The organism is Vibrio sp. 070316B (assembly GCF_013114115.1).
GTDB lineage: Bacteria > Pseudomonadota > Gammaproteobacteria > Enterobacterales > Vibrionaceae > Vibrio > Vibrio chagasii_B.
Genome location: NZ_VTYC01000044.1, coordinates 1 through 40,604, shown reverse-complemented (window position 1 = coordinate 40,604; position 40,604 = coordinate 1). Strand labels below are relative to the sequence as shown.

Annotated in this window: 33 protein-coding genes and 1 pseudogene; 14 read left to right on the top strand and 20 right to left on the bottom strand. The window is 43.0% G+C overall.

Annotated elements, in window-relative coordinates:
* Positions 1 to 116 precede the first annotated feature (116 nt).
* Both F0251_RS22635 and F0251_RS22630 read left to right on the top strand, forming a co-directional pair.
* Positions 117 to 431, top strand: a pseudogene (locus F0251_RS22635) (hypothetical protein); the annotation flags it as partial.
* A gap of 573 nt (positions 432 to 1,004) precedes the next feature.
* Positions 1,005 to 1,742, top strand: a complete 738-nt coding sequence (locus tag F0251_RS22630) for an EAL domain-containing protein (protein ID WP_116870679.1) — start codon at positions 1,005 to 1,007, stop codon at positions 1,740 to 1,742.
* 175 nt (positions 1,743 to 1,917) lie between these two features.
* Here the strand turns inward: F0251_RS22630 and F0251_RS22625 are convergent, their stop codons facing one another.
* From F0251_RS22625 to F0251_RS22615, 3 genes are read right to left on the bottom strand one after another with little or no spacing between them, the layout of a single operon-like run.
* Positions 1,918 to 4,977 carry an efflux RND transporter permease subunit gene (locus F0251_RS22625; RefSeq protein WP_171731870.1) on the bottom strand — a complete coding sequence of 1,020 codons (3,060 nt, stop codon included), beginning with the start codon at positions 4,975 to 4,977 and terminating at the stop codon, positions 1,918 to 1,920.
* Entirely contained in the window at positions 4,974 to 6,029 is a 1,056-nt protein-coding gene (locus F0251_RS22620; RefSeq protein WP_171731869.1) for an efflux RND transporter periplasmic adaptor subunit, read from the bottom strand. Before F0251_RS22620 ends, F0251_RS22625 begins: the two co-directional genes overlap by 4 nt.
* On the bottom strand, positions 6,029 to 7,117 hold the full coding sequence (locus F0251_RS22615) for an efflux RND transporter periplasmic adaptor subunit (RefSeq protein ID WP_116870681.1): 1,089 nt from the start codon (positions 7,115 to 7,117) through the stop codon (positions 6,029 to 6,031). The genes F0251_RS22620 and F0251_RS22615 overlap by 1 nt, the downstream gene beginning before the upstream one ends.
* 150 nt (positions 7,118 to 7,267) lie before the next feature.
* Here F0251_RS22615 and F0251_RS22610 point away from each other — a divergent pair, with 150 nt between their 5' ends.
* Positions 7,268 to 8,014, top strand: coding sequence for a TetR/AcrR family transcriptional regulator (locus F0251_RS22610; protein WP_061030981.1), 747 nt, complete (start codon positions 7,268 to 7,270; stop codon positions 8,012 to 8,014).
* Between the two features lie 99 nt (positions 8,015 to 8,113).
* Here F0251_RS22610 and F0251_RS22605 read toward each other — a convergent pair whose 3' ends face one another.
* The 3 genes from F0251_RS22605 to F0251_RS24590 all read right to left on the bottom strand — a co-directional run bounded on the left by F0251_RS22605 (position 8,114) and on the right by F0251_RS24590 (position 10,320).
* Complete coding sequence (locus tag F0251_RS22605) at positions 8,114 to 9,385, bottom strand: DEAD/DEAH box helicase (RefSeq protein WP_061030982.1); 1,272 nt, start codon at positions 9,383 to 9,385, stop codon at positions 8,114 to 8,116.
* Positions 9,386 to 9,442: 57 nt separating this feature from the next.
* Positions 9,443 to 10,054 carry an ACP phosphodiesterase gene (locus tag F0251_RS22600; RefSeq protein WP_171731868.1) on the bottom strand — a complete coding sequence of 204 codons (612 nt, stop codon included), beginning with the start codon at positions 10,052 to 10,054 and terminating at the stop codon, positions 9,443 to 9,445.
* Between the two features lie 137 nt (positions 10,055 to 10,191).
* Complete coding sequence (locus F0251_RS24590; protein WP_008216938.1) at positions 10,192 to 10,320, bottom strand: hypothetical protein; 129 nt, start codon at positions 10,318 to 10,320, stop codon at positions 10,192 to 10,194.
* 447 nt (positions 10,321 to 10,767) lie between these two features.
* Here F0251_RS24590 and F0251_RS22595 point away from each other — a divergent pair, with 447 nt between their 5' ends.
* Together F0251_RS22595 and F0251_RS22590 are read left to right on the top strand one after the other, a co-directional pair.
* Complete coding sequence (locus F0251_RS22595) at positions 10,768 to 11,991, top strand: aromatic amino acid transport family protein (protein WP_171731867.1); 1,224 nt, start codon at positions 10,768 to 10,770, stop codon at positions 11,989 to 11,991.
* Positions 11,992 to 12,139: 148 nt separating this feature from the next.
* Positions 12,140 to 13,564 carry a methyl-accepting chemotaxis protein gene (locus F0251_RS22590; protein ID WP_008216941.1) on the top strand — a complete coding sequence of 475 codons (1,425 nt, stop codon included), beginning with the start codon at positions 12,140 to 12,142 and terminating at the stop codon, positions 13,562 to 13,564.
* Between the two features lie 442 nt (positions 13,565 to 14,006).
* Here F0251_RS22590 and F0251_RS22585 read toward each other — a convergent pair whose 3' ends face one another.
* The 3 genes from F0251_RS22585 to F0251_RS22575 form a co-directional block, all read right to left on the bottom strand.
* Positions 14,007 to 14,735 carry an HAD-IA family hydrolase gene (locus tag F0251_RS22585; RefSeq protein ID WP_116870683.1) on the bottom strand — a complete coding sequence of 243 codons (729 nt, stop codon included), beginning with the start codon at positions 14,733 to 14,735 and terminating at the stop codon, positions 14,007 to 14,009.
* Positions 14,736 to 14,996: 261 nt separating this feature from the next.
* Positions 14,997 to 16,805, bottom strand: coding sequence for an HD domain-containing phosphohydrolase (locus tag F0251_RS22580; protein WP_061030987.1), 1,809 nt, complete (start codon positions 16,803 to 16,805; stop codon positions 14,997 to 14,999).
* A 60-nt stretch (positions 16,806 to 16,865) separates the two neighbouring features.
* Complete coding sequence (locus F0251_RS22575) at positions 16,866 to 17,360, bottom strand: hypothetical protein (protein WP_116870684.1); 495 nt, start codon at positions 17,358 to 17,360, stop codon at positions 16,866 to 16,868.
* Positions 17,361 to 17,609: 249 nt separating this feature from the next.
* Here F0251_RS22575 and F0251_RS22570 point away from each other — a divergent pair, with 249 nt between their 5' ends.
* From F0251_RS22570 to F0251_RS22555, 4 genes are all read left to right on the top strand, one after another.
* Positions 17,610 to 18,086, top strand: coding sequence for a CreA family protein (locus F0251_RS22570; RefSeq protein ID WP_061030989.1), 477 nt, complete (start codon positions 17,610 to 17,612; stop codon positions 18,084 to 18,086).
* A gap of 116 nt (positions 18,087 to 18,202) precedes the next feature.
* Positions 18,203 to 19,507, top strand: a complete 1,305-nt coding sequence (locus tag F0251_RS22565; RefSeq protein ID WP_008216948.1) for an inosine/guanosine kinase — start codon at positions 18,203 to 18,205, stop codon at positions 19,505 to 19,507.
* 271 nt (positions 19,508 to 19,778) lie between these two features.
* Positions 19,779 to 21,527 (top strand): formate--tetrahydrofolate ligase, encoded by a 1,749-nt coding sequence (locus F0251_RS22560; RefSeq protein WP_171731866.1) that lies wholly within the window; start codon positions 19,779 to 19,781, stop codon positions 21,525 to 21,527.
* Between the two features lie 236 nt (positions 21,528 to 21,763).
* Positions 21,764 to 23,668, top strand: coding sequence for a diguanylate cyclase (locus F0251_RS22555; protein ID WP_171731865.1), 1,905 nt, complete (start codon positions 21,764 to 21,766; stop codon positions 23,666 to 23,668).
* A 42-nt stretch (positions 23,669 to 23,710) separates the two neighbouring features.
* On the opposite strand, the gene F0251_RS22550 is transcribed toward F0251_RS22555, so the two are convergent.
* Entirely contained in the window at positions 23,711 to 24,316 is a 606-nt protein-coding gene (locus tag F0251_RS22550; protein WP_171731864.1) for a beta-phosphoglucomutase family hydrolase, read from the bottom strand.
* Between the two features lie 87 nt (positions 24,317 to 24,403).
* Here F0251_RS22550 and arfB point away from each other — a divergent pair, with 87 nt between their 5' ends.
* Entirely contained in the window at positions 24,404 to 24,814 is a 411-nt protein-coding gene (arfB, locus tag F0251_RS22545) for an alternative ribosome rescue aminoacyl-tRNA hydrolase ArfB (RefSeq protein ID WP_171731863.1), read from the top strand.
* Between the two features lie 76 nt (positions 24,815 to 24,890).
* Here the strand turns inward: arfB and F0251_RS22540 are convergent, their stop codons facing one another.
* On the bottom strand, positions 24,891 to 25,208 hold the full coding sequence (locus tag F0251_RS22540; protein ID WP_008216956.1) for a helix-turn-helix transcriptional regulator: 318 nt from the start codon (positions 25,206 to 25,208) through the stop codon (positions 24,891 to 24,893).
* Positions 25,209 to 25,409: 201 nt separating this feature from the next.
* Between F0251_RS22540 and F0251_RS22535 the strand changes: the two genes are divergently transcribed.
* A complete protein-coding gene (locus tag F0251_RS22535) occupies positions 25,410 to 25,733 on the top strand; it encodes a hypothetical protein (protein ID WP_061030994.1) in 324 nt (107 codons plus the stop codon).
* Positions 25,734 to 25,845: 112 nt separating this feature from the next.
* Here F0251_RS22535 and F0251_RS22530 read toward each other — a convergent pair whose 3' ends face one another.
* From F0251_RS22530 to F0251_RS22520, 3 genes are all read right to left on the bottom strand, one after another.
* Positions 25,846 to 26,907 (bottom strand): trypsin-like serine protease, encoded by a 1,062-nt coding sequence (locus tag F0251_RS22530; RefSeq protein ID WP_105058161.1) that lies wholly within the window; start codon positions 26,905 to 26,907, stop codon positions 25,846 to 25,848.
* Between the two features lie 263 nt (positions 26,908 to 27,170).
* Positions 27,171 to 28,304, bottom strand: a complete 1,134-nt coding sequence (gene gcvT / locus F0251_RS22525; RefSeq protein ID WP_105058160.1) for a glycine cleavage system aminomethyltransferase GcvT — start codon at positions 28,302 to 28,304, stop codon at positions 27,171 to 27,173.
* A gap of 447 nt (positions 28,305 to 28,751) precedes the next feature.
* Positions 28,752 to 29,375 carry a helix-turn-helix domain-containing protein gene (locus F0251_RS22520; RefSeq protein ID WP_017059847.1) on the bottom strand — a complete coding sequence of 208 codons (624 nt, stop codon included), beginning with the start codon at positions 29,373 to 29,375 and terminating at the stop codon, positions 28,752 to 28,754.
* Between the two features lie 440 nt (positions 29,376 to 29,815).
* On the opposite strand from F0251_RS22520, the gene F0251_RS22515 reads away from it, so the two are divergent.
* The 3 genes from F0251_RS22515 (at position 29,816) to gcvP (ending at position 34,510) form a co-directional block, all read left to right on the top strand.
* Positions 29,816 to 31,108, top strand: a complete 1,293-nt coding sequence (locus F0251_RS22515) for a serine hydroxymethyltransferase (protein WP_008216961.1) — start codon at positions 29,816 to 29,818, stop codon at positions 31,106 to 31,108.
* A gap of 51 nt (positions 31,109 to 31,159) precedes the next feature.
* Positions 31,160 to 31,540, top strand: coding sequence for a glycine cleavage system protein GcvH (gene gcvH, locus F0251_RS22510; RefSeq protein WP_008216962.1), 381 nt, complete (start codon positions 31,160 to 31,162; stop codon positions 31,538 to 31,540).
* 90 nt (positions 31,541 to 31,630) lie between these two features.
* Positions 31,631 to 34,510 (top strand): aminomethyl-transferring glycine dehydrogenase, encoded by a 2,880-nt coding sequence (gene gcvP, locus F0251_RS22505; RefSeq protein ID WP_105058159.1) that lies wholly within the window; start codon positions 31,631 to 31,633, stop codon positions 34,508 to 34,510.
* A gap of 334 nt (positions 34,511 to 34,844) precedes the next feature.
* Here the strand turns inward: gcvP and drt2 are convergent, their stop codons facing one another.
* The 6 genes from drt2 to F0251_RS22475 form a co-directional block, all read right to left on the bottom strand.
* Positions 34,845 to 36,128: an antiviral reverse transcriptase Drt2 gene (gene drt2, locus F0251_RS22500; RefSeq protein WP_105058158.1), complete on the bottom strand. Its 1,284-nt coding sequence runs from the start codon at positions 36,126 to 36,128 to the stop codon at positions 34,845 to 34,847.
* Positions 36,129 to 36,588: 460 nt separating this feature from the next.
* A complete protein-coding gene (locus F0251_RS22495) occupies positions 36,589 to 37,302 on the bottom strand; it encodes a hypothetical protein (RefSeq protein WP_105058157.1) in 714 nt (237 codons plus the stop codon).
* A gap of 168 nt (positions 37,303 to 37,470) precedes the next feature.
* Positions 37,471 to 37,881, bottom strand: coding sequence for a hypothetical protein (locus tag F0251_RS22490; RefSeq protein WP_019820679.1), 411 nt, complete (start codon positions 37,879 to 37,881; stop codon positions 37,471 to 37,473).
* 154 nt (positions 37,882 to 38,035) lie between these two features.
* Positions 38,036 to 38,284: a hypothetical protein gene (locus F0251_RS22485; protein ID WP_105058156.1), complete on the bottom strand. Its 249-nt coding sequence runs from the start codon at positions 38,282 to 38,284 to the stop codon at positions 38,036 to 38,038.
* 222 nt (positions 38,285 to 38,506) lie between these two features.
* The gene (locus F0251_RS22480) at positions 38,507 to 39,103 is read right to left on the bottom strand and encodes a hypothetical protein (protein ID WP_171731862.1); all 597 of its coding nucleotides are present in this window, start codon (positions 39,101 to 39,103) and stop codon (positions 38,507 to 38,509) included.
* Positions 39,104 to 39,268: 165 nt separating this feature from the next.
* Positions 39,269 to 40,449 (bottom strand): IS3 family transposase gene (locus F0251_RS22475; RefSeq protein WP_171731861.1). Its coding sequence is split into 2 segments (ribosomal slippage): positions 39,269 to 40,164 and positions 40,164 to 40,449, totalling 1,182 coding nucleotides; the frame shifts between segments, so codons are not numbered across the junction.
* Positions 40,450 to 40,604: the final 155 nt, after the last annotated feature.

Sequence of the window (40,604 nt, the reverse complement as noted above, 5' to 3'; positions counted from 1 at the left end):
TAATCGAACAAGAAGGCACAGTGCTCTTGGGTATCTAAGCCCAGTTAACTTTGAAAAACAATATGTCGCTTAATGCGGTGTCCAGTCTTACTGGAGCAGATCAAGATATCCACAACTGGCAGCAAGAATACGGGTTTGCGATTCAACCCAATGATCTTCTGATTATCGTCTCTGACCATTGGATAAGCCGAAGTAAGAACAGCGGAGAGTTATTGCACTGGTGGATGGGCGAATTGCCCGACGAGATAAACGAGTACAGCCAACAAGGTATTACACTTAGAGAGAGTGACTCTCAATTTGCTGCCGATTTGAATAGTAACTTTAAGATCAGTCCGTGTTTTATTAAATTTGGCCACCCTTTAAAACGTTCAGGTAACCAGCAATTGGTTCGCAAATACCTACAACTTTACGCTGTACTTCAATGGCAATAAGAATATCGCTCAGCTTTTGTACTTGATATTAAATACCGAATCCTAGATCTTCATCCCAATATTTTACAAAAATCTATTTTTCATGCGCTCATTATTTATCCAAAAGTTAACTTAGGTTAAATAATAACAACTTGGTGTTTTGAATGTATTTTGAGAAGTAGATAGCATTTCTATGCAAAGATCAAAGCTGTTCGATTTTACAACTTTGACATTCACCCATAATCTAGTCCTTTAACCCTACTTTTCTCTTGTGTATAGCCCGTATTGCCTTAAGTTGGTGCATCATGATGTGGACAATGTTACTCAGCTCATTAATTCATAAAAACTATTAATTGCAGTTAATGATAAGTAACTTTAATGACTAATATCAATTATCATGCTGATTTTTCGTTAATTATATTTATTTATACATTGACCCGACAAATAAGTTTTTATTAATTGACAATTTACTTACACCTGTCAATATTGTGACAGCCGTGACTTTTATGTCCGTCAATGAATTACCCCTTACTAGCGAATATGATTTTATCAGACAGAAGTGAATTTATTAGCTGTATATCAGTAGATGCCGATATGCAGTTTATTGCTAAATATCAAGACCTCACTCTAAGAAGCGTCTATCAACCTATATTTGACCGTTCAATGTGTCAGATAGGTGTCGAAGCTTTGGTGCGTATTTCAAACAACGACGGCGAGATTGTTCGCCCCGATCACTTCTTTCATTCAGACGAAACCTCTAATGCGGATAAAATAAACGTCGAAAGGTTGAGTCGCGCAATTCATATACGTAACTTTGCTCAATCTACTGTCCGTCACCTTCAACTCTTTTTGAATGTTCTGCCAAATGTAGGCGAACTCTTTGCCGCAGAAAAAGTAAGCGAGAGCTTATTGGCTAAAAGACTCCACGAGTTAAACCTGTCCTGTGACCAAATCGTCATGGAACTCGTTGAACTTAGTGTCGATAGTGAAGAAAAGCTCAAATTGGCAGCAACCTCCCTTGCAGACAACGGCTTCCAAATCGCTGTCGATGATTTCGGCACTCAAGCATCTACAGAAAGCCGCGTTTTACACATTGCCCCTCACATCATTAAAGTCGACCGCTCTGTCATGCTGAAGTTTGAGGATGGCGATGCGTCCGATATGGAGCTTGCTATCTCTCTAGCTGAGTCGATCAACGCGAAAACGGTGATTGAAGGTATTGAAACTCAACAGCAGCTAGAACGTATGCAGGCGTTAGGATTCGATATGTTCCAGGGCTACCATTTAGCGATGCCACAACCGATTGAACTCGACTTACTACTTGCAATGTAATTCCCCTCTTCCTTTTTTCGCTCTACTCAATACTGATTGAACCCCATTACGACTTCATGCTCGTCTTTGACTCAGGTTTGATCTGACTTGAGCATGTTCACAAAGCAATTAGATACAAAAAAGCCCAGTCAACAATGACTGGGCTGGCTTAAAAGAATCTGTTTTATATCAATCCCTAATAACCCGCAGTGGACGGTTTGATTCTATATAGGATAGCGAACATCACAGGTACTACTATTAGCGTTAGTACTGTAGCAAAGCCTAAGCCTGCCATGATGGTTATCGCCATCGAGCCGAAAAATGCATCGAATACCAAGGGAATCATACCCAAGATAGTCGTTAGTGCTGCCATAGACACCGGTCGTACACGACTGATCGCACTATCTACAACCGCTAAGTAAGGATCTTTACCTGTCGCAAGTTCACTGTTGATCTGGTCAAGCAGTACGATACCGTTCTTCAGAATCATGCCGCTTAAGCTAAGTAAGCCTAAGAACGCCGTGAAGCTAAATGGCATATTAGTACCTAACAAACCAATTGATACGCCAATGATAGACAGTGGAACCGTAAACCAAATCACAAGCGGCTTACGTACCGAATTGAATAGAAGCATAGTGATGATAAACATCAATAAGTAGCCCATTGGCAATGAACCAAACAGAGACTCTTGTGCATCTTTAGAGCTTTCGTATTCACCACCCCAGCTTATGCTGTAGCCTTCTGGCAAATCTAATGCTTCAACCTTTGGTTTCACACGAGCAAACAAACTTGCTGGTGTTTCATCACCCAGTACATCATGGTCAGCCAATACCGTTAGCGTGCGTTTTCTATCACGACGCTGAATCAGTGGTTCAGACCATTGAAGCTCTACACCATCAATTACTTGTTCAACTGGAATGTAGGTTTGTAGCGACGGGCTCCAAATCTTCACATTGTTTAGCGATTCGAAATCAAAACGCTCTTCTTCCGGTAAACGTGCCACGATAGGTAACATATGCGTACCATCACGCAGTAGGCCGATGTTGTAACCACCAAACGCCATCTGTAACGTCTCGGACAGATCAGTTTTTGAAATGCCTAGGCGACGAGCCTTAGATTCGTTGAACAGCGGTACCAGCTCTTTAGTGCGTTCACGCCAATCGTGACGAACGTTTCGAGAACCAGGGTCAGCTAACAAGATGTCTTCCACTTGTACCGCGATATTACGAAGTGTTTGTGGATCAGCGCCGCTTATACGCGCTTCGATTTTAGATGCTGGTGATGGACCAAACTCAATCAGTTTAAATTGGAACGTAGGTTGTTCAAATCTATTGGCCAAGTCTTTGTCTAGTCCTTCTAGAACTTTAAACATGGTGTCACGGTCAGTGGTTCTTACTTGCAACTGGGCGTACGCTTCGTAGCTCTTTTCTGGTTGGTATGTCAGAGCGAAACGTTGCATGCCCTGCCCAACCGTTGTCGTTACAAACTCCACGTCGTCTTGTTGACGAATGTAACTTTCCACTTTTTCAGTCTGCTTGATGGTTTCACGAACATCGGTACCTTCTGGCATCCACATGTCGACGTAAAACATTGGCGTGTTTGATGGTGGGAAGAACTGTTGCTTCACCATACCGAAACCAACAATTGATGCAGCCAGCAGAGCAACCATGCTCACCACGGTTAACCATCGGAAGCGCAGTGCGAATTTCAGAGACGCGCCGAATACAACAAACAGAATACCTTTGTATGGATCTTCGTTCTCATCGACCTTGTCTTCTTCTTTCAGCATCATTTCTGCAAGGAACGGAGTCAACGTGAGTGCCGTAACCCAACTTAAGAATAATGAGAAACACAACACCCAAAACAGTGAGCCCATGAACTCGCCTGTCGCGTCTTTCGACAAACCAATCGGTGCGAAGGCTGTAATAGCGATAATGGTCGCGCCCAATAATGGCCATTGTGTTTGTGTCACGATGTCTTTCGCTGCTTGAAGTTTAGTCTTACCTTTCTTCAAGCCAACCAGAATACCTTCAACGACGACAATCGCATTGTCCACCAGCATACCCAACGCGATTATCAGTGCACCCAGTGAGATACGGTGCAATTCCACGTTGTTGTAGTCCATCAAGATGAAAGTACCGAATACCGTCAACAGAAGAACTAAACCGATGATCAAACCACTGCGTAATCCCATCGCAAACAACAGTACAATGATAACGATCGCTACCGCTTCAACTAGGCTGATTAAGAAGTCAGCCACTGATTTATCGACTTCTTGCGCTTGGTTGTAGAAGTAGTTCAGTTCTACACCTGCTGGTTTAATGCTTTCTAGGCGATCAAGTTCAGCATCGAGTGCTTTACCAATCTCAACCACGTTTACGCCTGAAGAAAACGCTATACCTAAATTAATTGCAGGCTTACCGTTATACGTTAATACATTGCCTGGTTTTTCTTGAATACCGCGAGTCACTTCGGCAACGTCTTTCAATCGAATCAGATTACCTGTATCGCGACCATGAATGATCAGGTTTTCTAGTTCTTCAACCGTGCTCAATGTGCCGTTTGGCTTGATTGTTAGACTTTGACCATTCAGCATCACCTCACCTGCAGATACCACACTGTTTTGTTGTGCTAACAGTGACGTAACCGTCGACATATCTAGGTTCAATGCGGCTAAACGTTCCAGTGACATCTCGACAAACAGTTGTTCTTGTTGGTCACCGGCAATACTTACTTTACCGACACCGTCGACCAGTTCGATTTCACGCGTTAGGTAATCGGCGTACTGTTTAAGCTCAACGTAGTCATAGCCATCACCGGTCAGCATGATCATCACACCGAATACGTCACCAAAATCATCGATAATCTGAACGGAATTAACACCACTTGGCAGAGTTGGCTGTAGATCGTTTATCTTTCGGCGCATTTCATCCCAGATCTGGGGCAGCTCGTCGGGACCGTAGTCCATCTTCATGCTGACCATAATTTGAGACATACCATTCGATGAGGTCGATGTGATCTTATCGATATAAGGCAACTGTCGTATCTCTTTCTCAAGTGGATACGTCAGTTCCTCTTCAACTTCCATTGATGTAGCGCCAGGGTAAGTTGAAATAATCATGGCATCTTTAATGGTAAAAGCTGGGTCTTCTAAACGGGATAGATTACCAAAAGAAGTGACACCGCCAATGGCTAAAATGACTAGAAACAGCCAGCTAATTACTTTGTTCTTTATTGAATATTCTGCGATGTTCATTCTGCTTTTCCTGACAATTTGATTCCGTCACGGAGTTTTCTTAGATTTGAATTTACGAGTACGTCACCTTGTTCGATACCATGAGCAATGAGTGCGCCGTGGCCGCTAACCTTTTCGACTTCAACTTCGCTCTTGAACGCTTGGCCGTCTTCCATTTTCCAAACGTAAAATTGATTCGCTTCGGAGCCCGCTTCTAGCGTCGTCATAGGTAATTGGTAGCCCTGAACATCGCTCAAGCCAGCCTTTGCCATATCGACATTCACGGTCACGCTCGTACCCGGCAGAATTTCATTTTCAGGTTGTTGCATCTGCATCCAAAACTCATAAGTGCGAGATTGCGGGTGCAGTTCGCTTGTGTGTTCTAGGTAAGTCAGAGGGTATTGGCCAGAGTGTCCACCGAAGGTTGCTTGTGGACGGTAGCTGCTGGAACGCATGTCTGGGCTAATCGATGCTAAGATCGAATCCGATACTTGAATACGCACGTAAACTTTATCGTTCTGATACAAGCTAAGTAGCGTTTCTCCTGGAGTCGCGTTTTCAAAGCGTTCCTTGTCTACCGTGGAAACCGTACCTGAAAATGGTGCGAGCAATTTGGTGTAACTGAGCTTACGCTCCGCTGCTGCTAAATTTGCCGACGCAAGCTTGTAATTAGCCGTCAATTGATCGTGTTCAGATTGCGACAACATTTTGCTGCCAAACATCTCAGTACCACGTGCGAGTTGTTTACTGGCTAGCTCGAACTGGGACTTTGCGTCAGTAAGGTCTTGAACGTAAGTAGCATTATCTAACGTTGCGAGCAGCTGCCCTTTTTCTACTGCGTCCCCCGCCTCTACGGTTACTTGTTGAATTTCACCAGCCAGCTTAAATGACAATGGTGTGAGTTCTGCAGGCATAACCTGACCGTTAAAGCTTCTATACTGATCGGTCAATGGTGCGCCGACTTCAAAAGTTGACACCAACAAAGGCGGCTGTTCGCGATGTTGGATTTCATTATTACAGGCCTGAAGTAACAACGCTGATGCAACAACCACTGATAATTTAGAAAGGTTCATTAAATACCACCCTCACGTAGCCATGCTTTTACTTGTTGTCCTTCAGATAAAACATCGACACCTGCTTCTACGATTAAGTCGCCCGAAGACAGACCATCAATCACATTACCTTGTTTATTCAGAGTGACTTGTACCTTAGAAATCAATTGCGAATCTGGGTTGTAGCGCCACAACTCACCATGGTCCGTGTCTTTGCTCAACCAAGCTGAATCAACAATACCGATACCGTAGTCCGATCGGTTTTTCTGTACTTCCACTTGCGCTGTCATTCCTGAAAGCAGGTTGATATCTTGAGGCTTTTCGATGGACACAACCGCTTGGTAGCTGTTGGTATCTTCGTCGGGCTGAGTTGATATCTCTTTAAAGCGAGTTGGGATACGAATGCCGCGGTGGCTATCCATCACAACCCACATGTTTGAGCTTGTTAGATCTTGAATCGAACGGTCTTCGAGTTTTGAAACTGGAATAGAGAACGTCACATCCATTTCGCCGTTGTTCAAAATGTTTAGAACTGGCTGTTTCTCCGCAATTAGCTGATATTGCTTACCAAATACCATCGATACCACGCCATCGAAAGGAGCAACTAATGTCGTGTAGCCAAGGTTTGTTTTTGCTTGGTCCAATTCAACTTCAGCGGCAGTAAAAGTGTTAAGGGCTTGGTCGTAATAATCGGTACTCACAAGCTTTTTCGAGTACAACTCCGAAGCCTGCTTGTATTGACTGTTCGCAAGGTCAAATTTCGCTTGTGCAGCATCAACCGCAATTCGGTAATCCGTTGCATCTAACACGGCTAAAACTTGGCCTTTCTTAACTTCTTGTCCCATACGAACATCGAAAACTTCGATATCGCCACCCACTTGGAATGACAACGCAGCACGATCTGTCGCGTCGACCTTTGCGATAAAGCTATCAAGATCAACATCCGTCTGTTGGGGGATCTCAAATAACTTTACGGGCTTAATCACCTGTACATTTTCTTCTGACTGAACCTTGTTACACCCAGCCAAAGAGCCTGCGAGTAACAGCGCGGCGATCACTGCACCTACCTGCTTACTTGTTTTGGCGTGAATAGACACCTTGGATTGCATGTTGCGTCTCCATTTAATTATTATGATTTACTACACAGGTGTGCAGTATATTAAAAAACTGCAGATTCACAAGCTTTACTTTCCACCTGTGCAGTATTTTTTATTTCAGTAAAAACAGTGTAGAATGTCGTAATCGGATAAATGTGTGAAATGAAGATGACTGAAAAGAAGCAAGGTAGAAGAAGCGCAAAAGACGCTGAAGAAACTCGATTTCAAATAATGACTGTGGCTGCAGAGATGTTCTGTGACTCTGGTTACGAACGTGTTTCGTTGCGTAATATCAGCGAAAAAGCTGGTGTATCTCATAGCCTCATTCGCCACCATTTCGGTAGTAAAGAAAAGATATGGCACGCAATAAGTGATTGTTTACATGTGTATTTTCAATCTTACATCAGTAAAATCATGCAGGAATTGCCAAAAGGTGTTGCACCGAATATTTCGATCTATTTGTTTGCCATGCGTCTGTTTACTAACATGATCCATTCTCGAAGACCAATGCAGCTTCTCTCAGATTCTGTACGTCAAGAAGACAACCTCGTTGACTACTTTATCGATAATGTGGGCGATCTTGAGTATGAGATAAACATGCTTGCAGACCAATACAACAAAGCGAATCCGGAAAAAGCCGTCAATATTTATGAAATTAAATGGCAAATGATTATGTTCGCGAACGGCGCAGTTTGCCTAACTCCCTTCATGGAAAGTACCTGGAACGAAGGTGATATGGAGGCAACGGCTGAAGAAGCGCTAATGAAACACTGGCAGATGTTCAATAAACAAATGGTTAATCAATTTGCTATTGAAGAAGAATGGGTACTTAACCCGAGCACTCTAGAAGAATTAATTTATGAAGTGCCGTGCGAGTGGAAATGTAACCCAGAACACAACCACGACTGACATCAATTCCAGGCAAAAATAATTTGAACGATAAAAAAATGCGCCGTTACATCATTCATGTAACGGCGCGTTTTTATTGGAAAGGTTCAGAAAGCCCGGTTATCGGCGAGCCTTACCGCGATTTTGGTGAATCTTGAGCTTTGCTTTCATTTTACGCTTTTCTGCTGAACGGCTTTTACTACGACCACCTCGCTCAGGTGACACATCTTGCTCGGGGCTAGGTTCAAAGCCCTTTAGCCACTCTTGAGGTAGACGTGTATCGAGTAGTCGCTCAATTGCGCCCAGCAAGTACGCTTCATCGTGGCTCATAAGAGAAATTGCAAGGCCACTATTCCCCGCGCGGCCTGTACGACCAATACGGTGCACATAGTCTTCCGCTTTGTAAGGCATATCGTAGTTCACCACTTGTTCAAGCTGCTGAATATCGATGCCACGGGCAGCAACATCGGTTGCGATAAGTGCTCTTACTTTACCTGATTTAAAATCGTCGAGGGCTTTTTGGCGAGCACCTTGGCTTTTATCCCCATTGATTGATGCCGCTTTAATCCCATCCAATTTAAGCTCTTTAACCAAAGCATCTGTGCCCTGCTTCGTCTTAGTAAACACCAATACCTGTTGCCAGTTATTTGAACCAATTAAGTACGCTAGTAATTCGCTTTTGCGCTTCTTATCGACTGGGTAAACCATCTGTTTAACCGTCTCAGCAGTGCTATTGGTTGGTGTCACTTGAATTTCACTTGGTGACTGCATCATGCGGTGCGCAATGGCTTTGATTTTGTTGTCGAACGTTGCCGAGAAAAACAGAGTTTGTCGCACTTCATTCATACGCGAAAGAATACGTTTGATATCTGGCATGAAACCCATGTCTAGCATGCGGTCAGCTTCATCTAATACCAATACTTCTGTTTGGCTCAACATGATGTTCTTAGTGAACATGTGGTCTATCAAACGACCCGGAGTCGCAACTAAGATATCGGCACCTGCACGTAGGTTATCGGTTTGGACCTTCATGCTCACTCCACCATAAGCCACTACCACTTTAAGGTCTGTGCCCTTTGCGTAGCTAGTTACGTTATCAAATACCTGTTGTGCAAGCTCACGCGTTGGCACTAAAACCAGAGCACGAACTAACTTAGGGTTTGGAATAACGTTATCTTTAGTTGCGAGTAATCTTTGAATAATTGGCAAGCCAAAAGCCGCTGTTTTACCCGTACCCGTTTGAGCACCAGCCAGCACATCTTTACCCTCTAATACCAAAGGAATCGCTTGTTCTTGAACACTGGTTGGAGCCGTAAAATTAAGCTCTGATAGCGTAGCAAGTAAATGCTCAGACAATCCTAGTTGGTTAAAAGATTTCGTAGATTCAGACATAGTATGATGCTCAAAGATTAAATAGGCGCGGATTGTAGCAAACCTGGATTACGCTGTTTACCTTTCCTTTTGATTTTTCTGTAATTGGAGTGCATTAAACTCATTTGCTTCCTTCAAAACCATGGGATAAAGCTCATTAAAGTGACACTGCAACGTATCATAGTGAATTTCTAAGTCAGCATAGCACGCTTTAAGCAGACCGAGCTTTGGCCTTCGCAACGCCATTCGTTGTAACACCATTTCTATGGATGACATCTCTTGATAGCTCTCTAACCACCTCTGCTCAGCCATTTTTTGGTGAACAGTAATGAAGTGCTCAGGCCAATGTGGCTCTTGGTTTTCAAAGATCTGCTGATGGCTGTCGGAGCAAAAATGGTCAAGTGATTGTGTCGAGAACTGAGCCCAATGATTAGCTAAGCAGTGGTCCCAGAATACATCGAGTGCAATAGGCGCAAAGCGTTTCGTTTGATTTGAAAAGAGTGATTTAGCAGAACGAGAAACCTCGTGCCTATCTGTATAACTGTCTACAAAGCGATGAAGTCGAATTCCGTCGGACAGCGAATCTGAATAGTGTTTATTTGGGTCGCCTTTCACAAAATCACCTAACAAGTTTCCTGCTAGGTTGCTCTTACAGTGTTTGGCGATATGAAGGTGTGCGAGAAAGTTCATTGAACCTCATTAAAGTGTCGAGAACTAAGTAACATGGTAAACGTACTTGTTTATCTTCGCGAACTTTAATGAGGATAGCTTTTGGTATGACGAGTGAGCGAATCAGATTTGCTCAGTATAAGAATTGAAATGAAACGTTAGTTAGAAGATGTAAAAAGCTCTTCTGCTAACTGTTTAACTGTCTGTTCGTAGTCAGATAAATCAATGCCAATTTCCATAGCATCTAACAGCTCAAGACTTTCGTCATTATAAGATTGGTCACTCATTGTGCCCCCTCTATTCCTTGGTGTGGACGTGTTGTCCAATTAACTAGTGCACCATCTTGGACTTATATTATGTCACTTTGATGAACGCACTCTACTCTACCCATTCCATATTTATAGCTTGAAGCTACTCGCGATCATCAGCGCTTATCTACGCTAAAGGGGTATACGCGAACGACATATGTACTGCCACCTTACACCAAGTACAACAAATTACTCTATAAATTTTGAAGCAGATCATGGTCAAACGTTTGCTTCACCCTTTTAAATGCCTAGACCCAAAACAATCGTAAACATAAATTTACAGTGGATATTTTTAATTACATTAGATGTTGCATTTGGAATTAAACTCAATCAGAATACTTCAAAATCGAGATATTCTTTGGGTTTATGCGCTTAAGCTAGAAGAATTACAATGAAAACACACTCTAACGTAAAGAATTATATACAATGAATAAATCAAAGGTTTTCGGTAGTACTTTGATCATTGCAGGCACAACGATTGGTGCTGGCATGCTCGCTCTTCCTCTTGCTTCTGCAGGCATTGGCTTTTCAACTTCACTTTTCTTGATGCTTGGTTTGTGGGCATTAATGGCGTTTACAGCATTATTAATGGTTGAGCTTCACCAATTCGTGGAGTCCGACGCGACCCTACACACACTGGCTCACACGATTTTAGGTACTAAGGGGAAATGGATTGCGAGCTTCGCGGTTATGTTCCTGTTTTATGCTCTATGCGCAGCTTACATCGCGGGCGGTGGTGCACAGTTTAATCAGCGTATTTCAGATATAGCGGGTATTGAACTGAACGGTCAAGTCACGACTTTACTCTTCACACTGCTAGTAGCGGGCGTTGTAACCATTGGCACACACAGTGTTGATAAAGTAAACCGCGTTTTATTTGGTTTGAAACTGATCGCTATGGTTCTGGTACTTAGCTTCCTAGCACCAAACATCACTTCTCAATACCTATTGAGCATGCCTTTACAGCAAGGCCTGATCGTTGCAGCTATTCCTGTCGTGTTCACGTCTTTCGGCTTCCACGGCAGTATCCCTTCTATCGTAAGATACCTAGATGGCGATGTACGCTCGCTACGTAAAGTAATGATCATCGGCTCTGCTTTGCCTTTAGTTATCTACATTTTCTGGCAAGGCGTTACTTTAGGCGTTGTAAGCCAAGAACAATTACTTTCTGACACTAGTCTAGGTGCCCTATTGGTTTCGTTGTCGCAAACGGTGCACCAATCAAACCTTAGCGTCATCGTAGGCGTATTTGCCGACCTCGCTCTTCTCACTTCATTTATCGGTGTGAGCTTGGGTCTATTTGAATTTATGGGCGACTCATTAAGCAATAAGCTAGGTAGTGCAAAACGTGTTAAGACTGCGATTATCACTTTCTTGCCTCCACTTGGCTTTGCACTGTTCTACCCGCAAGGCTTTATCATGGCGTTAGGCTATGCAGCAATTGCACTCTCAGTGCTAGCGATTCTGTTGCCTACCGTGATGGTCTATAAAGTACGTTACACAGATTTCACGATCAACACTCAAGACACCGCTGCAGCCTACCAAGTGCTAGGTGGAAGCAAGGCGTTGTTTTTAGCAGGGAGTATTGGTGTATTTATTATTGCGATTCAAATCCTTATATCACTAGGGTTATTACCTTCACTGGGCTAATAACGGGTTACGCGAATGATATAATTGATCGAGATCTCATTAATGACATATCCATATCATTAGTTTTCACAATTACTCGGCTTACATCACATTTTTATTGAGGTCGGTTATTTAGAGTCCACGGTAAAGGATTTACCGTGGAGTTTTTATGAAAGAAGTACAATTTCGAACGATAGACAAGCTGTTTATCAAAATGTCTATCAACGATAAGTTTTGGGTTATTTTCTTAATCTTTTTCGCTGCAGTAGCAAGCTTATCTGGCCTCAACTATGTCAATAAAATGGAGCAAATTGACACTAGTGCAAAACAACAAGCCGAATACCAATTACAAGGCATTTTATCAGCCTCAGATATCCCAACTAGCGTAAGTGGCGTGACCCAACAATCAAACCCTCACGCTACAACGATTTCAGATAAAGGCGTTGTTACGGCAACGGCAATCGGTACCGACGGTAAATACTATTCACTGACCCTTCCTAATTACGATACTCAAGACCAAAAACAGCAAGCACTGTACACTTTATTACTCAGCTTTTTATGGTGTGTCCCTTTCGGTCTTTTCTGCTACTGGGTTGCCACTTTCTTAGGAGGCGCACTTTGGGTACTTTATACAACAACTCAAAAGATTGGAGATGGCGATTTAACCTCTCGACTCGGCTTCCACCCAGGACGTGATGAGTTTGGAACGATTGGCTGCGCACTTGACCGATCAATGGATACTCTGACCGAACTGGTAAACAACGTTAACCAAAGCGCCGCAACGCTTAGCGAAACCTCTTCTTCTTTTGAAACTGAGATGAAGCGCAGCGAGACACAAATTATGAGTCAAAACGCTTCGCTAGACTCTGTTGCAACAGCAATGGACCAAATGACAGCTTCTGCAAACGAAGTATCTAACATTTCAGCACGTTCGACCGAGCAGACGGAGCAAGACGCACAACAAATTAACGACAGCCACGCGAAGGTACAACAAGCAATTTCAGAAATAACTACCCTGTCTTCTTTGATCGAGCAAACCTCTTCTTCTGTGACCAGCTTGAATGTGAACACCAGTCAAATAAACGAAGTGATAACCACAATCAATGCTATCTCAGAGCAAACAAACCTACTCGCATTGAACGCGGCCATTGAAGCAGCTCGTGCGGGCGAACAAGGACGTGGTTTCGCGGTGGTTGCTGATGAAGTACGAACGCTGGCTAGCCGAACTCAATCCGCAACGGTAGAGATCCAAGCTATGATTGAGCGTTTGCAACAAGAAAGCCAAAACATTGCAAAGATTACCGAGCAAACCGTCGATCAAGCGCAGACCAGTAGCCAGTTGATTTCAAACATCGGCGACGACGTAAACTCAATTGCTGATTCCGCACAAGCGCTAATGGACATGAGTATTCAAATCGCCACATCTGCTGATGAGCAAAGTAACGTAGCGAATACCATCGCCGCAGAGCTCAATGACATTCGCAGTCAATCCGATGTAATAAAAGAAGTCGCTCAAAACTCATCGAACGGTGTATCAAAGCTAACGGACGCATCGATTACCCTATCTCAGACTTTAGCGAGATATCGCACTTAACCTAACGAAGATGAGCGTCATGGCGCTGGAAAATAATAATCGCCAGCTTCTGAACTAGAAAAAATTGAAAGCAAACTAAAAAGGACTCGCTATGAGTCCTTTTTTAATAAAATCCACCAATGTCATTACATTTACCATGGGTACTAACGATGAGATTATCATTACCATGAAGCAAGTCGCAAAGGAGAGAATATAAGGGAGCAAAACTGTCTAATAAACGAGCTTAGGAGTAATCTAGCTATACGGGTCTTTTTTCGCTTACCCTCTTGCTGCAGGTGACACATAATGAATAAAACAGAAGCACCAAACATCGAAGACGTGACATGCCCTTTATGCCAACATGACGAATATCTACTCTCGGAAAGTGGAGAGAAGTTTACTTGCGCATCCTGCGGATTTCACACAAAACAATTTAGTAAAGTACTCAGCCTTCAATTGGGCGCTAACCCACCAAAGCTGCAGAGCTCGGTTTATCACCACTTGAGCAGTGCTTGCCATTAATCCAAACGGAAATTTCTTCCAAACTATAGATATCCTGAGCCGCCAGCTCTGCTGTATCGGCTTTTGGATCATCACTTAATGTCTCATCTACATTCGGTCTTAATCTGAACGACTGAATACCCGCTCTTACACCTGCTTCAATACCTTTCAAGGTATCGTCAACATAAATACACTCATTAGGTAAAAAACCCATATTCATTGCGGTATACATGATCAAGTCTGGCTCTGGTTTCCAGCTGTTTGCATCAAACGCCGAAAACACTTTCCCTTTAAAGTCATCAAGCATACCTGTCATTGCGAGAGAAGATTCAACTCTAGATTTCGGTGCATTAGAAGCAATACAAAATTCGATGTCTTGATGTTTGAGGAATTCAATCAGTTCGATAGCGCCATCCATCGGTTTCAAGTGCCGTTGGAACAAGGCTTCTAATTCAGTGCGATATAAAGGTTCAAGTGTATCAATGGAGATGGATAAACCAAGACGAGCCTGCGTGTCCATTAAAATATCTGCTAGCTTCCCGCCTTGAAAGTGAGCGTAGCAGTCATTGAGGTTTAGGTTGGCCCCAAATTCGCTGAAGACATTGACTAAGGCTTGGCAGCACAGCTTTTCACTGTCGATAAGCGTGCCATCGCAATCAAATATCACACATTTAGTCTGTTCTAACCGCATAGTTCTCTCACTCAGATTCAATCCAAGTTTTATCCTATAGGGTTCTTTCAAAGTGAGGGATGACTGAGGTAACAGTTTACGGATGCATGCTTATTTCTCTTCGCAAAATATGCAGCAGATCACCTTCTGAGTCGCCATAAGCAACAGTTTTCATCAAATTATCACCAGGCTCACAGTATCAATGCCTGAAAGCTTTACAAAAAACTGAAGTTAATAGGAGAAAATATAAATCTTAGAATACAAAAATCGTTGTACGAAGTATTAACTGACTGCCGACTCTGCTTCGACTTTGGATTTATCTTCTATCTTCAAGGTATATTCAAAAGCTGCGGTGTCAGGATAGGCATCTCGTATCGCGACAAACTCTGGTAAATGCTTCAGAAGTAACTGAGTCAGGTTAGGATCAAACTGATAGCCGCATTCTCGCTCAAATAAGTCTACAACCATATCTAAAGACCATGGCTCTTTGTAACAACGCGCGCTCAGCAATGCATCAAATACATCCGCGACCGCAGTAATACGAGCAAACAAGTGGATTTCTTCACCCGACTTACCATTTGGATAACCGGCGCCGTCCCAACGTTCATGGTGTTCATTGGCAATAATCGCCGCTAGGTTAGTAATATCACCTGAACCGCTCTTCAACAAATTGTAACCCGCTGTGGTGTGAAGCTTCATTACCTCCCACTCTTGCTCGGTTAGCTTACCCGGTTTGTCGAGAATAGACTCTGGAACCGAGATCTTACCGACATCGTGCATTGGGCTGATGATCTCTATCATCTCGACTTCGCGGTGACTCAAACCGCTGTGCTTGGCTAACAATGCTGACAACTTAGCCACGCGTTTAACATGATTGCCTGTCTCGCCTGAACGTGTCTCAATGGCCTCACCTAGTACATGAATCATCTCTTTTTGGACATTCAAAGTTTGCTTTTGCAGAGACAGAATGCGTTTGTTCTTTTTCGCTAGCTCTTTCTTTTGGCGTAAAGTGATGAATTGCATCACGATAATCAAACTAAGACCCGCAATAACCATGGTCAAACCCAGAAGCAGTTGAAAGTTCTTACGCAGAAATGAGGAAGGTTCGTTGATAATCACGGACTCTTCAGGCAACGCGCTTTCGCTTAAACCGTATTTCCGAATCGCGTCGTAGTTGAAAACGAAACGTACGTTATCACCTGGGACCAAAGAGCTTTTAAAACCCAGTGGTACATATTTGTCGAGAGCATCGACAGCCTGTTCCCCCATGCTTTGTGAGTGGTTCACATAGCCACCTAGAACGTCCCCTAAAATATAAAACTGCCAAAGAGCGAATACGGGCGCTGCACTCGCCTTAGATAGCGTCTCAGCAATTTCCGTATAAGAGTGGTAAACACCTTGGGTTAGCTCTGTATTGTAGTGGCTGATTAGCACGGCATCGTCAGGAGAAATGTTTTTCAGGTATTGGCTGGCCTGCTCCAGTGTTTGATTATTGATTTCAACTAAATTGATTTGTGGGAAGCCCGCCATGACTTTATGAACTTCTTTACGGATCAGCTGAGACGTGACACTGTAATCATTTACAAAGTATAAGTTCTTGATATTAGGGCGTAGTTGAGAGATAAGCTCGATATTAATATCAATATGATCATTCTCATAAAGCACGGTCGCTTTATCACTCACCGCATACATGTCGGTGCTGAGATCATTGATACCGACTGCCACTACTGGCGTCGAACGGTCAATAATAGAACTCAATGATTCAAGGAAGTTGGCAGCGTTATCATCTGTCACAATAACCCCCTCAAATTCATAATCTGAATATTTGGCTTCGAAGTATTCGACTAGAGAGTCATAGTATTGTTGGCTGTGGATACGCTTGGTATCTAGGTGCTCAATAGAGAGCTTAACTTCGCTTTGAGATTGCTTAAACGCACTATCGATGCCCTTTTGGAAATCCGCGGTCCATTGGTAGGAAGGTTCGTAGGAGTGAAGAACTAGGATTTGTTTAACATCCCAGTCATTAGCATAAATCACAGGAGAAAAAGCGCTAACACACAATACAGCGATTGAGATCAATAGCTTGTACATACCGAACCCTTTTTAAAAGACGGTGTATTGTACTCAGATTAACGCTTTCTCAAAGGATCTTTAGTTCTCGAACCATACTTTATCGAAAGAACCTTGATCTTGTGCCCAAAAATCATGTAACTGTTTAGCAAACCCGACAATATTTTGATCGTCTTGGTTAACAATATCCGATATTAACACTTCATCTTCACTGACGGTCACAATCGCACTCGCCACTACGTCACCGTTTTTAGTGCCGACATATAAGTCATGCTCATCTGACAACATGATTTGGCTCAGGAACTCCAAGATATTGGCCCTTTCGGCTTCATCTTGATACGCACTAGCTTGGTTGAGCGAGAAAAGTACCGTGAGTTTGTGAAAATCAACTTTGTGCAATTCATCGATGTGTGAGGGAGTTTGAGCTTGCGGAAGGAGTTGGTAAGTTTTTTGGGAAAGTTGTTTTTTATAGATATCTAAACCTAGAAGGCTCTCTTTTGCGGGGTATGCAATGTCGAGTTGGCTAAATAACCATTGATTTTTCTTTAATGCTATTTCAGGTATTTCGTTATTCATTCTTTTAGTACCTACAGTTAGTATCCCCAAATATCGCAGTTATTTGGAAGACATACGGTCGGCTGAGGCGCCGAGCTACATGCAGAGAGCATACAGAGCATCACCAAGGCCAACAAGTACTTTAAATGCTTCATATTTTTCATTATCTAACAACATCCTTTAAGAACTTAGCGAAAAGCTCTACACTCGTATTCAAGCTTTCAATTTTCCTTATAGTAAACAGAACTATACAAATAAAAAGGACTTCTTATGAAAAAAGCCTTAATAGCAGCCGGTATCATGACAATGTTAGCAGGCTGTTCGGACAACGAGGTTGGCGACGTATCTTTAGGTTTCTTCACAATGAAGGACATTAAGATGTCATCATTAGACGATGACAAAATTCCAGGAGTGACTTGTCACATCGCTTCCATCGAGGCAAACCTCAGCCTTTCTGATCCAAGTGACAGCTCTATTTCTTGCCGCCAAACGGGTGAAATCACGCCTGAAATGATAGCGAAGATTGATAAGAGTAAATCAGGTGAAGTGGTGTTCAAACAGTCGAAAAGTATCTTCTTCAAGACCATGAAAGTTCGCCGTATCTACGACGCTGAGAATCAATCTCTACTCTACTTGTCTTACACAACGAAAGAGACTGAAGGCAGCTTCAAACATAGCCTGTCTACCGTTCCTCTATGGGGCACAGAGGCTTATGTTGATCCTGCGACACTAGTACCAACAGAATAATCAATACGAATCACCTGTACAGACATTGTGCAGGTGATTCAAAATGTAATAAAAATGAAAGAAACAGAAACAAAATGTGATATCATGCGGCAAAATTTTTTCACTGTATTTTTCATATGAAGTTTCCTGGACAGCGTAAATCTAAGCATTACTTTCCAACTCACGCACGTGATCCGTTGGTCAACCAAATTCAACAAACACCTAAACTGCACCGCGCAACGATCGTTGGTGTCGGTCAAACGATTGTTGATATCGAAGCCCGTGTTGACAGCGCGTTCCTAGATAAATATGAGCTGAGTAAAGGTCACTCACTTGTATTGGAAGAAAGTAAAGCCGATGCGCTGTATGAAGAGCTTGTAGAGCGCGGTTTGATCACACATCAATACCCAGGCGATACTATCGGCAACACACTGCACAACTATTCCGTACTTGCAGACAGCAAATCTGTGCTGCTTGGCGTAATGTCTAAGAAAATTGAAGTTGGCTCATTTGGTTACCGTTACCTATGCCGCACTTCTTCTCGTATGAACCTAAACCACCTACAAACTGTTGATGGTCCGATTGGTCGTTGTTACACGCTAATCACCGAAGATGGTGAGCGTACGTTTGCTATCAACGAAGGACACATGAACCAGCTTCTTCCTGAAAGCATTCCTGAGAAAGTCTTCGAGAAAGCATCAGCGCTTGTCGTGTCTTCATACCTAATGCGTGGTAATCCTGAAGATCCAATGCCAAAAGCGGTACAAAAAGCGATTGAGTATGCAAAAGCGCATAACGTGCCAGTTGTTCTTACACTCGGTACAAAGTACGTGATCGAAGGTAATGCTGAATGGTGGCAAGAATATCTGAAAGAGAACGTGACCATCGTTGCGATGAATGAAGACGAAGGTGAAGCGTTAACAGGCGAAAAAGATCCACTTCTTGCAGCGAACAAAGCTTTAGAGTGGGTTGACCTAGTACTGTGTACTGCTGGTCCAATCGGCCTTTACATGGCAGGTTATACAGACGAGCTAGCAAAACGCGAAACTACGCTTCCACTATTGCCAGGTAATATCCCTGAGTTCAACAAGTATGAATTCAGCCGTGCAATGCGTAAACAAGACTGTGAAAACCCGGTAAAAGTGTACTCTCACATTGGCCCATACCTTGGTGGCCCATTAGAGATTAAGAACACTAACGGTGCTGGTGATGGCGCACTTTCAGCTCTGTTACACGACATGGCAGCAAACAGCTACCACTTCGTTAACGTACCAAACTCAGAGAAACACGAGCACGCGTGTCTTACGTACTCTTCACTGTCTCAAATTTGTAAGTACGCAAACCGCGTAAGTTACGAAGTATTAACACAGCACTCTCCTCGCCTCTCTCGCGCATTACCAGAACGCGAAGATAGCTTAGAAGAAACATACTGGGATCGTTAATCCACGTTACTTATTACGTGAGTTACCTTTCCTATCTTAAAGGGCTGCGATATGCAGCCCTTTTTGTATTCAGCGTAAATGTGTGCACTTAATGCAAAATCAAATCGAATATTTTGCTCATTGAAGATTTGATCTCGCGCAATGACTCTTCAAATCTGTTATCTTCCAGCACATAATTCCTGTGGTTTGCCTTTACTTAGCAAATTTATACAGTACCATCGCCACGCAAACGTTTACGTACCACCTTTCGGTTCTGATATAAGGATCAAATATGCAGTCTGATATCGATATTTGTCGCTCTACTCCCCTTAAAAACATCAGTGAGGTTGCCAAGCACGCTGGCCTACAAAACAATGAACACCAGCCATTAGGGCAATATAAATCGAAGGTGTCTCTCAAATCACTTGAACGCTTGTCAGAGAAACCTGACGGAAAACTGGTTGTTGTGACTGCGATTACGCCCACACCACTCGGTGAAGGTAAGACAGTAACGACCATCGGGTTAGCGCAAGGGCTTGCCAAGATTAACCAATCAGCAATGGCGTGTATTCGCCAGCCTTCAATGGGCCCTGTATTCGGTGTTAAAGGTGGTGCGGCTGGCGGTGGTTACTCTCAAGTTGCGCCTATGGACGAATTAAACCTTCACCTGACTGGCGACATTCATGCCGTAACGGCCGCTCATAACCTTGCCTCTGCAGCGATCGATGCACGTTTCTATCACGAACAACGTGAAGGCTTAGAAGCTTTTGAGGCGCGCTCTGGCTTGAAAGCCTTGGATATCGATTCCAGCAGAATTGTTTGGAGACGTGTACTCGATCATAATGACCGCGCATTACGTATGATCACTGTGGGTAAAAACGAATCTGATAAAACGATCAACGGTTATGAACGCGAAGACGGATTTGATATCTCAGCGGCCTCAGAACTTATGGCTATTTTAGCACTGGCCGATGACCTTCAAGACTTACGTCAACGTATTGGTCGCGTTGTTCTTGCCTACAATAATCAAGGTCTACCTTTAACCGCAGACGACTTTGGTGTGGCTGGTGCAATGACCGTGACGATGAAAGACTCCATTGAGCCGACATTGATGCAAACGCTCGAAGGCGTTCCAACCCTAATCCACGCCGGTCCATTCGCAAACATCGCCCATGGCAACTCTTCAATTATTGCTGATAAGATTGCGCTAAAACTGAGTGACTTTGTGGTGACTGAAGGCGGTTTTGGTTCTGATATGGGCTTCGAAAAAGCATGCAATATCAAAGCGAAAGCTTCCAATAAGAAGCCCGACTGTGCGGTAGTTGTTGCGACATTGCGTGGGTTAAAGGCGAACTCAGGTTTATATGACTTGAGACCTGGTAATCCACTACCAGATTCAATCTTCAGTGATGACCAAGATGCGCTAATTGCTGGTTTCGAAAACCTAAAATGGCACATCAACAACGTTAAGCAATATGGCGTGCCTACTGTTGTTGCCATTAACCGATTCCCACAGGATTCAGAGCAAGAACTCGCTACGTTGAAACAGATGATCACAGAATTTGATAGCAAGGTAACAGTAGAAGTCAGTGAAGCATTTGGCAAAGGCGGTGACGGCGTCACTCAACTCGCTCATGCCGTAGTCAAAGCATGCCAGAGTGACAGTGAATTTAAACCACTGTATCGAGCAGAGCAAAGCTTAGAAGAGAAACTGATGGCGGTTGCGGAAATCGGTTATGGTGCGGCGAGCATTACCCTATCCCCTCAAGCGAAACAGCAACTGGCGGAGTTTAAACAGCACGGCTTTAACGAGTTATCTGTATGCTTAGCAAAAACACCACTTTCTATTTCAACAGAAGCACAAGTCAAAGGTGCACCAAGCCAATTTGACGTTCCTGTCAGGGAGCTAAAACTGTGTGCGGGTGCCGGATTTATTTACGCTCTATGTGGCAATGTAATGACGATGCCTGGATTACCAGATAAACCAGCATTCATGTCGTTAGACATTGATAGCAATGGAAATATTGTTGGCCTTAGTTAGACACCTTTATCCAGATAAATATCGAAAAATCGAGATTTAAACGCTTCTTTTTCGGAACGAAAGTCTATATCGAGCAACCGTTTTGTTGTTGATGGGTTGCTCGATAATCAAGCTCAATTGCACAAAGTTGCAGTAAAACCACAATAATATGCAAAACTTGTCTTAAGTTCTGGGTCAAGATCACATTAAAAACCCTATAAAATATATAGTATTGCGCTGATTCTTTGAGGACAGTGATGAATACAAGTATAAAAAAACTAGTCGGCCAATTTCTGTGCACCGTATTTGCCCTAGGATTAGTCCCTGCCCTCTATATCAACTCTGAATTAGACAGAGTAGAAGCCCAGCACTCGTTAAACATTAAGCAATCTAGCCAAAACCAAATCGAATACAGCTTTCATGAGCTAGCGGTCATCGTTGAGCAGATCTCCGATTCAGTCCCTTCTATAGCTGAATCAAAAACACTTCTGCGTGCAATCAACGAACCATCGACCGTTCATACTGAAGCATTGCAAGATCTTTGGGTTATGTTGGCTCGCGGTCAGAAGTACTATTCTCAATTACGCTATCTTGATTTAGACGGGAATGAAGTCTTCAGAGTTAATTACAAGAATGGTCAAGCCAAGGTCGTACCCGCGAACGAACTTCAAGACAAATCGTCCCGTAACTATTTTGAGGTGCTCAAACAATTAAAGGTTGGCGATGTCAGTAGTAAAGGGATTGATCTAGAGGTTGAAAATGGCGAAATTGTTCGACCTTTAGTACCGGCGCTTCGCATCATGTCACCAGTAGCTGATAACAACCACATCATTGGTTACTTCATTGCTAATCTAAATATGCTTGAGATTTATAAGCGCCTTCATTATCAGATTGGTGATTCTTCTGCCGTCCCAATCATCCTTAACAAGACGGGCCACATCATTATGGGTCCAGACCCTTCTGAGTCGTTCGGCCATGTAATTGAAGCGCGTTCAGAACAAACCTACGCCAAACAGTACCCAAAACTTTGGGCAGCGATACAAGACAACACCTCTTCTAGCTATTTTGATGGTAAAAACTGGTATTTTCACGCCGATATCAGCCCGAAGATCAAACAGTTTGAAGGCCCTATCTACATGGTTCTTCACGTCGAAAATCAACAGTTTAATAGCCAATATCAACGCGAAAACCACGCCATCGTTGTACAGATCGTTACCTTAACGATTTTAATCTCAATGATCTCGGCAGGGTTTGTGCTCTGGAACAGAAACCACAAGAAAAACAGTATTGAAAGCCAGTTAGCAAAAGCCGCGATGAACGGTATGTCTGCCTTAGTAATCACCGACCGTAATAACCGCATTATCAAGGTAAACCAAGAATTTACACGCGTAAGCGGCTATGACTTAGAGGATGTTAAAGGTCGTCAACCATCGATGTTTGCGTCCGGTCGATACAATGAAGAGTTCTACATTAAAATGTGGGGCGTAATCAAAGAGAAAGGAATGTGGGAAGGTGAAGTGGTCAATCGCCGTAAAGACGGGTCGTTAATCACCGAAATACTTCGCATCCAAACCATCAAAGACGCTAAAGGTGTGATTCAGTTTTATGTCGCATCGTTTGTTGATATCAGCAAACACAAAGAGCTTGAGAACAAACTTAGAAACTTGAGTGAAAAAGATGCCCTAGCGGGATGCTGGAATCGACGTAAGTTTGATCTTGAGCTGCGTGACGAATGTTCTCGTATTAATCGTTACCCTACCCGCGAGCACTCTTGCTTAGCGATTTTGGATATCGACCACTTCAAACGAATCAACGATAGATTTGGTCATGACTATGGCGATCGAGTGATTCAGACCGTTGCTCAAGTATTGCAACGTGAGTGTCGTGAAACTGACTTCGTAGCGCGTATTGGCGGTGAAGAGTTTGGGGTTATTCTGCCTCACACCACAACAGATGAAGCTGACTACGTACTTAATAGACTGCGAATTGCGGTTAGCCTTGAGCTAGACAGTGTTGTTACCGTCAGTGCCGGTATCACCAACCTAACGAGCGATCCGGCTCTCAACTATAAATGTGCCGACTTGGCGCTATATGAAGCGAAAGCCGCGGGCCGTGATAGCGTATGTTTGTTCTTAGACACAGAGATGAGTGAAATCGCCTAGCTCCAAAGCGTCAGCTAGGCAACCTTCTTGGTTCTATAGCTATCAGTTTGGTGCAGGGTGAAACTCTAACTTATTCCCTTCAACCACTAAAATGCAATCCATCTGAGCAGCGTGAGCAGCTTGTTTACCAAGGTCCGTATCTTCAAATACCACACATTGCTTTGGCTCTAATCCCATACCAAAGCAAGCATCCAAAAACGTATCAGGGTTCGGCTTATGATTTTTGACGTCTGTAGCGGTAACAAGAATATCGAGCTTGCTAAGAATGTTCGTCTTTTCTAGAAGCTGCTCCGCACTCTTGCGCTGGCTTCCAGTACCAACTGCAATCTTTTTGCTACCTAGGTGTTCAAGCAACAAAGAGTGCGTACATGGGATAATATCTCCCTTTGCTTCAATTGCCGCAAATGAAGCCATTTTGAACGTTGACACTGCCTGGGGGTCGAGAGACAAACCGTATTTACTGTTTACTTCACCTGCTATTTTGTAGCTCGGCATACCGCCCAAACTATGCAACCAAGATGCTTCAAAATGAAAGCCGAACTCATCAGCTGTCTGCTGCCATGCCTGTACATGCGCTGGCATTGTGTCGATCAACGTACCGTCCATATCAAAGATTAATCCCTCATATGCCGTTAAATCTATTTTCATTGCTGCTACCACTCTTTAAGAAAGTTACTGATACCATAACCAATATTCAGTATCATGACGCTATATTACCGTTCAAAATGGAAGTTTATGTTACAAATATCTAACTCTGTATCCATTCAAGACTGGGAGATCCAGTTAACTGCGATCAGAGCTCAAGGTGCTGGAGGCCAAAACGTCAATAAAGTATCGAGTGCAATACACCTTCGCTTCGATATCAACCACTCCACTCTACCCGATTTCTACAAAGAAAACTTGTTAGCCTTCAAAGATAGCCGAATTACTAAAGACGGTGTGATCATCATTAAAGCGCAACAATATAGAACGCAGGAACAAAACCGAGAGGACGCGTTAATACGCCTGAAAGAACTGATTTTAGAAGCGACAAAAGTTCAGAAAGTAAGAAGAGCCACTAAGCCTACACGTAGCTCGCAAAGAAAGCGTCTAGAGAACAAAAAACAAAGAAGCAATACCAAACAACTTAGAGGAAGAGTGAGCTAGCTGCTTCATTTCCCCTTGGTGCACCCATCACCAATGAAACAACTGCTCTACTCGGTTTACGCCCACTGTCCCCTCTCTATTTCGGTTTTTTGATCGATAAAATCAGCTTAATTAACAGCAGCCGCTCTTCACTAGTGAGTAAACGACTGACCGCGGCGACATCTTCAGCCGTCGCATGAGAAGCGCCTACTATATCCAGAACAACATCCAAATCTGTCACTTTTAGCGTTCTGGTTATTGAACGATATTGAGACATCTTAATATCTGCTTCACCGCGTTCGATTCGCTGATACGTTTTCAAACTCATACCTGCACTAGCTGCGAGCTTTTCTTGTGATAAATTCGCTCGCTTCCTGCGCTCAATCAGTGCCATGATTATCGGCTCTTGTGACATAGGGCTCTCTCCACTAGACAGTTATGACCTAATTTCAGCAAGAAGCAGACCATATTGACTTGCCCATGTTTACATAAGCCATCAAAGGCATATTATTCGATCCTTAAAAAACCTTACGTTTCATAAACCTCAACGCAAAGGTCAGTGATATGTATTTAGGCGAATAAACTTGGTTTAACCAAGGATGGGAAATATTAGAAATTGCAAATTGCGAACAAGAAAGACGTCGAGTTGGAAATTGCGAATTATTACAAATTAGCGTTTCCTTGCATTAAGCAGACTTTGAATTCAAACACTACCCGTGCTGATATTATTGCAGTTCAGCACAGGCTTCTGACCTACAAAGAAGTGTTGTTACACGCAGAGATGCTTGATGATAAAGAGCTCAAACTGGCCTTTTCTGCGTTAAACCTTAATGAGAAAAGCGTGGCGAAAGGCGGTATTCTCAGTATCAATAAAGCGATTAAAGAAATGGATGAAATAATCGAAAGGTACAGTAGGAAGACCAATGTAGTGTTCACGTAACCACGGACGTCAACATAGCTATATAAACACTATCAAAAACTCAATAATACAGAATCAAAAAAGTCGACATCATCATTCGATGAAACGTCGACTTATTCAAAGTAATCAGCTTCTAGCGTTTAACTGCTTTTCTAACACCAGCGATCAAAATCAGCATACCTAGCAAACCAAATGAAACACTACCGCCGCTACTGCCAGAGCTCGATGGAGTACGCGCGTTCACATAAGCAGTGCGCTTAGCATCGGTAGAGACAAACTTAGGTGTTTCATTACCGGCTACGACACTATCAATCCAATCTTTGTAGTCATAGATTTCTGTGAATACCGATGTGACGGTAGAACTACCACCACAAGTTTCAGGGCCAAAGCTGGTAATACCGACTTGTCTGTAGTCCGAACCATCTAACCAGTAAACTGGGCCGCCAGAATCACCTTGGCACGTACCACCGTATAAACCAGTGAACACGCTGTAATCCCCTCTAAAACAAATCTGATTATCCGTTAAAGCAGAGCCATCGGAAAAAGCCGACGCGCACGTGGTATTATCTACATAGTTAAGCGGTGCTCTTTGTAAAATCGTCGTAGCATCAAAACCAGAACGAGTATCACCATGCCCTACTGCGACGAAGTCATTAGCCACACTACGGTAAGAGTCATTTGACGGTCGCTTAACCACGTCATTAACTGAATCGATATTAAGTGCACTTTCTAGCTTTAGAACGGCAACATCGTTACGCAATAAATCACTCAACGCATTTGAATAATCGCTGCGATAGTAAACTTCGGTTACACGTGCTTTTTGAATATTACCATTCGGGAATTGAGACGTATCTTCAAGCTGAGGAACAACCGTAGTAAATAACTGCCCTTCTTCATTTCCATAAATACAGTGCGCAGCAGTCAGAATATGAGTCGGATTTAAAATGGTTGCGCCACAATAAGCACCTGTCGAGTACACACCATCGTAATCAATACGATCGATGAACAAGCTGGCCATTGAAGGGAAATCGCTAACTGATGCATCGCTGCCATTAACAATATAAGGTGTCACAGTCGCGTCAGGAGAAACTTCGACCGAGTTTTCTGTCGCCATAACACTTGATGTGTAAATCAATGGTGCTAAAAGCCCTAAAACGGCTTTACGAACTGGACTCATTGTATGATTCACATTCATAGATAACTCCTTGTAACCCCTACTACTTATTTACAAAATTGGTGATTAGACACCATAACACTTACTGACCATCATTATAGTAAGTATTTGTAACGATATTGCCACATCTCTCAATTTATAGACGAATTTAACAACCTGATTTCAATTGTTCTATTCTGCCTTGTATACGTTTCAAAAAACAAAAAAGCCTACCGTTAAACATCCCTAAAAAGAGAAGCTAACAATAGGCTTTCGTTATACTTTGTGTTTTCTCTTAAAAGAGATTAGCCACGGTAGTAACGTTGAGGTACGAATGGCATTTTTTCTACTGTCATTGGTAGCTTCTTACCACGAACTTCAGCAAATACTTCTGTACCGATAGCCGCTAGATCAGTACGCACGTATGCCATTGAAACAGGTTTACCCGCGTTAGGACCGGCAGTGCCACTCGTTACCACACCTACTTTGTTTCCTTCCGCATCGAACAGTTCAGCACCTTCACGTACAGGCGCTTTAGTTTGACCCACTAGACCAACACGCTTGCGTTGAACGTCTTTAGTTGCGATTTGTTCAAGGATGATATCAGCACCTGGGAAACCGCCAGCACGCTCACCGTCAGTACGACGCACTTTTTGAATGCCCCATAGAAGGCTAGCTTCTACTGGAGTCGTTGTTGTGTCTAAGTCATGACCGTATAGGCATAGGCCACACTCAAGACGAAGTGAATCACGTGCGCCAAGGCCAATCCACTCTACTTCAGCTTCTGCCGTTAGTTTACGCGCTAGTGCTTCAGCGTAATCGTTCGGTACTGAGATTTCATAGCCATCTTCACCTGTGTAACCACTGCGGCTCACGATGCACTCTACGCCGTCGATATCGACTTTTTGAACATCCATGAACAACATGTCTGCAACGCTTGGTTGGAAACGAGCAAGAACTTCAGACGCTTTCGGGCCTTGAAGTGCTAATAGAGCGCGGTCATCAATCACTTCCATTTCTACATCTGCAGGAAGGTGAGCCGTTAGGTGGTCGATATCTTGTGTTTTACACGCCGCGTTCACAACAACAAATAGGTGATCGCCAAGGTTAGCAACCATAAGATCATCCATGATGCCGCCCTGTTCATTAGTAAAGAACGCGTAGCGCTGCTTACCAGAAGGCAGGTCGATAATATCTACTGGAACCAGAGATTCTAAAACAGCGGCTGCATTTTCACCGTGTAGACGCAGTTGCCCCATGTGAGAAACATCAAAAAGACCAGCAGCGTCACGAGTGTGTAAGTGCTCTTTCTTTACACCTAGTGGATACTGAACTGGCATGTCGTAGCCAGCAAAAGGAACCATTTTTGCACCGACTTCAACGTGAAGCGCATGCAGAGGCGTTTGTAGTAGGTCTTGATTAGCGTGTTCTTGAGTCATTTTATTCTCCATGAAGCGTTGCAGGCTTTCCAAATCGAATCTGCCGCTTATATCTCTATTTAGAGTCGCCTCTAACGATATGGGTTAACGTTAGAAACAGTAGATAGTAAAAAGTGATGTCTTCTATATGGGCTTTTATTACTAGCGATATAAAAAGAGGCTTCTGTATAAAAGCTATACGACTCACTTTCTAAGAATTCACTTCAGTAAACTTCAATCAACATGAGTAAACCGTGTTCACTATAGTAAACAAGCCTGAGTCAGTTTTACACCCTTAACAAGATTAAAACAGCTCAAAATGTGACATTTAACAATTTAAAAACAATTTTCAATCGCATACAAAAACGCGATATTGGTGCTTTTCACACCAATATCGCGTCTTTTGGCAAACGTTAGAAACAAAAGCAAACGTTTGCATTCACTATAAGAAATTCTAACTTTGTTAACTTATTTTGCAGTCACCCACAAAATCAGTGCATCTTCTGTACTAGTAGAAATCAACATATGCCCCATGTTGGCGTCGTAATACATGCTGTCACCTTCGCTCATGGGTACCGGCTCATAGAATTCTGAGTAGAACATCACATCACCAGAGATCACCATCAAGAACTCTTCACCATCGTGGCGAACCCAATCGTTATACTCTTCAAAGGTGCGTGCTCTCACTCGGCTCTTGAACGGCATCATCTTCTTATTCGAAAGTTCTGTCGCCAGCAGTTCATGCTCGTAAGTCGGAGTTGGGTGAGGTTTGCCCTGGCCTGCTTTAGTTAAGTCACGACGTCCTGTGGCAACTTTTTTTCTTGGCGGCTCAAAGAGTTGCGGCATATCGATTTGCAAACCCATAGCCAATTTCTGCATCGCTTGGAACGTCGGTGAGATTTGTTCGTTCTCGATTTTACTCAGCGTAGAGCGCGCCAAACCAGTGCGTTGGCTCGCCTCTTCTAACGTAATGCCCAGCTTGCTGCGGATATCTTTAATACGCTGGCCGAGCCTAAGTGGTTCGATATTCTGATCTAACGTCTCTTTCGCCAACGTTAAAGATGGGTACTCATCATAAATGTCTTCTGACATAGGTCCCTCATTTATTTCTTACTTCCTGTCTATTGATTTCATTGTTGCATGAAGCGCTTTGTTGATTAAAGAGCACACAGGGAAATAAAGCGTGCTCCCTGTAGCAAAACGAGAAAAACTGTTTCCTATTGGAAATTTTTGTTGAAAATTGATTTTATCGGAGCTATGTTATCGACTTGTTAGATGAAGAGATGCTACTTCAGCTTGCAGCAAGTGATAGATTTAACATTTGTAAGAGCTGTTTTTTACCCGAAATTTTTGGGAACCAATTCGTGCTGCATTGACCCTACAACGATCGCTTTGACGCTATGGTCGTATAAATAAGAAGCAACGCACTATTTATACACCTATATAACGCAAACGATACCGATGCAGAAATCAACGTAAGACCTAATGGACTATAAAAACAATCACCATTAGCTTAATGAAAGGTCTCGACAATGAACGCTTATCAAAACCATAGCTTAGACAGTTTTTTCTCTACGAACCTATCTGCGACTGACGACGCAGTATTTGCTGGAATCCAAGCAGAGAACACTCGTCAAAACGAACAAATCGAACTTATTGCTTCTGAGAACATCGTTTCTAAAGCAGTAATGCAAGCTCAAGGCACTTGCCTTACCAACAAATACGCAGAAGGCTACCCAGGTCGTCGTTACTACGGTGGTTGTGAGCACGTAGATACAGTAGAAGCTATTGCGATTGAACGTGCTAAACAGCTATTCAAGTGTGAATACGCGAACGTACAACCTCACTCAGGTGCTCAAGCGAACGGCGCAGTTAAACTTGCCCTACTTCAACCTGGCGACACTATCCTAGGTATGTCTCTTGACGCTGGTGGTCACCTTACGCACGGTGCACGCCCTGCGCTTTCAGGCAAATGGTTCAACGCAGTTCAATACGGCGTAGACCGCGACACTCTTGAAATCGATTACGAAGCGGTACGCGCTCTTGCTATCGAATGCCAACCTAAAATGATTATTGCAGGTGGTAGTGCTATCCCACGCGTTATCGATTTCGCTAAATTCCGCGAAATCGCTGACGAAGTTGGCGCTATCCTAATGGTAGATATGGCACACATCGCGGGTCTTATCGCGACAGGTGCACACCCTAGCCCACTGCCACACGCACACGTTGTAACGACAACGACACACAAAACACTTCGTGGCCCACGCGGCGGTATGATTCTGACCAACCACGAAGACATCAATAAAAAGATCAACTCTGCAGTATTCCCAGGCCTACAAGGCGGCCCACTAATGCACGTAATTGCGGCTAAAGCTGTCGCATTTGGCGAAGCACTTGGCCCAGAATTTAATACTTATATTAATTCAGTGATCGATAACGCAAAAGTTCTTGCTGAAGTGTTGCAAACTCGCGGTTGTGACATTGTGACTGGCGGAACGGACACGCACCTAATGCTGGTTGACCTTCGTCCTAAGGGCTTGAAAGGTAACGTAACTGAAGAAGCATTAGAGCGTGCTGGGATCACATGTAACAAAAATGGCATACCATTCGACTCAGAGAAGCCTATGATTACTTCGGGTATTCGTTTAGGTACGCCAGCTGGAACCAGTCGTGGTTTTGGCACTGAAGAATTCAAACTTATCGGTGAATGGATCGGTGATGTTCTTGATGGCTTAGTTGAAAGCCCTGAAGGCAACGCTGAAGTTGAGCAACGTGTTCGCAAGCAAGTTAAAGAGCTTTGCAAACGCTTCCCTCTTTACCGTTAATCCGTTTTTAAGATTTAAATTAAAACCTCATAAATTTTTGGAGAATAAGCAATGGACAATACACTTAAGTTTGCAGACAGCCACGAGTGGGTAAAAGACAACGGTGACGGTACTGTAACTATCGGTATTTCTGAGCACGCTCAAGAGATGCTAGGTGACGTTGTGTTTGTTGACCTGCCTGAAACTGAAGACGAAATTGAAGCTGGCGAAAGCTTCTCTCTAGTTGAGTCAGTTAAAGCTGCTTCTGATATCTACGCGCCAATCTCTGGTGAAATCGTAGAAATCAACGAAGAACTAGAAGATAGCCCAGAGCTAATCAACGAAGAACCTTATGAAGGTGGTTGGATTGTTAAAGTGAAGATGTCTGATGCGTCTGAACTAGACAACCTTAAAGATGCGGAAGAATACCTAAGCTCTATCGAAGAAGACTAATAGGTAACCTCATTACGATAAAGCTGCTCTTGTGAGCAGCTTAATTTTAGGGGCTAGCTCACGGCTCCAGAGAGAAAGTAGAACGATATCATGACTGAATTACTTCAAAGCCAATTACTGAAAGACTTGGGTACACAAAACGAGTTTGTTGCTCGTCATAACGGCCCAAATAAAGCAGACCAGCAAAAAATGCTTGAAGCGATCAACGCGACTAGCCTAGACGCACTGATCGACGAAACGGTTCCTGCACAAATCCGTCTTGAAAAACCAATGACACTTGCTGCGCCACTGAGCGAAATGGACATGCTGACCTCTCTTAAAGAGATCGCTAACCTAAACCAAGTGAAACGTACTTTCATTGGCCAAGGCTACTACAACACATTCACTCCAAACGTTATTCTACGTAACGTTTTAGAGAACCCAGGCTGGTACACAGCTTACACACCATACCAACCAGAGATTTCTCAAGGTCGACTTGAGTCTCTGCTTAACTACCAACAAATGGTAATGGACCTTACAGGTATGGAAATCGCGAACGCGTCTCTTCTTGACGAAGCGACAGCGGCTGGCGAAGCAATGACACTGTGTAAGCGTGCTGGTAAAAGCAAGAGCAAAGTATTCTTCGTTGCTGACGATGTTCACCCTCAAACACTAGAAGTTGTTAAAACTCGTGCTGAGTACATCGGTTTTGAAGTAATGGTTGGCGCTCTTGAAACACTTCCAGAGCAAGACGTATTTGGTGCTTTAGTTCAATACCCTGGCACAACAGGCGAAGTTCGTGATCTAACAGACATCATTGCGAAAGCTCAAGCTAACAAAACACTAGTTACAGTGGCTACTGACCTACTTGCTTCTGCTCTACTTAAGCCTGCGGGCGAAATGGGCGCAGACGTAGTTATCGGCAGCGCACAACGTTTCGGTGTTCCTATGGGTTACGGCGGTCCACACGCTGCATTCATGGGGACTCGTGAAAAGCATAAGCGTACAATGCCAGGTCGTGTAATCGGTGTTTCTATCGATACTCACGGTAACCAAGCGCTACGTATGGCGATGCAAACTCGTGAGCAACACATCCGCCGCGAAAAAGCGACATCGAACATCTGTACAGCTCAAGCACTTCTAGCAAACATGGCGTCTTTCTACGCGGTTTACCACGGTGCAGAAGGCCTACGTACTATCGCTCGTCGTACACACCACATGACAGCTATCCTAGCAGCTGGCCTGACTAAAGCAGGTTACGAGCTAACGAATAACAGCTTCTTCGATACCATCACAATCAATTCAGAAGATAAGACAGATGCACTGTACGCGAAAGCGCAAGCAGCAGACATCAACCTTCGCCTTCTTAAAGGTAAGATCGGTATTAGCTTAGATGAAACAACAACGATCGACGACGTGAACGCATTGTTCGCTATCTTCGACGTGAAAGAGGACGTTCAAGCACTTTCTTCTGACATTGCATCAAACGAGTTTGCAGCAATTCCAGAAAACTGCCGTCGTGAATCTGAGTTCCTAACTCACCCAGTATTCAACACGCACCACAGCGAAACGCAAATGATGCGTTACCTAAAACAGCTTGAGAACAAAGACTTCTCACTAACGCACGGCATGATCCCACTGGGCAGCTGTACGATGAAGCTGAACGCTGCCGCTGAGATGATCCCAGTAACATGGCCTGAGTTTGGTTCAATTCACCCATTCGCACCTCTAGAGCAAGCGGCTGGTTACACTGCACTAGCGAAAGATCTTAAAGAGAAGCTATGCGAAATCACCGGTTACGACGATTTCTCACTACAGCCTAACTCTGGTGCATCTGGCGAATACGCAGGTCTAATCGCGATTCAACGTTACCATGCAAGCCGCGGTGAAGCTCACCGTAACGTTTGTCTGATCCCAAGCTCTGCGCACGGTACTAACCCTGCAACAGCATCAATGGTTTCAATGAAGGTAGTAGTTGTTAAGTGTGATGAAGATGGCAACATCGACATGACAGACTTAGCTGCGAAAATCGAGAAGCACAAAGAAAACCTATCAAGCATCATGATCACTTACCCTTCTACGCACGGCGTATACGAAGAGCAAGTGAAAGAAGTGTGTGAACAAGTACACGCAGCGGGCGGTCAGGTTTACCTAGACGGCGCGAACATGAACGCTCAAGTAGGCCTAACTTCGCCTGGCTTCATCGGTTCAGACGTATCTCACTTGAACCTACACAAAACATTCTGTATCCCACACGGTGGTGGTGGTCCGGGTATGGGTCCTATCGGCGTTAAATCGCACCTAGCACCTTTCCTACCAGGTCACATCGAAAACGGTGTACAAGGTTCTGACTACGCGGTATCAGCTGCAGATCTAGGTAGTGCTTCAATTCTACCTATCTCTTGGGCTTACATCGCAATGATGGGCGAACCTGGCCTAACAGACGCAACGAAAGTAGCGATTCTGAACGCGAACTACGTGATGGAAAAACTACGTCCTCACTACCCTGTTCTTTACCGTGGTACTAACGGCCGCGTAGCGCACGAATGTATTATCGATATTCGTCCACTTAAAGAAGATACAGGCATCAGCGAAGAAGATATTGCTAAGCGTCTAATGGACTTCGGTTTCCACGCGCCTACGATGTCTTTCCCAGTAGCTGGCACACTCATGGTAGAGCCAACTGAATCAGAAGATTTAGAAGAGCTAGACCGTTTCTGTGAAGCGATGATCGCAATCCGCCACGAAATGGCAGCAGTGAAAAACGGTGAATGGCCACTAGACAACAACCCTCTAGTGAACGCACCACACACACAAGTTGACCTAGCTGGCGCAGAATGGGATCGCCCTTACTCTCGTGAACTTGGTTGTTTCCCATCGAAAGCAACGAAGAACTCGAAGTACTGGCCTACAGTTAACCGTGTAGACAACGTATACGGCGACCGTAACCTAATCTGTTCTTGCCCAAGCATCGACAACTACGAAGACTAATTCGTAGCGGCGCTTAGCAGCAAAACGTAACAAAAGGCGAACCAAACGGTTCGCCTTTTTGTTGTCTGAAATTTGAGTCCAACAAATGCATTGACCTTAACGTAAGGGAAAGGTTTAAGGTGATATGACATTCACGACAAATTAGGAATCAATTATGGGATGTTGTAACAAAGCGCCAAAAGGTGGTGCTCCTCTTGGCTTGCTTCTAAAAGTCACGCTTGGGATTGGGCTTTTGGTGTTTCTGCCGGCTTTGTGGCAGTAAGTTCAAAACAAAGAAGTGATTGTATGGACGAAATAGAAAGCGCCAAGTTGATTTTGGCGCCATAGTCGTTTGTTATGTTTCTCGTTCGAGTTCTTCATGAAATCTGCGCCATAGGGGTTTGAGTTGCCGCTTAATAGTTTTACTCTGCATCGTTTTTGCAGCCCTTAAACCATATGTAACAAAATTTCGACCACCTAGGTGGGTATAACGACTGTATAATTTACGTTTATATAAATCTTTCTCAGGTAAGCCTTTAGTCAAACGAACAGCGTTATATTTATCCATTGTTCTTTTAGCTAAACGAATTCCACATTTCATTTTTTCTGAGTATCTAGCCAACGACGAAGAGCGAATATAAGCATTTTCACCATCAAACATAAAACCTAGGTATTGAAGCATTTGGTCTGCTACTAAAACGTCATTTTGATATTTGAATGTTCTTAATTCTGTTTTCTTTGTGTTAATAGTTACTTCTAAACTTTTGACGCGCTCTTGAGCAAAACCAGCTACTTTATCTCTGAGCGGTGCTGGAACAATAAATAGCATATCATCGCAGTAACGATAATATTTACCACCATGTATATCCATGTACTTTTTCATTTCAGCATCAAATTCAAACATGTATATATTTGATAGCAAAGCACTAATTGGTGAGCCCTGAGGGACACCGAACGAGTTTTTATTTGGTTTTATAAGTTTCTTTTTCCTAACAACATCTCGAAACTCCTGAGCTGTACAAACCCGAGTTCGTCCATTTTTAGGGTTGTTTGGTGAAATACCAAATTCCTTATATAGATCAACTTTATTTACTTGTGAGAACTTAGTGATTGATTTGAATACATTAAAGTGATCTGGTGGTAGTTTTTCTTCACCGAGTAAATTAGCCCAACTTTGTTTCAAAAGAGAATGATCTAGAGTGTCAAAAAATTTAGAAAAGTCTAACGCTACTGCGCTACATTCACCCATTTTTTTAATTTGCTCGAATGCCTCGAAAGCAAAATCAATATTACTTTTTCCTAAACCACGAAAAGCAAGGATGCAATCTGATAACCCTGCGCTTTTTAATCTAGATTCGTACTTTCTACTTAATAGATTGGCATAGTAAGCATAGATGTGGCTATCCACATGTGCTGAGTAAGCAATTGGACGCTCTTTAACTGCAATATCAATTTTCCGCGTTTTTTTGTCTTTACTTATTTTTTTTGATTCAACAGCATAGTTGATTAAAGGAAAGAACGCGTGTTTTGACACAAGGTCAGGATTCGTTACAAGGTTACGAGCTTTTTTTAAGCTGATTGGTAAATCGAAATGTAGATAACCACGACTTCGATACCAAAGAGGTATATTTGATGACATTTAGATTCTCTAGCAAAACCGAGGCAGACTTAGAACTGCGGCAATTCCTTACGCCTTACCTCGGCTTAACCAAGTTGTTAAAACAACCATCCACGAGCCCGTAGGCTCTAGCCGCGTCATGTTAGAAATGGATTATACTGTAACTATAACCGTGGAGGTATCTATGAAGACCCTATTCCAGTTCCTGCTGTCTATCTGCTCAGCTTGCCTTGTGGGCATACCGATTGGACTTGACAGCCTGTTAAGCTCCTTTTGATCAACGACTTATTTGCCCCTATCAAAAGCAAGTTCATATTACGCCTATAGGAAACAGAATGCAATACAGCCAATGGAAACATAACGCCCAATTAAGGTGTGAAGCACGCTACCACGATACTCACTTTGACCACCGTAATTACTGAAACTAACTCAAACCCAAGTGCCAAGCGTACTGAATCACTCTTAAATTTTTTGTTAGGCATTACTTACTTGGGGTAGTTATGTATTGAACTTCCCAGCCTAAACTTTTACATGACTCGACAATTTGAGTTGGTTGAACCTCATCTTCATATTGCAGGGCTTTCGAGAGCTGCCCATCTATTTCTCGATCTGCTAGGAGTACAAGTTTAGAGCAAAACATATCGTATCTTTTCCTGACGAGGTATCGCCCAAAACTGCACTTACTATAAATTTTCTCTGTTGTTTCCACCCCAAATGAACTTCTAGTAGCAAGTGCCATTAATTGATATACCCCGAAGAGAAATGCTGAAACCACCCCAAGAACTCCAAAATAAACGGAAAGATTTCCCGTAGAAATCGTAAATATTGAGGAAATGAAAACGATCATTAATACAATTTTGTATAGTGGCAAGGTTGTAGTAGCTAGGGCATGCATCCAAGTATAATCTTTGATTTTTATTTCCGTCGAAAACCTCATTAACTTAGCATGCTCATTTCCTGTCAACTTATTTGGTCGATTAAGAAGAATAACTTTGGATTTGTCTTTCAGAAAGTCGTTTAAGGTGATTTCTCTTACATCATGAGACTCTTCATTGTTGTCACTTTTTACCGCTTCAAGAATTTTATTGTTACTGGTAGCAATAGCGACATGGCTCCATTCGCCACCAGTCCCCAACCTAATAACCTTACTTACGAATCCACTAGATTGAGTTGCTAATATATCTCCAGCTTTCATTACTTCTCACTTTCAGTTATTTAGACATAGTTGCTTGTAATGCTTAACGCCGCGTTAAGTAGTGAGCAACACAACCACGAAACCTAACCATGCCACCGTAAACACTATACTTGATTCAAACTAAAAATGCCGAGCGTTGCGAATCTGTCTTAAACGCTTTGTTATACATTATTTCGACCGCATATCTAAATGGTATCTAAAGAAGTCTAGTGGTTTTATCAGTACAAATGACCAAGCTAAAAGAGCAACTGCGGTGACTTGCGTATATGGAGGAGTTATCCCAGAGAAGTAAGCTGGAAATAGACCTATTAACCCTAAAGGCATAAGAAAAGTACCTAAATATGGCTTTATTTGAGCATTATAGCCCAACAATCGCTCCGCAATAACAATAAAAAATACAACCACAACACCTATGATAATACCTAGAAAAAATGCTGCTATGTAGCCCCAAACCAACCCTAGATTTTGGACGAAATATTCTCCAAATTCTGCAATTAACGAGCAAATAATGGCAGGTATAAAAATCTTCGTAGATAAGTCATCTACTGCTTTCGCATATGTACTACCAAAGGTTTCCACGAATCAAAAATCTCCATAATGTATAACGCCCAATTAAGTTGTGAGCAACGCTGTCACCTTACCCGAACACTTCACCTTAATCACTAAACTAACTGAAACCGACAGTGCCGAGCGTTGCCAATCAGCTTGAATTGCTTGTTATATGCGTACTCATTTAGACCACTGAAATTACAACGCGCTCGTTGTCCGCTGTATCTTCCACTTCCAGTAAAGTTCCTTCCGTCTTAGCATCCTTTAACGCATTTACTAAGGCTTCTAGTTGCTCACCATTTTCGTCGAATTTAGATGATATGTTCTGAGGTATGATATTCGCTACGACTTTGGCCAAACCAAGGGGAATAGACAAGCTGTCTTGCAACTCACCTGAATCACAAGAATAGGTATCGATTTTTAGTTTTCGCATACTAGACCTCTCACCGACTATATGAATCAACTAGAATACGTTACCTTTGAAATATATCTGTGAGCGAGATTAAGGGTTTGAAAGCCTTGAGCATATAACGCCGCATTAAGTGGTGAGCAACGCTACCACCTTACCTAAACCATTGTGCCGTAAACACTAAAGTTGAATCAAACCGAAAATGCCAAGCGTTGGAAATCCGTCTTAAACGCTTTGTTATATGCTTTATGAGCACAACTCTTTATCATTCGCGAACTTCGTCGCAGCATAGGTAACAGCATCAGACCAACGTGAAGCAATAAGCGCAGGACTCGTACTCAATACAGCAATGAACCACATGAAATTTAGAGGATAGCTGTCATAAAGAAACCAAGAGTAGACTATACCCATTCCCCCCCATATGATTGAAACTTTGGCATAATAACCTGCGGCTTTTTTATGAACCATTTCGATAACTTCCAAACGCTTTTGACGCTCACCTTCTAGTGAAATTGATTTAGCTTCTTGGATAATTTCAGAGTTCTTTTTGTTCTGCCAGATTAGATTGAGACCTACTAAGCAAGAGAGTGAAAATAGGCTTTTTGTCATAGAATCGGTTAAGTTACCATTACTAGCAAAAACTAACCCAGCCAGAAGTATTGACCCTAAGAACATTAGAAATGTTTTCACTAATGAATCTCGCATCAACTTCTTGTAAGATTTAAGAGCATCACCATTAAGTAGTTTTTCTAGCTGTTTCTGAGCTAAATAGGCCCCTAATATTATAAAAAATGGCATACAATATGAAACTACTTGAACCCAGGTTTCATCAAAAAAATCCATTTATTTTCTCCCTTCTCATGCTGGAACATATCGCCGCATTAAGTGGTGAACAACGCGACCACCCAAGCCCAAACCTTGCCACATTTAGCACTGAAGCCGACCTGAACTGAAATTGCCAAGCGTTGAGAATGATCTTCACCCGATAAAATGGACACCCTATTATCTTTAACCCGTCGCTACTTCATATTCATGCGGGGTTCGATATCCAAGACTTGAGTGCAGTCTATAACGGTTATAAAAATGCTGGATATAACCGGCAAGTTTATCTCTAAGCTGCTTCTCACTTTTAAAACTATTTTTCCTAATTATGTCGCCTTTGAGCGTATGGAAGAACGACTCCACCTCCGCATTATCAGTGCAATGACCTGGACGATTCATACTTGGGACCATTCCATTTTTTGATAATAAAGCTTGAACTTCATGAGCTCGATATTCAGAGCCTCTATCGGTATGAAACAATAAGCGCTCTTGTGGCTTTCGATTTCTAATTGCCATTCTCAACGAACTCATCGTTAGCTGTGTACTCTTCTTACTACCAAGCGACCAACCGACGATTTTACGCGAGTAAAGATCGATAACGACCGCTAGATACATCCAACGTTTACCTTGCTTTATATACGTTAGATCTCCAGACCATTGTTGATTAACTGCCGTTGGTTTTGGTGTGTCTTTTTTAATATTCTTAATCGATTGATAGAACCGATGTAGCTTGGCCATTTTCATGTAAATGCGATAACTTCGCGCTCTTAGCCCTTGCTCTCTCATGATCCGAGCCACACGCTTGCGGCTAACCAAAACTCCTTGGCGCCTCAGCTCTGCATGAACTCGTGGACTACCGTAAGTCTCTCGACTCTGGGTAAACACTTTAATTATCCGCTTCTTCAAAACCTGCTCTTCTTGAGCGTAGCAGCTTGGCTCTCTATCAAGCCATGCGTAGTAACCCGACTTAGAAACAGATAGAAAGCGACACATCAATACAATGGAATAACGCGTTTTGTAATGGGCTATGAATCGGAATTTTGTCGATTTTCTTGGGCAACGAATCGTTGCCACTTTTTTAGCAAGTCATTCTCGAGCTTAAGTTGTTCGTTCTGACGTTCAAGCTCTGCAATCCGACTAGACTCAGTTTTCTGACTCGGGATCTTAGTCCTTTTCTTACGTTTATCTTCCAAAATAACCCCTTCTCTATAGTCCTTTCGCCATTTAGAAAGCATATAAGGATGGATATCCAATGATAGCGCCACGCTTTTAACTGTAGCTCCTTCTCGAAGCGAAAGTCGGACGGCAGTTACCTTAAATTCCGTGAGATATTGTTGAGTTTTTTTACCTGATTTATAAGCTGGCATAAACACCTCCAATTACAATTGAAGGTGTCCACTAGATCGGGTCAACTACAGAATGATCTGCTCCAGTAAGACTGGACACCGCATTAAGCGACATATTGTTTTTCAAAGTTAACTGGGCTTAGATACCCAAGAGCACTGTGCCTTCTTGTTCGATT

Excerpts from the sequence above, each read along its gene's own strand:
- F0251_RS22630 (WP_116870679.1), top strand. The coding sequence starts at position 1,005 with ATGCAGTTTATTGCTAAATATCAAGACCTCACTCTAAGAAGCGTCTAT.
- F0251_RS22625 (WP_171731870.1), bottom strand. The coding sequence starts at position 4,977 with ATGAACATCGCAGAATATTCAATAAAGAACAAAGTAATTAGCTGGCTG.
- F0251_RS22620 (WP_171731869.1), bottom strand. The coding sequence starts at position 6,029 with ATGAACCTTTCTAAATTATCAGTGGTTGTTGCATCAGCGTTGTTACTT.
- F0251_RS22615 (WP_116870681.1), bottom strand. The coding sequence starts at position 7,117 with ATGCAATCCAAGGTGTCTATTCACGCCAAAACAAGTAAGCAGGTAGGT.
- F0251_RS22610 (WP_061030981.1), top strand. The coding sequence starts at position 7,268 with ATGAAGATGACTGAAAAGAAGCAAGGTAGAAGAAGCGCAAAAGACGCT.
- F0251_RS22605 (WP_061030982.1), bottom strand. The coding sequence starts at position 9,385 with ATGTCTGAATCTACGAAATCTTTTAACCAACTAGGATTGTCTGAGCAT.
- F0251_RS22600 (WP_171731868.1), bottom strand. The coding sequence starts at position 10,054 with ATGAACTTTCTCGCACACCTTCATATCGCCAAACACTGTAAGAGCAAC.
- F0251_RS24590 (WP_008216938.1), bottom strand. The coding sequence starts at position 10,320 with ATGAGTGACCAATCTTATAATGACGAAAGTCTTGAGCTGTTAGATGCT.
- F0251_RS22595 (WP_171731867.1), top strand. The coding sequence starts at position 10,768 with ATGAATAAATCAAAGGTTTTCGGTAGTACTTTGATCATTGCAGGCACA.
- F0251_RS22590 (WP_008216941.1), top strand. The coding sequence starts at position 12,140 with ATGAAAGAAGTACAATTTCGAACGATAGACAAGCTGTTTATCAAAATG.
- F0251_RS22585 (WP_116870683.1), bottom strand. The coding sequence starts at position 14,735 with ATGCGGTTAGAACAGACTAAATGTGTGATATTTGATTGCGATGGCACG.
- F0251_RS22580 (WP_061030987.1), bottom strand. The coding sequence starts at position 16,805 with ATGTACAAGCTATTGATCTCAATCGCTGTATTGTGTGTTAGCGCTTTT.
- F0251_RS22575 (WP_116870684.1), bottom strand. The coding sequence starts at position 17,360 with ATGAATAACGAAATACCTGAAATAGCATTAAAGAAAAATCAATGGTTA.
- F0251_RS22570 (WP_061030989.1), top strand. The coding sequence starts at position 17,610 with ATGAAAAAAGCCTTAATAGCAGCCGGTATCATGACAATGTTAGCAGGC.
- F0251_RS22565 (WP_008216948.1), top strand. The coding sequence starts at position 18,203 with ATGAAGTTTCCTGGACAGCGTAAATCTAAGCATTACTTTCCAACTCAC.
- F0251_RS22560 (WP_171731866.1), top strand. The coding sequence starts at position 19,779 with ATGCAGTCTGATATCGATATTTGTCGCTCTACTCCCCTTAAAAACATC.
- F0251_RS22555 (WP_171731865.1), top strand. The coding sequence starts at position 21,764 with ATGAATACAAGTATAAAAAAACTAGTCGGCCAATTTCTGTGCACCGTA.
- F0251_RS22550 (WP_171731864.1), bottom strand. The coding sequence starts at position 24,316 with ATGAAAATAGATTTAACGGCATATGAGGGATTAATCTTTGATATGGAC.
- arfB (WP_171731863.1), top strand. The coding sequence starts at position 24,404 with ATGTTACAAATATCTAACTCTGTATCCATTCAAGACTGGGAGATCCAG.
- F0251_RS22540 (WP_008216956.1), bottom strand. The coding sequence starts at position 25,208 with ATGTCACAAGAGCCGATAATCATGGCACTGATTGAGCGCAGGAAGCGA.
- F0251_RS22530 (WP_105058161.1), bottom strand. The coding sequence starts at position 26,907 with ATGAATGTGAATCATACAATGAGTCCAGTTCGTAAAGCCGTTTTAGGG.
- gcvT (WP_105058160.1), bottom strand. The coding sequence starts at position 28,304 with ATGACTCAAGAACACGCTAATCAAGACCTACTACAAACGCCTCTGCAT.
- F0251_RS22520 (WP_017059847.1), bottom strand. The coding sequence starts at position 29,375 with ATGTCAGAAGACATTTATGATGAGTACCCATCTTTAACGTTGGCGAAA.
- F0251_RS22515 (WP_008216961.1), top strand. The coding sequence starts at position 29,816 with ATGAACGCTTATCAAAACCATAGCTTAGACAGTTTTTTCTCTACGAAC.
- gcvH (WP_008216962.1), top strand. The coding sequence starts at position 31,160 with ATGGACAATACACTTAAGTTTGCAGACAGCCACGAGTGGGTAAAAGAC.
- gcvP (WP_105058159.1), top strand. The coding sequence starts at position 31,631 with ATGACTGAATTACTTCAAAGCCAATTACTGAAAGACTTGGGTACACAA.
- drt2 (WP_105058158.1), bottom strand. The coding sequence starts at position 36,128 with ATGTCATCAAATATACCTCTTTGGTATCGAAGTCGTGGTTATCTACAT.
- F0251_RS22495 (WP_105058157.1), bottom strand. The coding sequence starts at position 37,302 with ATGAAAGCTGGAGATATATTAGCAACTCAATCTAGTGGATTCGTAAGT.
- F0251_RS22485 (WP_105058156.1), bottom strand. The coding sequence starts at position 38,284 with ATGCGAAAACTAAAAATCGATACCTATTCTTGTGATTCAGGTGAGTTG.
- F0251_RS22480 (WP_171731862.1), bottom strand. The coding sequence starts at position 39,103 with ATGGATTTTTTTGATGAAACCTGGGTTCAAGTAGTTTCATATTGTATG.